Source organism: Aquabacterium sp. (assembly GCF_035476535.1).
In the GTDB taxonomy this organism is placed as follows: Bacteria; Pseudomonadota; Gammaproteobacteria; order Burkholderiales; family Burkholderiaceae_C; genus Pseudaquabacterium.
Window position 1 is genome coordinate 1 of sequence record NZ_DATILJ010000141.1, and the last position, 54415, is coordinate 54415.

The 54415-nt window shown below is 68.0% G+C and carries 56 protein-coding genes; 18 read left to right on the forward strand and 38 right to left on the reverse strand.

Annotated features, from left to right (window positions below):
- Position 1 precedes the first annotated feature (1 nt).
- From VLK61_RS13850 to VLK61_RS13860, 3 genes are all read left to right on the forward strand, one after another.
- Positions 2-799 carry an ABC transporter ATP-binding protein gene (locus VLK61_RS13850; RefSeq protein ID WP_325422129.1) on the forward strand — a complete coding sequence of 266 codons (798 nt, stop codon included), beginning with the start codon at positions 2-4 and terminating at the stop codon, positions 797-799.
- Positions 792-1496: an ABC transporter ATP-binding protein gene (locus tag VLK61_RS13855; RefSeq protein WP_325422131.1), complete on the forward strand. Its 705-nt coding sequence runs from the start codon at positions 792-794 to the stop codon at positions 1494-1496. The genes VLK61_RS13850 and VLK61_RS13855 overlap by 8 nt, the downstream gene beginning before the upstream one ends.
- Before the next feature lie 100 nt (positions 1497-1596).
- Positions 1597-1842 (forward strand): hypothetical protein, encoded by a 246-nt coding sequence (locus tag VLK61_RS13860; RefSeq protein ID WP_325422132.1) that lies wholly within the window; start codon positions 1597-1599, stop codon positions 1840-1842.
- On the opposite strand, the gene VLK61_RS13865 is transcribed toward VLK61_RS13860, so the two are convergent.
- Positions 1839-2327 carry a DUF1772 domain-containing protein gene (locus VLK61_RS13865; protein WP_325422137.1) on the reverse strand — a complete coding sequence of 163 codons (489 nt, stop codon included), beginning with the start codon at positions 2325-2327 and terminating at the stop codon, positions 1839-1841. The two genes, VLK61_RS13860 and VLK61_RS13865, sit on opposite strands and share 4 nt — an antisense overlap.
- A 125-nt stretch (positions 2328-2452) precedes the next feature.
- Between VLK61_RS13865 and VLK61_RS13870 the strand changes: the two genes are divergently transcribed.
- Together VLK61_RS13870 and VLK61_RS13875 are read left to right on the forward strand one after the other, a co-directional pair.
- On the forward strand, positions 2453-2701 hold the full coding sequence (locus tag VLK61_RS13870; RefSeq protein WP_325422139.1) for a type II toxin-antitoxin system CcdA family antitoxin: 249 nt from the start codon (positions 2453-2455) through the stop codon (positions 2699-2701).
- Complete coding sequence (locus VLK61_RS13875; protein WP_325422141.1) at positions 2701-3030, forward strand: CcdB family protein; 330 nt, start codon at positions 2701-2703, stop codon at positions 3028-3030. Before VLK61_RS13870 ends, VLK61_RS13875 begins: the two co-directional genes overlap by 1 nt.
- Positions 3031-3122: 92 nt before the next feature.
- On the opposite strand, the gene rpoD is transcribed toward VLK61_RS13875, so the two are convergent.
- The 14 genes from rpoD to VLK61_RS13945 all read right to left on the reverse strand — a co-directional run bounded on the left by rpoD (position 3123) and on the right by VLK61_RS13945 (position 17394).
- A complete protein-coding gene (gene rpoD, locus VLK61_RS13880) occupies positions 3123-5354 on the reverse strand; it encodes an RNA polymerase sigma factor RpoD (RefSeq protein ID WP_325422143.1) in 2232 nt (743 codons plus the stop codon).
- 327 nt (positions 5355-5681) lie between these two features.
- A complete protein-coding gene (dnaG, locus tag VLK61_RS13885) occupies positions 5682-7544 on the reverse strand; it encodes a DNA primase (RefSeq protein WP_325422261.1) in 1863 nt (620 codons plus the stop codon).
- A gap of 71 nt (positions 7545-7615) precedes the next feature.
- Positions 7616-10684 carry a bifunctional diguanylate cyclase/phosphodiesterase gene (locus VLK61_RS13890; RefSeq protein ID WP_325422145.1) on the reverse strand — a complete coding sequence of 1023 codons (3069 nt, stop codon included), beginning with the start codon at positions 10682-10684 and terminating at the stop codon, positions 7616-7618.
- A gap of 120 nt (positions 10685-10804) precedes the next feature.
- Positions 10805-11110 carry an H-NS histone family protein gene (locus tag VLK61_RS13895; RefSeq protein ID WP_325422147.1) on the reverse strand — a complete coding sequence of 102 codons (306 nt, stop codon included), beginning with the start codon at positions 11108-11110 and terminating at the stop codon, positions 10805-10807.
- A gap of 112 nt (positions 11111-11222) precedes the next feature.
- Entirely contained in the window at positions 11223-11495 is a 273-nt protein-coding gene (locus VLK61_RS13900; protein WP_325422149.1) for an oxidative damage protection protein, read from the reverse strand.
- A gap of 37 nt (positions 11496-11532) precedes the next feature.
- Positions 11533-12873 (reverse strand): amino-acid N-acetyltransferase, encoded by a 1341-nt coding sequence (gene argA, locus VLK61_RS13905; protein ID WP_325422151.1) that lies wholly within the window; start codon positions 12871-12873, stop codon positions 11533-11535.
- 90 nt (positions 12874-12963) lie between these two features.
- Positions 12964-13149, reverse strand: a complete 186-nt coding sequence (locus VLK61_RS13910; protein ID WP_325422153.1) for a hypothetical protein — start codon at positions 13147-13149, stop codon at positions 12964-12966.
- A gap of 9 nt (positions 13150-13158) precedes the next feature.
- Complete coding sequence (locus VLK61_RS13915) at positions 13159-13788, reverse strand: sterol desaturase family protein (RefSeq protein WP_325422155.1); 630 nt, start codon at positions 13786-13788, stop codon at positions 13159-13161.
- Positions 13785-14672 (reverse strand): transglutaminase-like domain-containing protein, encoded by an 888-nt coding sequence (locus VLK61_RS13920; protein WP_325422157.1) that lies wholly within the window; start codon positions 14670-14672, stop codon positions 13785-13787. Before VLK61_RS13920 ends, VLK61_RS13915 begins: the two co-directional genes overlap by 4 nt.
- A 112-nt stretch (positions 14673-14784) precedes the next feature.
- Positions 14785-15000, reverse strand: a complete 216-nt coding sequence (locus tag VLK61_RS13925; protein WP_325422159.1) for a CsbD family protein — start codon at positions 14998-15000, stop codon at positions 14785-14787.
- A 16-nt stretch (positions 15001-15016) separates the two neighbouring features.
- Positions 15017-15331 (reverse strand): BON domain-containing protein, encoded by a 315-nt coding sequence (locus tag VLK61_RS13930; RefSeq protein WP_325422161.1) that lies wholly within the window; start codon positions 15329-15331, stop codon positions 15017-15019.
- A 59-nt stretch (positions 15332-15390) separates the two neighbouring features.
- Positions 15391-15966, reverse strand: a complete 576-nt coding sequence (locus tag VLK61_RS13935) for a ferritin-like domain-containing protein (RefSeq protein WP_325422163.1) — start codon at positions 15964-15966, stop codon at positions 15391-15393.
- A gap of 37 nt (positions 15967-16003) precedes the next feature.
- The gene (locus VLK61_RS13940; RefSeq protein ID WP_325422165.1) at positions 16004-16957 is read right to left on the reverse strand and encodes an OmpA family protein; all 954 of its coding nucleotides are present in this window, start codon (positions 16955-16957) and stop codon (positions 16004-16006) included.
- Positions 16958-17013: 56 nt separating this feature from the next.
- A complete protein-coding gene (locus VLK61_RS13945; RefSeq protein ID WP_325422167.1) occupies positions 17014-17394 on the reverse strand; it encodes a DUF4398 domain-containing protein in 381 nt (126 codons plus the stop codon).
- Between the two features lie 286 nt (positions 17395-17680).
- On the opposite strand from VLK61_RS13945, the gene VLK61_RS13950 reads away from it, so the two are divergent.
- The gene (locus VLK61_RS13950) at positions 17681-18400 is read left to right on the forward strand and encodes a Crp/Fnr family transcriptional regulator (RefSeq protein ID WP_325422169.1); all 720 of its coding nucleotides are present in this window, start codon (positions 17681-17683) and stop codon (positions 18398-18400) included.
- 12 nt (positions 18401-18412) lie between these two features.
- Here the strand turns inward: VLK61_RS13950 and VLK61_RS13955 are convergent, their stop codons facing one another.
- A complete protein-coding gene (locus VLK61_RS13955; RefSeq protein ID WP_325422171.1) occupies positions 18413-18631 on the reverse strand; it encodes a hypothetical protein in 219 nt (72 codons plus the stop codon).
- Entirely contained in the window at positions 18628-18984 is a 357-nt protein-coding gene (locus VLK61_RS13960; RefSeq protein ID WP_325422172.1) for a CsbD family protein, read from the reverse strand. Before VLK61_RS13960 ends, VLK61_RS13955 begins: the two co-directional genes overlap by 4 nt.
- A 101-nt stretch (positions 18985-19085) precedes the next feature.
- Between VLK61_RS13960 and VLK61_RS13965 the strand changes: the two genes are divergently transcribed.
- Together VLK61_RS13965 and fumC are read left to right on the forward strand one after the other, a co-directional pair.
- A complete protein-coding gene (locus VLK61_RS13965) occupies positions 19086-19805 on the forward strand; it encodes a Crp/Fnr family transcriptional regulator (protein ID WP_325422173.1) in 720 nt (239 codons plus the stop codon).
- A 54-nt stretch (positions 19806-19859) separates the two neighbouring features.
- Entirely contained in the window at positions 19860-21257 is a 1398-nt protein-coding gene (gene fumC, locus VLK61_RS13970; protein WP_325422174.1) for a class II fumarate hydratase, read from the forward strand.
- Positions 21258-21261: 4 nt separating this feature from the next.
- Here fumC and VLK61_RS13975 read toward each other — a convergent pair whose 3' ends face one another.
- Together VLK61_RS13975 and VLK61_RS13980 are read right to left on the reverse strand one after the other, a co-directional pair.
- A complete protein-coding gene (locus VLK61_RS13975) occupies positions 21262-21552 on the reverse strand; it encodes a hypothetical protein (protein WP_325422175.1) in 291 nt (96 codons plus the stop codon).
- The gene (locus VLK61_RS13980; protein WP_325422176.1) at positions 21549-21743 is read right to left on the reverse strand and encodes a hypothetical protein; all 195 of its coding nucleotides are present in this window, start codon (positions 21741-21743) and stop codon (positions 21549-21551) included. Before VLK61_RS13980 ends, VLK61_RS13975 begins: the two co-directional genes overlap by 4 nt.
- Positions 21744-22048: 305 nt before the next feature.
- Here VLK61_RS13980 and VLK61_RS13985 point away from each other — a divergent pair, with 305 nt between their 5' ends.
- Positions 22049-22207 carry a DUF3309 family protein gene (locus VLK61_RS13985; RefSeq protein ID WP_325422178.1) on the forward strand — a complete coding sequence of 53 codons (159 nt, stop codon included), beginning with the start codon at positions 22049-22051 and terminating at the stop codon, positions 22205-22207.
- 592 nt (positions 22208-22799) lie between these two features.
- On the opposite strand, the gene VLK61_RS13990 is transcribed toward VLK61_RS13985, so the two are convergent.
- Positions 22800-22964: a DUF1328 domain-containing protein gene (locus VLK61_RS13990; RefSeq protein ID WP_325422180.1), complete on the reverse strand. Its 165-nt coding sequence runs from the start codon at positions 22962-22964 to the stop codon at positions 22800-22802.
- Positions 22965-23148: 184 nt separating this feature from the next.
- Positions 23149-24525, reverse strand: a complete 1377-nt coding sequence (locus tag VLK61_RS13995) for a CHASE3 domain-containing protein (RefSeq protein ID WP_325422182.1) — start codon at positions 24523-24525, stop codon at positions 23149-23151.
- A 65-nt stretch (positions 24526-24590) separates the two neighbouring features.
- Here VLK61_RS13995 and VLK61_RS14000 point away from each other — a divergent pair, with 65 nt between their 5' ends.
- On the forward strand, positions 24591-25226 hold the full coding sequence (locus VLK61_RS14000; RefSeq protein ID WP_325422184.1) for a response regulator transcription factor: 636 nt from the start codon (positions 24591-24593) through the stop codon (positions 25224-25226).
- 17 nt (positions 25227-25243) lie between these two features.
- Here the strand turns inward: VLK61_RS14000 and VLK61_RS14005 are convergent, their stop codons facing one another.
- Positions 25244-25645 carry a response regulator transcription factor gene (locus VLK61_RS14005; protein WP_325422186.1) on the reverse strand — a complete coding sequence of 134 codons (402 nt, stop codon included), beginning with the start codon at positions 25643-25645 and terminating at the stop codon, positions 25244-25246.
- Positions 25646-25865: 220 nt separating this feature from the next.
- On the opposite strand from VLK61_RS14005, the gene VLK61_RS14010 reads away from it, so the two are divergent.
- Positions 25866-26678: a beta/gamma crystallin-related protein gene (locus VLK61_RS14010; protein WP_325422188.1), complete on the forward strand. Its 813-nt coding sequence runs from the start codon at positions 25866-25868 to the stop codon at positions 26676-26678.
- Between the two features lie 31 nt (positions 26679-26709).
- Here the strand turns inward: VLK61_RS14010 and VLK61_RS14015 are convergent, their stop codons facing one another.
- On the reverse strand, positions 26710-27270 hold the full coding sequence (locus VLK61_RS14015; RefSeq protein ID WP_325422190.1) for a DUF1003 domain-containing protein: 561 nt from the start codon (positions 27268-27270) through the stop codon (positions 26710-26712).
- 122 nt (positions 27271-27392) lie between these two features.
- Between VLK61_RS14015 and VLK61_RS14020 the strand changes: the two genes are divergently transcribed.
- The gene (locus VLK61_RS14020) at positions 27393-28979 is read left to right on the forward strand and encodes an alkaline phosphatase D family protein (protein WP_325422192.1); all 1587 of its coding nucleotides are present in this window, start codon (positions 27393-27395) and stop codon (positions 28977-28979) included.
- 39 nt (positions 28980-29018) lie between these two features.
- Here VLK61_RS14020 and VLK61_RS14025 read toward each other — a convergent pair whose 3' ends face one another.
- The gene (locus VLK61_RS14025) at positions 29019-29339 is read right to left on the reverse strand and encodes a hypothetical protein (protein WP_325422194.1); all 321 of its coding nucleotides are present in this window, start codon (positions 29337-29339) and stop codon (positions 29019-29021) included.
- A gap of 338 nt (positions 29340-29677) precedes the next feature.
- Between VLK61_RS14025 and VLK61_RS14030 the strand changes: the two genes are divergently transcribed.
- From VLK61_RS14030 to VLK61_RS14045, 4 genes are all read left to right on the forward strand, one after another.
- Positions 29678-30319 carry a hypothetical protein gene (locus tag VLK61_RS14030; protein ID WP_325422196.1) on the forward strand — a complete coding sequence of 214 codons (642 nt, stop codon included), beginning with the start codon at positions 29678-29680 and terminating at the stop codon, positions 30317-30319.
- Positions 30320-30413: 94 nt separating this feature from the next.
- Entirely contained in the window at positions 30414-31418 is a 1005-nt protein-coding gene (locus tag VLK61_RS14035; protein ID WP_325422198.1) for a transporter, read from the forward strand.
- Positions 31418-31594, forward strand: a complete 177-nt coding sequence (locus tag VLK61_RS14040; RefSeq protein ID WP_325422200.1) for a PEP-CTERM sorting domain-containing protein — start codon at positions 31418-31420, stop codon at positions 31592-31594. Before VLK61_RS14035 ends, VLK61_RS14040 begins: the two co-directional genes overlap by 1 nt.
- Positions 31595-31680: 86 nt before the next feature.
- Positions 31681-33237 (forward strand): methyl-accepting chemotaxis protein, encoded by a 1557-nt coding sequence (locus VLK61_RS14045; RefSeq protein WP_325422202.1) that lies wholly within the window; start codon positions 31681-31683, stop codon positions 33235-33237.
- Here the strand turns inward: VLK61_RS14045 and VLK61_RS14050 are convergent, their stop codons facing one another.
- The 3 genes from VLK61_RS14050 to VLK61_RS14060 form a co-directional block, all read right to left on the reverse strand.
- Positions 33238-34452, reverse strand: coding sequence for an acyltransferase family protein (locus VLK61_RS14050; protein WP_325422204.1), 1215 nt, complete (start codon positions 34450-34452; stop codon positions 33238-33240).
- Between the two features lie 125 nt (positions 34453-34577).
- Positions 34578-35288 (reverse strand): LytR/AlgR family response regulator transcription factor, encoded by a 711-nt coding sequence (locus tag VLK61_RS14055; protein ID WP_325422206.1) that lies wholly within the window; start codon positions 35286-35288, stop codon positions 34578-34580.
- Positions 35276-36379: a sensor histidine kinase gene (locus VLK61_RS14060; RefSeq protein ID WP_325422208.1), complete on the reverse strand. Its 1104-nt coding sequence runs from the start codon at positions 36377-36379 to the stop codon at positions 35276-35278. The genes VLK61_RS14055 and VLK61_RS14060 overlap by 13 nt, the downstream gene beginning before the upstream one ends.
- A 131-nt stretch (positions 36380-36510) precedes the next feature.
- On the opposite strand from VLK61_RS14060, the gene VLK61_RS14065 reads away from it, so the two are divergent.
- Positions 36511-40416 carry a response regulator gene (locus tag VLK61_RS14065; RefSeq protein WP_325422210.1) on the forward strand — a complete coding sequence of 1302 codons (3906 nt, stop codon included), beginning with the start codon at positions 36511-36513 and terminating at the stop codon, positions 40414-40416.
- Between the two features lies 1 nt (position 40417).
- Here VLK61_RS14065 and kdpE read toward each other — a convergent pair whose 3' ends face one another.
- From kdpE to xdhC, 11 genes are all read right to left on the reverse strand, one after another.
- Positions 40418-41113 (reverse strand): two-component system response regulator KdpE, encoded by a 696-nt coding sequence (gene kdpE, locus VLK61_RS14070; RefSeq protein ID WP_325422212.1) that lies wholly within the window; start codon positions 41111-41113, stop codon positions 40418-40420.
- A complete protein-coding gene (locus VLK61_RS14075; RefSeq protein WP_325422214.1) occupies positions 41113-43839 on the reverse strand; it encodes a DUF4118 domain-containing protein in 2727 nt (908 codons plus the stop codon). The genes kdpE and VLK61_RS14075 overlap by 1 nt, the downstream gene beginning before the upstream one ends.
- Positions 43840-43880: 41 nt before the next feature.
- The gene (locus tag VLK61_RS14080; protein ID WP_325422216.1) at positions 43881-44021 is read right to left on the reverse strand and encodes a hypothetical protein; all 141 of its coding nucleotides are present in this window, start codon (positions 44019-44021) and stop codon (positions 43881-43883) included.
- Positions 44022-44061: 40 nt separating this feature from the next.
- On the reverse strand, positions 44062-44637 hold the full coding sequence (gene kdpC, locus VLK61_RS14085) for a potassium-transporting ATPase subunit KdpC (RefSeq protein WP_325422218.1): 576 nt from the start codon (positions 44635-44637) through the stop codon (positions 44062-44064).
- A gap of 12 nt (positions 44638-44649) precedes the next feature.
- A complete protein-coding gene (kdpB, locus tag VLK61_RS14090; RefSeq protein ID WP_325422220.1) occupies positions 44650-46734 on the reverse strand; it encodes a potassium-transporting ATPase subunit KdpB in 2085 nt (694 codons plus the stop codon).
- 40 nt (positions 46735-46774) lie between these two features.
- Positions 46775-48583, reverse strand: a complete 1809-nt coding sequence (gene kdpA / locus VLK61_RS14095; RefSeq protein WP_325422222.1) for a potassium-transporting ATPase subunit KdpA — start codon at positions 48581-48583, stop codon at positions 46775-46777.
- Positions 48583-48672, reverse strand: a complete 90-nt coding sequence (gene kdpF / locus VLK61_RS14100) for a K(+)-transporting ATPase subunit F (RefSeq protein ID WP_325422224.1) — start codon at positions 48670-48672, stop codon at positions 48583-48585. Before kdpF ends, kdpA begins: the two co-directional genes overlap by 1 nt.
- Before the next feature lie 265 nt (positions 48673-48937).
- Positions 48938-49966: an isocitrate/isopropylmalate dehydrogenase family protein gene (locus tag VLK61_RS14105; RefSeq protein ID WP_325422226.1), complete on the reverse strand. Its 1029-nt coding sequence runs from the start codon at positions 49964-49966 to the stop codon at positions 48938-48940.
- Between the two features lie 16 nt (positions 49967-49982).
- Positions 49983-51089, reverse strand: a complete 1107-nt coding sequence (locus tag VLK61_RS14110; RefSeq protein WP_325422228.1) for an S-(hydroxymethyl)glutathione dehydrogenase/class III alcohol dehydrogenase — start codon at positions 51087-51089, stop codon at positions 49983-49985.
- A 181-nt stretch (positions 51090-51270) separates the two neighbouring features.
- Positions 51271-52467 carry a urate hydroxylase PuuD gene (locus tag VLK61_RS14115; RefSeq protein ID WP_325422230.1) on the reverse strand — a complete coding sequence of 399 codons (1197 nt, stop codon included), beginning with the start codon at positions 52465-52467 and terminating at the stop codon, positions 51271-51273.
- A 193-nt stretch (positions 52468-52660) separates the two neighbouring features.
- The gene (gene xdhC, locus VLK61_RS14120; protein ID WP_325422232.1) at positions 52661-53494 is read right to left on the reverse strand and encodes a xanthine dehydrogenase accessory protein XdhC; all 834 of its coding nucleotides are present in this window, start codon (positions 53492-53494) and stop codon (positions 52661-52663) included.
- A 186-nt stretch (positions 53495-53680) separates the two neighbouring features.
- Here xdhC and VLK61_RS14125 point away from each other — a divergent pair, with 186 nt between their 5' ends.
- Positions 53681-54238, forward strand: coding sequence for a hypothetical protein (locus VLK61_RS14125; protein ID WP_325422234.1), 558 nt, complete (start codon positions 53681-53683; stop codon positions 54236-54238).
- Positions 54239-54415: the final 177 nt, after the last annotated feature.

Below are 54415 nucleotides of genomic sequence, written 5' to 3' on the forward strand. Positions count from 1 at the left end.
GATCACCGCGACCGACGACGTGACGCTCAACTTGCGGCGCGGCGCGCGGCATGCGCTGATCGGCCCCAACGGGGCGGGCAAGACCACGCTGATCAATTTGCTGACGGGTGTGCTCGAGCCGACCGCGGGGCGGATCACGCTCGAAGGCCGCGACATCACGCGTCTGGCGCCGCACCAGCGCGTGGGCCTCGGCATGGTTCGCACCTTCCAGATCAACCAGCTGTTCAATTCGATGACGCCGCTGGAGACGCTGGCCCTCGTCGTGTCCCAGCATTCCGGCCTGGGCGGCCGCTGGTGGCGCAGCCTCGGTGCGAACGGCGCCGTTGCCGACCGCTGTGCAACGCTGCTCGATCAATTCCGCCTGACGGAAGTCGCGAACCAGCGTACCGAACATCTCGCGTACGGCAAGCGCCGTCTGCTGGAGATTGCCATCGCGTTGGCCTGCGAACCCCGCGTGCTGTTGCTGGACGAGCCCGTGGCGGGCGTACCCGCCGGTGAGCGCGAAGAGTTGCTGCAGACCGTCGCGGCTCTGCCGGCCGATGTATCGGTGCTGCTGATCGAACACGACATGGATCTCGTGTTCAGTTTCGCCAATCGCATGACGGTGCTCGTCAACGGCGCGGTGCTGACCGAAGGCGATCCCGACGAGATCGCCAACGACCCGCGGGTGAAAGCGGTCTATCTCGGCCATGGAGAAGAGGAGATGAGCGACGCTGGGCCGCCCCAAGGCGCGAAGGCCCCCTCGGGGGGCAGCGCAGCGGCCCCAGCCGCAAGCGTGGGGGCCACTTCTCATGGCTGAACTTTTGAAGGTCGACAACCTCAGCGCCGGGTATGGCGAGGCCGTGGTGCTGCACGGAGTTTCGCTCGCCCTGGGCGAGGGCCAGACTCTGGCCCTGCTGGGCCGCAACGGCACGGGGAAGACGACGCTGATCAACACGCTGGCCGGCGCCACGCGCCAGCATGGCGGCGCGATCACGCTCGGCGGTGCACCCCTGCACAAGCTGGCGCCGCACCAGCGCGCGGCGGCCGGCATCGGCTGGGTGCCGCAGGAGCGCAACATCTTCAAGTCGCTGACGGTGCATGAGAATCTTACGGCCGTGGCGCGCCCGGGCAAATGGACACCGGAGGGCGTCTACGCAATGTTCCCGCGGCTGGCGGAGCGCAAAACCAATCTCGGCACGCAGCTGTCCGGAGGCGAGCAGCAGATGCTGGCCGTGGGGCGAGCGCTGGTCGTCAACCCGCGCCTGTTGTTGCTGGACGAGCCGCTCGAGGGCTTGGCGCCGATCATCGTGGAAGAGCTGCTGCGCGCGATCCGCCGCATCACGCGCGAGGAGGGCCTGTCGGCCATCATCGTGGAGCAGCACCCGCAGGCCATCCTCGCCATCTCCGACGCCGCCGTGGTGCTGGATCGCGGCACGGTGGCGCACGCCGGCACTGCCCGCGAACTGCGCGAGCAGCCCGAGCTGCTCGACCGCCTGCTGGGCGTCGCGCGCTAGCTTTCGGATACATACGACGGCAACGAGGGCATAGCCAATGACTACGGGTGCGCTGGCATACTGAGCCGCGCGCCCAGCGTGACGGCGCGAGGGGAAAGCAATGGGCCAAATCCTCCGGCAGGAACCCGGGTTCAAGCGCAGCAGCTTCGTGCAGTCGTGCGCGTATTGCGGCGCGAGATTCGAAGTCCTGCTGTCGCGCCTGGCGGGTGAGGACGAACATGAAGACTATGCCTGCCCCGAGTGCAACAAAGGCTACACCACTCACGCTGCGTTGGCGCCGCTCGTGAGCCTGCTCGCCCACCGCAGCGACGGCAAGACCGACAGCTATCAAGAGACGATGTTCTAGGCTTTGGGAGCGCTTCGCTTCGGCAATGCGGCTGCGACGGCGAAGCACGCGCATGCGACCAGGCATCGCATGAGGTTGGCCGCGTTCCAATCGTCGCGGGCCCGCTGCCACTCCACAGGCGGCAACTGCGGATTCCACAGGGCCAGGGCATTGTTGATCGGTACGTTGACCTCGCGCGTGAGCAAGAAGACGCCCGCCGCATAGACCAGCGCGACGCCGAGCCACAGCGCCGCGTTGCGGCGGCGGCCGGCGACATAAAGAGCCAGTGCCGCCACAAACGGCGTGACGGCCGCGCCGAAGTACACCAACGCGAATGGAAGGTTGCGCACGGCTCGGTTGATGGCTTGCTGCGTGGTGATGTAGCCGTGGGCGTCGAGTTCGCGCATCGCGGGGGCGACGTCGACCGAGAACGCGAAGAAGAAGCCCGCCATGAGGCCGATGAGGCAGGTGGCGACGATTTGCAGGACGGTGGCGGCGAGTTTCATGAGCAGCTCCTTTGTTGTGGGACGCAGTCTGCCGAGGCTCGGTAAACGGCCTGCGAACAAAAATGAGCTGCGCGTTAGCCCGCGTTATGCGCATAATATGCGCATTTCCTCGCTGAGATGAATCCATGGCCACAAACGCTGCCACGGTGCGCAAGCGCCCCGTCAACCTGACGCTCAGCGACCGCTTGGTCGCCGAAGCGAAGAACCACACCAGCAACCTGTCTGCCACGGTGGAGGAGTTGCTCGCCGCATACGTGGTGGAGCAGCAGCAAGCCCGGAAGGGTCGCCAGCAGCTGGCCGATGCCAGCGCGGCCGACTGGAACGCCATGCACGACAAGGTGGGCTCGTTCGCAGACGGGCACTCCACCCTGTAATGGCGCAGTTCGACGTTCATCGCAACAAGGGTCCACTCAAAGAGTCCATCCCCTTCGTCGTTATCGTCCAGTCATCGCTGTTCGACCGGTATCGCCGGCGAATGGTTGTGCCTCTGGTGCGCCGAACGACCCTGCCTGCCGGGACGGTGGCCGCAGGTACGCGGCTGAATCCGGTCTTCAATGTCAAGGGCGCCAGCGTGGTGTTGCATCCATTGGACATGGTGTCCGTCGCTCTGGATCAACTGGGCGCCAAGGTGGATTCGCTGGCCGAACAGGGCCAGACGATCGCCGACGCTTTGGACGAACTGCTCACGCGCTCCTGGGGTTGAAAAGAAAAAGCGCCCCGGAGGGCGCTTTCGAAGGCATGGATTGCGGAGGATTCCGAAGGAAATTCCTTCGGAATCGGGCCGCAATGACAGACTTACAGCGTATCGATGAAGCTACGCAGCTTGTCCGAACGGCTCGGGTGCTTCAGCTTGCGCAGCGCCTTCGCTTCGATCTGGCGAATCCGCTCACGCGTCACGTCGAACTGCTTGCCGACTTCTTCCAGCGTGTGGTCCGTGCTCATCTCGATGCCGAAGCGCATGCGCAGCACCTTGGCTTCGCGCGGCGTCAGCGAGTCGAGGATGTCCTTGACCACGTCGCGAAGGCCGGCCTGCATGGCGGCCTCGATGGGCGCCGTGTTGGCCTGGTCCTCGATGAAGTCGCCCAGATGCGAGTCGTCGTCGTCGCCGATCGGCGTTTCCATGGAGATCGGCTCTTTGGCGATCTTCATGATCTTGCGGATCTTGTCTTCCGGAATCTCCATCTTCGCCGCCAGGATGCCTGCGTCCGGCTCGAAGCCGAATTCCTGCAAGTGCTGGCGCGAGATGCGGTTCATCTTGTTGATCGTCTCGATCATGTGCACCGGGATGCGGATCGTGCGGGCCTGGTCCGCGATCGAACGCGTGATCGCCTGGCGAATCCACCACGTGGCGTAGGTCGAGAACTTGTAGCCGCGGCGGTATTCGAACTTGTCCACCGCCTTCATCAGGCCGATGTTGCCTTCCTGGATCAGGTCCAGGAACTGCAGGCCGCGGTTGGTGTATTTCTTGGCGATGGAAATCACCAGGCGCAGGTTGGCCTCGATCATTTCCTTCTTCGCGTCGCGGCTGGCCTTCTCGCCCGCATTCATCTTGCGGTTGATTTCCTTCAGGTCGTCCAGCGGCACGACAGCATGGATCTGCAGGTCGATCAGCTTCTGCTGCAACTCCTGGATCGCCGGCAGGTTGCGGCCCATGATCGCGCTGTAGTTCTTGGCGGCATGGATTTCCTTCTCGGCCCACTTCAGGTTCAGGATGTTGGGCGGGAAGGTCTTGATGAAGTGATCCTGCGGCATGCCGCAGCGGTCGACCACGATCTTGCGGATCTCGCGTTCGAAACGGCGCACGTCGTCGACCTGCGAGCGCAACACATCGCACAGCCGCTCAATCGTCTTCACCGTGAAGCGGACCTTCATCAGGTCCTCGGTCAGCACATGCTGAGCCTTGCTGTAGGCCGGCGAGTTGTAGCCTTCCTTCTCGAAGGCCTTGCGCATCTTCTCGAAGTGCACACGCACGGTGCCAAACTTCTCCAGCGCCTGCGACTTCAGCTCCTCGAGCTTCTTCGTCAGCGCCTTGCTGCCGCCTTGGCCGTCGTCGTCGTCTTCTTCGTCGAACTCGTCGAAGTCTTCTTCGGCCACGTAGTCGTCGGCCTCGTCGTCGGACACGAAGCCGTCGACGACCTCGGAGATCTGCATCTCGCCGGCGCCGATGCGGTCGGCCATGGCCAGGATCTCGGCGATGGTCTTGGGCGAGGCCGAGATGGCCTGCATCATCGACTGCAGGCCGCCTTCGATGCGCTTGGCAATCTCGATTTCGCCTTCACGCGTCAGCAGCTCGACCGAGCCCATTTCGCGCATGTACATGCGCACCGGGTCGGTGGTGCGGCCGAACTCGGAGTCGACCGTCGACAGCGCTGCTTCGGCGGCTTCTTCGGCCTCTTCTTCGGTGGCGGTGGTGGTGCTGCCGCCGGCGATCAGCAGCGTTGCCGCATCCGGCGCCTGCTCATAGACCGCGATGCCCATGTCGTTGAGCATCGACACGATGGCTTCGAGGATTTCGTTCTCGACCAGCTTTTCGGGCAGGTGGTCGTTGATTTCCTGGTGCGTCAGGAAGCCCCGCGTCTTGCCCATCTTGATGAGCGTTTTCAGCTCCAGGCGGCGCTTGGCGACTTCTTCTTCGGTGAGCGTGGTTTCGTCCAGGCCGAACTCGCGCATCAGCGCACGTTCCTTGGCCCGCGACACCTTCATGCGCAGCGGCTTGGCCTTGGCCTCGACCGTGCCTTCTTCGGCGACTTCGACTTCCGGTTCGCCGGCGAACTCAGCCTCGATGTCGGTCAGGTCTTCCTCTTCGGCCTTCGGCAGTTCCTTGCCTTTGGCGGCGGGCTTGCCGGCCTTGGCGGCGGGCTTGGCGCTGGCCTTGGTTTCGGTTTTTGCGGCCGGCTTGGCGGCTGCCGTGGGCTTGGTGGTCTCGACCGCCGTCTTGCCAGCGGCCTTGGCCTGGGCCGGAACAGGGGCCGGGGCGGGCGCGGGTGCGTGGGGCTGGGCGGGAGCGTCGGTCTTCTTGGCGTTCATGCGGTTCCTTGCGCGATAGTCTGAATGTTGGCGCCGAGCCCGATCGACCGATGGGCCACGCGATGCGTCGCCCGACCTTGCTGACACGACATGGTAAGTGCCGCGGCGACAACGCCCCCGGGGGCCCCCGGATTGGTGGATACGGTTCGGCTGGGCAAGTTCGCGTGGACGTCTTTGATGTGCAGCCCTTGCGGGTAAGGGTGGCCTTATCGCTATGCGTACCCTTGTCGAGGGTGGCCGGGGCCCGGAGGTGCTGCCGTCACTCTTGCCAATGCAACCAACTGAGCATTATCGGCGACTCGGTTGGATCCGTCAAAGTCGACAGGGTCAAACGGTGCCCAAGGGCACCTTCTTCATCGCGGACTGAAGGTCCAGCAGTTGCTGGCGTCGTGCCGTGGCGGCGTCCGACAGTTCGCTGCCCGACTCCATCAACCAGTTCAACTCGTCGGCCACGGCACGCAGGCGCAAGCGGTGCAGCACCGAGGCCATCAGCGGCCGGGGGTCCTCGTCGTCGACTTCGTGAAAGCCGCGGATGCGCGTGAGCAGAGGGCGCTGTGACTCCGCATCGGCGTCGCGCTCCAGTTCATCGAGCAAGGCCGCCATGGCGACCGGGCCATGGTCATGCACCACGCGCTCCAGCGCGGCAAAGAAGCCGGCGTAGGGTGCGGGTTGGCCGGCCAGGAATTCATGGTCGTCGGCGGACAGGTCCAGCCAGACGCCGGCATGCTGGGCCAGCAGCCAGGCGGCGCGGTCCAACAGGGTGGCGGTTTGCGGCGGCGCGCGGCCGGTGCTCATCGGTCGCGCGCGCACCTGCGGCGTGGCCGGGCCGGCCCCAGCGTCGTCGCGCTGGCGGCGCGCTGCGGCACGCTCGGCCCGGCGTGCCCAGTGCGCACCGAGCACCTCCAGCGCCACGCCGCCGCGCTGCGCCAGTTCGGACACCAGTTGTTCGCGCAGCAGGCCATCGGGCAGCAAGGCGATCAGCGGCTGGGCCTGGCTCAGCATCTTCGAGCGGCCCTCGGCGGTGGCCAGGTCGCAGTCGGTCGCCGCGTGCACCATCAACTGGGCGGACAGCGGCACGGCCTGGGCCACCGCCTTGTCGAAAGCTTCGGGCCCGAGCTCGCGCACATACGAATCCGGGTCATGCTCGGCGGGCAGGAACAGGAAGCGGATCGTGCGCAGGTCGGTGGCGTGCGGCAGCGCCGCTTCCAGCGCGCGCGCGGCGGCACGGCGGCCGGCGGCGTCGCCATCGAAGCTGAAGACCACCGAATCGGTGAAGCGGAACAGCTTGGCCACGTGCTCGGCTGTGCAGGCCGTGCCCAGCGTGGCCACCGCGTTCGGGAAGTCCCATTGCGCCAGCGCCACCACGTCCATGTAGCCTTCGACGACCAGCGCGTAGCCCTTGTCGCGCAGTGCCTGCCGCGCTTCGTACAGGCCGTAGAGTTCTTGCCCCTTGTGGAAGACCGGCGTCTCGGGCGAATTCAGGTACTTCGGCTCGCCCTGATCGAGCACCCGCCCGCCGAAGCCGATGACTTCGCCGCGCACCGAACGAATCGGGAACATGATGCGGTCGCGAAAGCGGTCGTAGCGTTTCTGCTCGGCTTCGCTCAAGCCCTCGTCCAGGCCTTGCACGATCACCAGCCCGGCTTCGGCCAGTTGCGGGTCGTCGTAGCGCGGGAAGACGCTGGCCAGCGTGCGCCAGCCGTCCGGTGCATAACCCAGGCCGAAGCGTGCGGCGATGGCCCCGCTCAGGCCCCGGCGCTTCAGGTAGTCGATGGCACGCGGACTGGCCTTCAGCGCCTGGCGGTAGTGCTCGCCGGCCTTGGCCAGCAGATCGCTCAGGCCGGCGCGCTGCTCTCGTTCCTGCGCGGCGCGGGCGCGGTCTTCGGGGCTCGCCGAATCTTCGGGCACCTGCAGGCCGGCCTGTTGGGCCAGGTCGCGCACGGCGTCCATGAAGCCGATGCCGGTTTGTTCGGTGATGAAGCGGATCGCGTCGCCATGCGCGCCGCAACCGAAGCAGTGGTAGGTCTGGCGCGAGGGGCTGACGATGAAGCTCGGTGTCTTCTCGCCGTGGAAGGGGCACAGGCCCTTGTGGTTGATGCCGGCCTTCTTCAGATCGACCTGGCGGCCGACCACCTCGACGATGTCGACACGGGCCAGCAGATCCTGGATGAAACCTTGGGGCAGCACCAGGGGAGTCTAGCGAAGGGGCACGGAACGGCGTGTGCCGGGGCCTCGCGAGCCCGGGCATGACGATGCGCAGGTCACAGTTCCGACGACTGCACGCGTGTCACCGGCCCGATCGTGCCGGCCACCCCGGGCGCCGCCGTCAGCGCGAACAGGCCTCGCCAGTCCCGCACCCAGCCGGCCACCTCGGTGGCCGGCATCGGCGAGGCGATGCCGGCGCCCTGACCGATCTCGCAGCCCATGTCGAGCAGCATGCGGGCCTGGGCCGGCGTTTCGACGCCCTCGGCGACGGCGATGCAATCGAAAGTGCGGGCCAGGCTGATCACGCCTTCGACGATGGCCCGGTCTTGCGCGTCGGCCAGCATGTTGTGCACGAAGGAGCGGTCGATCTTCAGCACCTGCACCGGCAGGCGCTTCAGGTAGGTGAGGGTGGAATAACCGGTGCCGAAGTCGTCCAGCGCCCAGCGCACGCCGAGCTTGCCGCAGCGTTCCAGCAGGGCCGAGGTGAAGCTGATGTCGGTGAGCGCCGCAGTTTCCAGCACCTCGAGTTCCAGTTTCGGGCCCAGCGGGCGTGAATGGCGCGCCAGCAACTCGGCCAGCCGCTGCGCGAAGTCGGGCTCCTGCAGGTGTCGCGCCGAGATGTTGACGCTGACCGTGAGGTCCAGGCCCGAGGCTGTCCAGGCGTCGAGCTGATCGAGTGCGCGGGCCAGCACGTGGTCGCCGATGCGGGCCGACAGCCCCGTGTGTTCGATCAGCGGCAGGAACTGCGCCGGCGGCACCACGCCATGGTCCGGGTGGTTCCAGCGCAGCAAGGCTTCGAAGCCGAGCACGACGCCGCGTTTCAGATCGACCTTGGGCTGGTAGTACAGCGTCAGTTCGTCGCGGTCCAGCGCGTCCTGCACGCGGCCGATGGCCATCACACGTTCTTCGGTGCGGCGGCTGTGTTCGGTGTCGAAGAACAGGTAGCCGTTGCGGCCGGATTGCTTGGCGCCGTACATCGCGTGGTCGGCGTGGCGCAGCAAGGTGTCGGCGTCGCTGCTGTCCAGCGGGTAGATCGTGGCGCCGACGCTGGCGGTGACGACGATCGGGTCGCCGCCTGGCGTGACGATGAACGGTTGCGCAACGACGCGCAGCACGCGTTCCACGGCCGCCCGCGCTTCATCGACCGTGCCGGCGCGCAGCAGCAGCGCGAACTCGTCGCCGCCCAGCCGCGCCGCGACATCCGACCACACCGTGCCACGGGCGCGCAGGGCGGTGCGCAGCCGGGTCGCCAGCTCGGCCAGCAGACGGTCGCCGGCCTGGTGCCCGAAACGCTCGTTGATGGCCTTGAAGTGATCGAGGTCGAGGTAGCACACCGCCATCAGGTAGCCTTCGCGATCGGTCGAGACCATCGCATCGGCGAGCAGCTGGCTCAGGCGGGCGCGGTTGGGCAGCCGCGTCAATTCGTCGAAATTGGCCTGGCGCTCCAGGCGCTCGCGCTGCAGGCGCTGCTCGGTGACGTCGCTGACCACCAGCACGTGGTAGCGCAGCGCGCCGTCCGGCCCGTGCACCGCCGACACGGTGACATGCAGCGCGCAGGGGTCGCCGCCGCGCCGGCGTTCGACCAGCTCACCGACCCAGTTGCCGCTGCTGCGCAGCGCCGCCCACAGGCTGGCCTGCTGCTGGCGGCTGATGGCATCCGGCGCCACCGGCTGCAACAGGCTGGGCACGGTGCCCAGCAGCTCGTCGCGCGGCACGCCCGTGATCTTCGAGTAGGTGGGGTTGGCGTCGATCACGCGGAATTCGGCATCGGTGATCAGCAGGCCTTCATGCAGGTGCATGAACAGGTTCGACGACAGCTGCTGCCGGTCTTCCGCGCTGCGCCGCGCGCCGATGTCGGACAGCGAGGCCACCACCCGCACCGGGGCGCCGGTGGCATCGCGCTCGACGACGATCACGTGCACGTCGAACCAGCACCAGCCGTCGCGCACGCGCACCCGTGCTTCATGGCGCAGGCCGGCGCCTTTCGGGCTGTCCACCGAGGCCAAAGCGCTGCGCAGCGCAGCGCGCTCGTCGGGGTGCACGCGGGCGAGCCAGCGGTCGATGGTCGAGGTCTGCGAGCTGTCCGGCTCGTCCATCAGCGCGCGCCAGCGCGGCGAGGTGAAACCATCGCCGGTGCGCAGGTTCCAGTCGGCCACGCCGAGGTCCGAGCCGTCGAGCGCCAGTTGCCAGCGTTCTTCCAGGCGCGCCAGTTCGCCGATCAGCACATGCGGCAGCAGCACCAGCCCGAGCAGCGCCGTGATGTAGGCCCACAACAGCGTGGGTTGCACGCCGCTGACGCCATTGGCCACACTGGAAGCGAAGGGGCCGACGCCCGCCGCCGTGGCGGCCAGCAAGCCGCTGGCCAGCGCAAACATGCTGCCGGAGGCCAATGCCAGGCCGCTGCGCATGGCCAGCCAGCACAGCAGTACGGGCGGCACGACGAACCAGGCCAGTGCCGCATGGCCCAGCCAGCGCTGGCCCAGCATGCCGGCGACCGCAGCGCCGAGACTGCCCAGCAGCAATCCCAGCGTGGTGACGCGGCGGTGGCCTTCGAAGGCCCGTGCCCAACTGCTGGCGCCGAAACACAACAAGGGCACACCAGCGACCAGCAGGCCCAGCGTGTCGCCAATCCACCACTGGAACCACACGGCCGGCAGGTCCAGCGCGCTGATGCGGCCGCCGGCGGCCAGCCAGATCGCGCCGTTGGCGGCACTGACCAAGGTGCCGGCGCCGGCACCCGCGCCGATCAGCAAACCGAGGTCGCGCCGCTGCTCCAAGCGACGGTTGAAGCCGGCGCGGTCCATCCAGCGCGCGGCAATCCAGGGTCCGGCCGTGCTGCCCAGCGTGATGGCCAGCGCCAGCCAGGGGCGGGCGCCGGCGGCCAGGCCGACCAGCAAGCCGCCAAAGGCCACGGCCGGCACATAGGCCTGGCCCCAGCGCACCAGTGCCGCCAGCGCGATGCCGGCGGGCAGCCAGACGGCAGTGACGTGCGGCGAAACGCCCGGGAACGACAACGCCAGGCGGCCCGCTGCGACGAAAGCCAGCACCACGAGCAGCGATCGCCAGCCCCACCGCAGCAGTGAGGCAGCGGCGGGCGGAAGATCCTGGAAAAGGGGTCGGAGCAAGGGGTGGCCGATCAGCGCGGGCGATTCATTGATGCTAGTCGCATCGCACAGGGGCGCTTCTGTGCGGGCACACGATCAAGCGGCCCCTGAATGGGGCGGTGTTGAACGACCGGCGCGGCCTCAGATCGTGAAGTCTTCGACCTTGCGCCCGGCGGCCACCGCAGCCTTCAACCACTTGGGTTGCAGACCCCGGCCGGACCAGGTTTCACCGGTGGCGGCATTGCGGTACTTGGGAGCCACCTTGCTGCCGGCGGCCTTGGTGCGCGGCGCGCTGGCCTTGCCGGCGATGTCCGCCGCCGTCAGGCCGAACTCGGCCATCAGCGATTTGACCTTGGCGATGGCCGATGACCGCTCTTCGCGCTGGGCGTCGGCAATTTTCTTTTCAATCTCGGCGCGCTGAGCCAGCAGGTCTTGCAGCGAAGTCATTCAAGGTCTCCTCATGAAATGAACGCCGCAGTATAGAGGTGCCGCTCGAAACCCCTGTTCGTGGTTTGCACCCGGTCGCAAAAAAGACCCTGAGCCGGCCGGGCGCATACCCTCAGGCGCTGGGCGGCACATAGCCGGTGGGTTGGTCGACGCCCTCGCCGAAGAAAAAGCGCTCCATCTGCCGGGCGAGATACTGCCGGGCTCGCTGGTCGGCCAGATTCAGCCGGTTCTCGTTGACCAGCATGGTCTGGTGCTTCATCCACGCGGCCCAGGCTTCCTTGCTGACGTTGTCGTAGATGCGTTTGCCCAGCTCGCCGGGATACATCGCAAAATCAAGGCCTTCGGCTTCCTTCTTCAAGTAAACACAATTGACGGTACGGGCCATGTCGATAACTCCTTCAGATTCCGGATGACCGGGCCGATCAGCCCAGTTTCTTGACCAGCACTTGCGAGCGCCGGTCCCAGTTGTATTTACGCTTGCGGGCATCAGGCAGCCATTCCGGATCGACCTGCACAAACCCGCGCTTGATGAACCAGTGCATTGTGCGCGTGGTCAGCACGAAGATACTGTCCATGCCCAGCGTGCGCGCGCGCTGCTCGATGCGCTTCAGAATGCGCTCGCCGTCGCCCTGGCTCTGCACCTGCGGTGAAACAGTGAGCGCCGCCATTTCACCGGTGCGCGCTTCGGGATAAGGATAGAGCGCAGCGCAGCCGAATATCACACCATCGTGTTCGATGACGGTGTAGTAGGCAATATCACGTTCGATCTCGGTGCGCTCGCGGCGCACCAGCGTGCCGTCGCGCTCGAAGGGTTCGATCAACTGCAGGATGCCGCCGACATCGTCGGCCGTGGCCTCGTGCAGCGATTCGAGCTTTTCGTCGACCACCATCGTGCCGATGCCGTCGTGGGTGAACACCTCCTGCAGGATGGCGCCATCAACACCGAAGGGCAGGATGTGCGAGCGCTCGACGCCGGCCTCGCAGGCCTTTACGCAGTAGCGCAGGTAGAAGGCCAGATCGGTGGGCCGGTTGGGCGCCGGCAGCGCGGCGAGCAGGCGCTTGGCATCGGCCAGCGCCAGTTCGGTGTCGATCGGGCTCTCCGGATCGTTCTGGTCTTCGTGGATGCCGTCGATTTCGGTCAGGAACAACAACTTGTCCGCCTGCAATGCCACCGCCGTGGCCGTGGCCACATCTTCCATCGACAGGTTGAAAGCTTCGCCGGTGGGCGAGAAGCCGAAGGGGCTGAGCAGCACCAGCGCATCGATGTCGATGGCGCGCCGGATCGACGCCGAATCGACCCGCCGCACGACGCCGCTGTGCATGAAATCGACGCCATCGACAATGCCGACCGGCCGCGCGGTGAGGAAGTTGCCGGACACCACGCGCACCGTGGCATTGGCCATCGGCGTGTTCGGCAGGCCTTGCGAGAACGCCGCCTCGATCTCGAAGCGCAACTGGCCGGCGGCTTCCTGCGCGCAGTCCAGCGTCACTGCATCGGTGATGCGGGTGCCGCCGCTGTAGCGCGAGGCATGGCCCTTGGCGGCCAGTTGCTCGTTGACCTGCGGGCGGAAGCCATGCACCAGCACCAGCTTGATGCCCATCGCATGCAGGATCGCCAGGTCTTGCACGAAGGCGTTCAGTCGGCCGGCGGCGATCAACTCACCGGCCATGCCGACGACAAAGGTCTTGCCGTGGTACATGTGGATGTACGGCGCGACCGCGCGAAACCACGGAATGAAGGTGTGCGGAAAGACCAGGCTCATGGTGCCCGCGATTGTGCCGCAGGGCCCCCGGGCCAAGTTCCGCGAAGGCCTTGCCCCTGCCTTGCCGCGCCTGGGCTCGGCCTGACGCGCTCAGTACAGCTTGACGGCGTTGACCGAGGTGACGGTCGGGTTGGCCACCTCGTTGGTCAATGCTTTCAGCACTTCGAAGTACATGGCGGCCGCTTCTTGGGCCGTGGCCCGCATCTTCATCTGCCCGATCATCGCGGCGGTGATGGCGGAAGCGGGGGCAACCAGATCTTTTTCAATGTGGTGCATGGTCGCCTTTCAGGGGACTGAAGCCACTGTAGTCCTGTTCGCTGCGCTGTGCGGCGAGGGCCGCACAAGCACCTTGCGCGGTGATGGCGCCGCGCTGCGAAACACCCGGTCCCAGAAGCCGCTGGTCACGCCGTAACACGTGGCTTGGCCCTGGTGGTGATGCCGTGCATGCCAGCGCTTGCGCTGCTTGAGCCACGCACCACCGGCGCGCCAGTGGTGTGTGGCATGGTGCGTGATGCCGTAGGCCAGGTAACCGGTCAGCACACCGAGCGTCAGCGCGCAGGCGGGCCACAGGCCCAGGGCCAGCCACGCCGGCACGAACACCAGTGCGAAGATCAGCGCGGCCGTGGCCCATGTCGGTGTGAAGATCAGGGCGCCGGGGCGATGGTGGTGTGCCTGATGCCAGCGGATGAACGGCTGCAGGCCGTGCATCACGAAGCGATGCACCAGGTATTCGATCAATGTCCACGCGGCCAGGCCGGTGAGCACCAGCGCCGACAAGACCGGCGCGTGACCTGCCGGGCCGGCCCGGAGCAGCAGCGCAGCCAGCGCCAGCACCGCGGCACCATACAGCGCCATGTCGGCCTTGTAGGCCCAGCGGCCCGGCTCCAGCGTGAACAGCTGCCGTGCGGCGCTCACGCGCTCGCCGGGTAGCGCCGGCCGTCATCGGTCGACAGCGCGTCGGGAGTGTCTTGCGGCAGCACCAGGTCGCGGCTGCTGTCCTCCACCGCCCAGGCCTGGATCATCGGCGCCTGCGAACGCACGCCGCCGAAGATCGTCGCGAAGGCCACGTCAGCCGCATCGCGACCGGTGCCCAGGCGCACCAGGCCCATCGGGATGGCGGTGCCGGAGGGGTCGAAGAGGTACCAGCGGTCGCCCAGGTACACCTCCACGTAGGCATGGAAGTCGGGCGGGCCTAGCGCCGGATCGGCGCCGTAGTCGGTGCCGGTGGCAAAGCGCGCGGGAATGCTGACGGCGCGGCACAGCGCGATCATCAGGTGCGCGAAGTCGCGGCAGACGCCGACCCGCTCAATCAGCGTGTCCACCGCCGAGGTGTTGGCGTTGGTGGTGTTCGATGTGAAGGTCACCCGTTGGTGCACCCAGTCGCGGATGGCCTGCACGCGGCGGTAGCCCTGCTGCAGCGTGCCGAACTCGGCGATGGCCAGCTTGCCCAGGCGGTCTGATTGGCAGTAACGGCTGGGGTACAGGTAGCCGATCACTTCCGGTGGTAGCTTGCACACCGGAACCTCCGGGATCTGCGACGGGTCGGCGCGGTAATGCGTCAGGTCCACGGTCGCGGAGTAGGTCAGCATCAGTTCGCCCGGCGCCGCGCGCAGCCGCAGGTAGCGGTTGCCGGTCACCGGGTCGGCGTGCAGCAGCGGCGAGCATTGCTGGCTCAGCATCAGCCTCTCGCCGGACAGCGCCTGGCTCGGCGTCTGGGCGCAGTGCACATTGAAGATGAAGTCGGCGCCATAGGCGTCGATCTCGTAGCGAAGATCGACTTGCAGTTGGATGCGGATCATGGTGCGGGCGGGTGCCAGAGTGCGACAAAGCGCCCCGGCGTCCGATGAAGGACGCCGGGGCGCTGTCAGGTCAAGGGTCAGGCGAGATGTGTTGCTTTCGGCGGGCGCCGGCTCAGCTGAACCACGAATCCGTCGCCCTGCGCTGCCATTCAGTCAGCTGGCGTTCGGCTTCATCCTTGGCAACGCCGTAACGCTCCTGGATCTTGCCGGCCAGTTGTTCACGACGGCCGGCAATCACATCGAGGTCGTCGTCGGTCAGTTTGCCCCATTGCGCCTTGGCGTGGCCCGTCAGTTGCTTCCAGTTGCCTTCGATGCGGTCCCAGTTCATGGTGAACTCCTTGGTCTCACGGACGAACCGTGATCTCGTTCTTCACATGCTTGACGCCGTTGACCTTCCAGGCCAGCGACTCGGCGGTGGTCTTCTCGGTCATGTTCTTGGCGAAGCCCGACAGCATCACGGTGCCATTCAGCGTCTCGACGCGGATGCTCGTGCCATCCACTTCCTTGTTGTCGATCATGCGGGCCTTGACGGCCGTGGTGATGGCCGTGTCGTCGACGTAGGCGCCCACGGTTTCCTGGCCGCGCGTGACGGCACAGCCCGAGGCGGTGACCAGCGTGACGGCGATGAAGGCGGCGGTGAATGCGGTACGTGTGTTCATGGTGTGTCCTATCGGGTGAAGTGAGTGGCTGGTGGGTGTGGGGAATCGAGCCTGGCCCGTCAGTCTTCGGCGAGCCAGGTGCTCAGCTCTTCGGCATGCTCCTGTTCATCGCTCAGGATGTCCTCGAACAGGCGGCGCGTGGTGATGTCCTTCTCGCCGACCAGCGTGATCATCTGGCTGTAGCTTTCGATGGCCACGCGCTCGGCGATCAGGTTGGCCTTGATCATCGATTTCAGGTCGGTCGAGTCGTCGTACTCGGCGTGGCTGCGCTGGCTCAGCGAGTCGGGCGAAAAGTCCGGTTCGCCGCCCAGTTGCACGATGCGCTTGGCCAGGCGGTCGGCATGCGCCGACTCCTCGTTGGCGTGCACCAGGAACTCTTCGGCGATCTTGGGCGAAGCCAGGCCGGCCGCGGTGAAGTGGTGCCGCTTGTAGCGCAGTACGCACACCAGTTCGGTGGCCAGCGAGTCGTTCAGCAGCTTCAGGATGTCCTTGCGCCATGGTGCGCTGTGCGGGGTGACCGCGCCATCGTCCAGGCTGTGGCGGGCAGCCTCGATCGCTGCTTCGTCCAGGGCCATGTGGCCAGCGTCCAGCAGCGGCAGTTGCTTGATCTTCACGGATTCAGCCTTGTGATTCATGCGGGCTCCTGAGGTGAGGGGCTGAGGGGGCCGGTGATCAGCGGCGCGAGCGCACCGGCTGATCGTTCTCGGCGATGTAGATCTCCACGCGGCGGTTCAGCGCGCGGTTGGTTTCGGTGTTGTTCTCGGCGACGGGATAGTCCTTGCCGTAGCCGGCCACGGCCATGCGCTGGCCGGCGACGCCCAGGCCGATCAAGGCAGTGTCCACCGCTTGGGCACGGTTGCGCGACAGCGTCTCGTTGGCGCCGGCCGAGCCGATGTTGTCGGTGTGGCCTTCGATCAGGATGCGGCGGTTCGGGTACTGCTGCAGAAAGTCGGCCAGCTTGCGCAGCGAGCCTTGCGCGGCCGGCTTCACCTCGGCACGGTTGAACTCGAACAGCACGTCACCCAAGGTCACCAGCATGCCGCGGTCGGTCTGCTTGGCTTGCATGTCGTTCAGCCGCTGTTGCAGCACGGCCGTCTGGGCCTGGGCGTCGGCGGTGCCGGCCTGGGCCATCGCGGCCTGCGTTTCGGCATTGCTGGCGCGCTGCTCCGATGCAACGGCCTGCTGGCGCGCCACGCCGGTGCGCACGTCGGCCGCGTTGGCCTGGGCTTGTGCCATGCCCGCCTGGGCCTTGGCACGATTGGCCTCGATGGTGCGCATGTCGCCGCGGGCGCGCTCACGCTCCACCTCGGCGCCGGCGATGGCGGCATCGCCGGCCTTGGCATGGGCGATGGCCATCGCGGTCTTCGCCTGCTGGCTCGCGACGTGCGCGACACTGCTGATCTCGACCGTCGATTCACCCTTGGCCTGCAGCGCATTGGCGCGGTTCAGCGAGTCGGTGGCTTTCTTCAACTCCAGCGGCGCGAGCGACAGCACGCCGGCATCGGACTCCGCAGTGCGCACGGTGGCACGGGCCTCCACCAAGGCAGCCGGCGGTTGGGCCGTGGTCGCGCAGGCGCCGAGCAGCAGGCTGCCCAGCAAGGCGCTCATCGTGAGGCTGCGGTTCATGGTGGTGGTCTCCAGGGACTTCGGGGCGGCGGCGGCAATGGACGAACGGGCGGCGTTCACTTGCGGGCCATTTCTTCGCGCAGTTGGCGCAGGCCTTCGCGCACCTCGGCCAGCGCCTTGTCGGAGCGCACCGAGCGGGCCTGGGCTTCGGCCAGCGTGGCGTCGGCTTCGGCCTGTTCCGCCAACTGGCGGGCCAGCACGTAATCCTTGTTCGCGTAGGCCATGTTGGCCTGGGCGATCTTGCCGCGCGCGGCGGCCAGCTCGATGGGCGCTTCCGACGCCGCGGGGCCGTTGGCGCGCTCCACCGCGGCACGGCCGACCGCCAGCTCGGCGCTGGGCGGCGGCGTGCTGGCGCAGGCGGACAGCAACACCAGGATGACGGCGGCAAGCAGCGTGGCTTGCGGCAGTGGCCGGCCGGTCCGGATCTTGTTGTTCATGGGGTGCCCCATCTCGGTTTGGCTTCGGCGACCAGCGGCTGGCGAATCGCCCGTGCCGTGCCGAAGTGATGAGGAGCATGGTCGTCGCCGTACCCGCTCAGGTCCATCGGACGAGCTCGCCAACGCGTGTGGGAATGGGACTACAGCAGCCCGGTGCCGATGGACCGGTGCGCTAGCGAACATACGCGGCGTGCGTTGCTGCCTATACTGAGAACAGCCGCTGCACCCGCAGACGCGCTGTTGCGGGCCGAAGAGCGGCCCGGTGCCGGCACCCGGGAGGTCCGCGATGGAATATCCGCTCGATCCCCGTTCCAACCAACTGCTGGCGTCCTTGCCCGCCGACGAGTGGCGGCGCTGGATGCCGCAGCTGGAAGCCGTCGACATGCCGCTGGGCCAAGTGCTCTATGAGTCGGGCAGCACGCTCAGCCATGTGTACTTCCCGAGCACCGCGATCGTCTCGCTGCTGTATGTGATGGAGAACGGCGCCTCGGCCGAGATTGCCGTGGTCGGCAACGAAGGCATCGTCGGCATCTCGCTGTTCATGGACGGCAACTCCACGCCCAGCCGGGCCGTGGTGCAAAGCGCCGGCCAGGGCCTGCGGCTGAAGGCGCAGACGATGAAGGAAGAGTTCGACCGTGCCGGCGCGGTGATGCACCTGCTGCTGCGCTACACGCAGGCGCTGATCACGCAGATGGCGCAAACAGCGGTGTGCAACCGCCACCATTCGCTGGACCAGCAGCTGTGTCGCTGGCTGCTGCTGAGCCTGGACCGGCTGCGCGGCAACGAACTGGTGATGACGCAGGAACTGATCGCCAACATGCTGGGCGTGCGCCGAGAAGGGGTTACCGCCGCAGCGCTGAAGCTGCAGGAAGTGGGGCTGATCCGCTATGCCCGCGGCCGCATCGCGGTGCTCGATCGGCAGGGGCTGGAGCAGCGCACCTGCGAGTGCTACGGTGTCGTCAAGAAGGAATACGACCGGCTGCTGCCGGCGAGCATCGCGTCCTGAAAGCGGCGCGGCTCATTTGCGGCCGCCAAATGCCAGCAGCAGCCCGCCGACAACGATGGCGCCGACGCCGGCCCATACCGGCACATTGACGGTTTGTTTTTCCTTCACCGACAACTCGATCGGCCCGATCTTGGCCTGGTGGGTTTCCTTGGTGAAGCTGAAGCTGCCGTACACCAGGGCCAGCACGCCGGCGGCGATCAACGCCAGGGCGACCATCTTGGCTGCGTTCATTTTGTCTCCAATCCTTCGGTGGGGGAGCGCGGCTTGGCCGACAAGGCCGCCGCCGGGTTCGGCGCCGGCTTGGCGTGGCGGGCGCTTGCCGCGGTGTACCACGGATCCTGAGCCTGGCGTTCATAGGCGAGGATCAAGCGCCGCGCTTCGTCCATCGCCACGCCATAGCGCCGCTGCACGCGGCCGGCCAACTGCGCGCGGCGGCCCGCGGCGGCGCAGCGTTCGCTGCGCAGCAGCAGCCCGATGCGCGTGACCAATTTGCCCAGGCCCTGCCGGCACAAGCCCTCCACCCGGTCCCAGGCGATCGGCATGCCCTTGGGCAGGGTATCGAGGTAGTACCAAGGCGAGTTCATGGGGCAGGTCCTGAGCGTTGCGGGCAGTGAAGTGGCACGTTGTGCCCGGCTGTGTGCGCTGACAGACAGTCACGCAGCGCCGTCGTGTCCACACTGCGCGAATGACCGCCCCCGAGAACCAGCTGATTGCGCTGTTGCCGCGCAAGGACCGTTTGCGCCTGCATGCCGTCAGCGAACCGTGGCCGCTGCTGCTGGCCGAGGTGTTGAACGAGCCGGGCCGGCTCACGCGCCATGTGTACTTTCCCACCGCCGGCTTCGTCTCGCTGGTGACCTTGATCGAAGGCCATCCGGGTCTGGAGATCGGCATGGTCGGCCGCGAAGGCATGCTCGGCGCGCAACTGGCGCTGGGCGTGGCCGCGACACCCTTGCGTGCGCTCGTGCAGGGTTCTGGCGAAGCCTGGCGCCTGACGGCCGTTGCCTTCCGCAACGCGCTGGCCGACAGCGTTGCGCTGCAGCGCGTGCTGGGCCGCTACCTGTATGTGCGCATGGCGCAACTGGCCTCGGCCGCTGCCTGCCTGCGCTTCCACATGATCGAACCGCGCCTGGCCCGCTGGCTGCTGATGAGCCAGGACCGGGCCGGTACAGACAGTTTCCATGTCACGCACGAGTTCCTGGCGTACATGCTGGGCGTGCGCCGCGTCGGCATCACGGTCGCGGCCGGCAGCCTGCAGCGCGGCGGGCTGATTGCCTACCACCGCGGCATGCTGACGGTGCTGAACCGCGCGGGGCTTGAAGCCGCCGCATGCGCTTGCTACGCTGCCGATCAGCGGGTGCATGCGGCCTGGCTGTCCACGCCGGTGGCCCCCGCACCTGGCGCATGATGTCCAAAAGACGCGGCCACCACTTGCCGCGGCCCCCATCACGAGGAACCGATCATGACCCTGCCCACCCGCACCGAGTCCGACAGCTTCGGCCCCATCGAGGTGCCGGCCGAGGCGCTGTGGGGCGCCCAGACCGCGCGCAGCCTGCATTTCTTCGCCATCGGCGAACAGCGCATGCCGCTGCCGGTGATCCATGCACTGGCCTGGGTGAAGTGGGCCGCGGCGGGCGTGAACAGCGAACTGGGGCTGATCGATGCTGCCCGGGCGCTGGCCATTGCCGGCGCCGCGCAGCAGGTGGCCGGCGGCGACTTCGATGCCGAGTTCCCGCTGTCGACCTGGCAGACTGGCTCGGGCACGCAGAGCAACATGAACGTCAACGAAGTGGTGGCCCAGCTGGCCACGCGCACGCTGGCGGCCGGCGGCGCACGCAAGGTGCATCCCAACGACGAGGTGAACCTGGGCCAGTCGTCCAACGATGTGTTCCCGACCGCGATGCACATCGCCGTGGCCCTGCAGGCACGGGACCAGCTGCTGCCCGCCTTGGCGCTGCTGCGCCAGGGTCTGGCCGACAAGGCTGCCGTGTTCGATGCCATCGTGAAGATAGGCCGCACCCACCTGCAGGATGCCACGCCTGTCACGCTGGGCCAGGAGTTCGGCGGCTACGCCGCGCAGCTGATGCTGTGCGAGGCCAGCCTGGCCCATGCCCTGACGGCAGTGCATGCGCTGGCCATCGGCGGCACGGCGGTGGGCACCGGCCTGAACACCCACCCCGAATTCGGCGCCCGCGTGGCCGGCCGGCTGGCCGGCCAGCTGGGCCTTCCGCTGCGGCAGGCGCAGAGCCTGTTCGCCGCGATGGCCGGCCATGAAGCGCTGGTGGCCTGGCATGGCGGGCTGAAGATGCTGGCCATTGCGCTGACCAAGATCGCCAGCGACATTCGCTTGATGGGCAGCGGCCCCCGCGCCGGGCTGGGCGAGTTGCAGCTGCCCGAGAACGAACCCGGCAGCTCGATCATGCCCGGCAAGGTCAACCCCACGCAGGTCGAGGCGCTGACCATGGTCTGCGCGCAGGTGATGGGCCACGATGCGGCGATCGGCTTCGCGGCCAGCCAGGGCCACTTCGAGCTGAATGTCTACAAGCCGTTGATTGCGCTGAACGTGTTGGACAGCATGCGCCTGCTGGCCGATGCCATGCGCAGCTTCGCGCAGCATTGCGTGGCCGGCATCCGCGTGAACGAGGCCCGCGTGGCGCAGTTGCTGAACAGTTCGCTGATGCTGGTCACCGCGCTGGCACCGCACATCGGCTACGACCGCGCCGCGCAGATTGCCAAGCGCGCGCATGCGCAAGGCAGCACGCTGCGTGAAGCGGCATTGGCGCTCGGCGCCGTGAGTGCGGAACAGTTCGATGCCTGGGTCGACGCGCGCAGCATGCTGGGGCCGCATTCGGCGCCGTAGCGCATCAGCCATCGCAGGGGCCGTCGATCTCGTCCAGCGAATCGGCCCAGTGGATGCCGCGCGGCAGCAGGCCGGCCGGCCGCGGCGTCGACGGGCCGGCTTCGTTCGGGCCGGGGCCGGTGCCCGGAGTGGCCTGCCGGGTGATGAAGGTCGCGCCGCCCGGCTCCCAGACGGGCACCAGATGGCGCGCATCCAGTCCGCAGCGGCTCAGCCAGTACAGCGCTTCCTGGGCCTGGGCAGGCGTGTCGAAGGTCCACTCCAGCGTCTCGGGCGTTTGCAGCGCGGTGGTGCTCATGGCTGGCTCCCTTCGTCGCGGGACCCTTGCATCGCTTCACACCACAGCGGCGCTTGCAGCAAGGGGTCGGCCGCTTCGTAGCCGATGCTGTCCATCCAGTCCTCGCTGCTCGGCGGTCTGGCCGGGCCGCCGGCGGCGCGGGACAAGCGGGTGGCACGTTCCGGTTCGAAGTCGGACGACTCACTGCCCATGATGGAACTCCTGCTGGTGGCCCGCGGTGTGCAGGCGCTGACTGTGGCTTCGAGGATGCCTGCGCGGGCCCGGATTCGACATCAGGTGACACGAGGGCCGCGTGTAGGAGAGCCCTGACAACGCGCCGGCGGCGCCTCATGCCGACCGATGCGGCAGTCCACCTGAAACACTATGTTCAGCCGGGGACAGCGTCTGTGCGCTGCCGAACACTGCGGCACACGGCCTTGTGTTTGGCAGCGCACCGACCGGCCCGCCGCTTGCCCCTAGGCTCGCGGGAGAAACCTTCGCATTCAAGGAGTACGCCATGAGCCTCGGTACCATTTTGTTGATCGTCCTGATCCTTTTGCTGATCGGTGCCATTCCCGCCTGGCCGCACAGCCGAGGCTGGGGTTACGGCCCCAGTGGCGGACTGGGACTGGTGGTTCTGGTGATCGTCGTGTTGTTGCTGATGGGTCGCTTGTGATGGGCCGCTTGTGAACAGGGCGCCGCGCGGCAGTTGACTGTGTGCGACAGCGCACAGACGGCGCGCTGTCGGGCTGGTTACAAGGAGTTGTACAACGCGCCACTGAAAGCTTCCAGATGATCATCCGACCGATTCGAAGCTTTTCCGCAACGGGCGGGGTCATCCCGGGGCCGCCGGCGAGCCCGCCGGCCCAACCGGAGCCCGTGCCCCAGGCCGAGGACGTGCCGCCGCCGTTCCAGCCCGGCTCGCTGTTGCCACCGCCTGCAGCGCGGGCAGGCGCGGCGCTGAGGCATGCGCCGGCCCCTTCCATCCCGCCCGATCGCAAGCGCTGGCCCGCCGCCAAGCGGCGCCTGACGCCGTTCTAGAAGCTGCCGAGCTGCCGCTCGGGGCCGCATCGCCGACGAATGTCGCGATACGGGATTGTCTTTCCGCGCTGGACCCGTTGCACGCCACGCTGGAGCACAAACTGAGTTGCTGCGCATGCGCATGTGGCCATCGCCCATTGGTGAATACGGCAGCGGCGCCGCACGAAGCGGCGCCGCTGCCGGCGATGCGCCCCTCGATCGGGGCGCCGCCCATGAGCCGGTGATCGTCAGGACCGTTTGATCATGCCGTACAGCAAGCTGGCCACGGCCAGGATCACGAACACGAAGAACAGCAGCTTGGCGATGCCCACGGCCCCGGCAGCGATGCCGCCAAAGCCGAACAGGGCGGCAACCAGGGCAATGACGAAGAAGACGACGGCGTAGTGCAGCATGGTGGAACTCCTGAGGTGGCGGGCGCTGCGCCCGGGGCAGTGGCGTGTGGCGCCACGGTGCACCCAGTCTGGTCCCGCAGCGTGGTCGCGGCCATCGGCAGCCTGGCCGCGCTGGCGTCGGGGCCCAGGGGCAGGTGGCGTAGGACGCGGCTCACACGCGCTTGCCGACGCCCGATCCGGGTCCTCAGGCGGCGGCCATGGCCGACGAAAGGATGGCCGGCGCTTCGGGCAGGCTGGTGCGGATCGTCGTGCCCTGGCCCGGTGCCGAGGCCACGGCCAGCGTGCCCCCTTCGGCCTCGACGCGGAAGCGCATGCCGACCAGGCCGTGCGAGGGGCCGCGTGGCCCTGCAAGGTCGAAGCCGACACCGTCGTCGCGCACGGCCACCTCGACCCGGCCTTCGCGGGCTGCCAGGCTGATCCACACCTGGCCGGCCTTGGCGTACTTGCTGATGTTGGTGATGGCCTCCTGCACCAGCCGATAGATCACCAGCTCGGCCGTGGGCCCCAAGGGCACCGGCGTCAGCGTGCAATGCACCTGGGTGCCCGAACGTTCGGCGAACTCGCGCGCCAGGATCTGCAGCGTGGCCGCCAGGCCCAGGTGGCTCAGTGCCGAGGGGCGCAGGTCTTCGGTGATGCGGCGCTTCAGCGCGATCACGCTGTTGAGCGTGTCGACCAGGTGGCCCAAGCGTTCCAGTGCTTCGGGCGCCGTGCCGGCCAGGCGCGACTTGATGCGCGCCGCGTCGAGCTTGGCGGCGGTGAGCAGCGCGCCGAGTTCGTCGTGCAGGTCGCGCGCCAGGCGCATGCGTTCGTCTTCACGCGCGGTTTGCAGGTGCAGTGCCAGCTCGGTGAGCTGCGCGGTGCGGTGCGCCACCTCGATCTCCAGCCGGTCATGTTCGGACTGGACCAGGCGCTGCTGTTGCTGTTGCTGGCGTTTCAGTGCGAAGGTCTGGCGCAGGTAGAAATACAGCGCCAGCAGGCTGATGGCGCTGAGCACTGCCACGCCGATGCGGCCGAGCAGCAAGGTGTGATCCAGCTCGACGCGCCGCGCCGCGACGTTCACGGCTTCATGTTCCACCAGCTGCTGGCTCAGGCCGCGGATCTCGATCATCTGCTGACGGCCGAGGTCAGCGGCCAGCGGGCTCGCGTGTGGTGCCTGGGGCGGCCCGCCATCGTGCGCGTTCAGGGCCTGGGCCAGCGCGTCGAGCCGGGCATCGGTGAGCCGGTGCAGCCGGCCGAGCAACGCCACCGAAGCGGGTTGACCGCCGTAGTAATGGTCCAGCGCCCGGTAGGCCGCGCCAATGTCCTGCAAGGCCTGCTCATAGGGCTGGCGCTGCTCGGGCTGGCCGCCCAGCAACAGCGCGCGCTGTGCCGCGTCGGCATCCTGCAGGCTTTGCTGCAAGCCCTGGATGTGCGTGCGTGCCTCGCCGATCACGCCGATCTGGTTCAGCGCCGCGACCGATTGCCAGTACGAGCCTTCGCTGATGAAGATCATCGTCAGCGTGGACAGCAGCGCCAGCGGAAACACGATGGGGCTGTGCTTGATCACCGCGAGCAGGTTCATTTGCATCCTTCTGCGCTGGTGGAGGCGAAACGTGGGACCATTCGCCCAATGGCCAGGTACCCATCATGATCCGAATTGCCATCGTTGACGACCATGCCATCGTGCGCGCCGGACTGCGGCAATTCTTTGCCGAGCAGATGGATTTTTCGGTGGTGGCCGAGGCCGCCAATGGCCGTGACGCACTGGACATTGTGCGCGGCGGCGAAGTCGACGTGATCGTCATGGACATCTCGATGCCCGACCAGAGCGGCGTCGATGCGCTGGCCGCCATCAAGGCCCGCGCGCCCGACCTGCCGGTGTTGATCCTCAGCGGCTTCCCCGAGGCGCATTACGCGGTGACGCTGCTGCGCCAGGGCGCCAGCGGCTACCTCAACAAGGACTGCGATCCGGAAGAGATCGTCAAGGCCATCCGCACCGTCTACCGCGGGCGCAAGTACATCACGGCTGGCGTCGCCGAGCGCCTGGCCGAGGGCCTGGGCGGCGGGCAGGCGGACAAGCCGCTGCACGAGCAGCTGTCCGAGCGCGAACTGCAAGTCTTCCTGCGCCTGGCCAAGGGCGAAACCATCGGCCACATGGCCGACAGCATGTCGTTGAGCGTGAAGACGGTCAGTACCTACCGCACGCGCGTGATGGACAAGATGGGCCTGGCCTCGAACAGCGACCTGACCTACTACGCGCTGAAGAACGGCTTGATCCAGTAGCGCCCGGGGCGGGGTGTTCACACCAGCGCACCGGGACTGGTCTCGCCCGCCGCGAGGCGGCCGCAGTAGTGGATCAGCGCATCGATGTCGTTGGACTTGTCGAACACCCGGTCGGCGCCCAGTTCCAGGCATTTGCGGCGCATCTCCTCGGTGGCGTAGTTGCTCAGCACCACCAGCGCATGGTGGTACAGCGGGCCATGGGCGGCGCGCAGCACACCCAGGCCCGAGCCATGCTTCAAGAAGATGTCGACGATCACCAGGTCCACCGGGTGATCGGGTTTCGCCAGCCACTGCACCGCGGTGGACTCATCCTCAGCCGTGCCGACGACGTCCACCGGCCCCAACTCTTCCAGCGTGGCGATCAAGCTTTCACGGATGACGGGGCTGTCTTCAACCAGATAGGTCTTGAGCCGGAGCATGGCGGCAGCGCTTTCAGGAGAACTCGGCGCGAGTGTGCGCCAGTGCGCACTGGCGCACCATCGGCGGGCGCAGCGCCACGCTGCCAGACGATTCCTACAAGCGTTGGCGCCGCAGTCCGCTGGTCGTGCTGCGTCGCGGTTTCCATACTGTGGCCATCCCCTGCGCAGAGAGGCTTCACCTCGGGCCCTGAGCGTAAGGCGGTGTTGACAGGAGTAGTCCATGAACAGAGCACACAAGATCGCCTTGACGCTGGTGGCCGGCGCGGCGATGGCCTCCCAGGCCATGGCCCAGGTGACGTTTTACGAGCATGACGGCTTTCAGGGTCGCTCGTTCACGACGGAGCGCCGGGTGCCGAACTTCGAGCGCTTCGGCTTCAACGACCGCGCCTCGTCGGTCGTCGTCAGCAACAACCGCTGGGAAGTCTGTGACGACGCCGGCTTCCAGGGCCGCTGCGTCGTGCTGCGTCCTGGCAGCTATGGCTCCTTGGGTGCGATGGGTCTGAACGATCGCGTGTCCTCGGTGCGCGCGGTGCCGCGTGACTTGCGCGTCGAAGACAGCCGCTATGCGCCGGCGCCCGTGGTCGACCGCGACTACCGCCGCCGGCGCAACGAGCGTCTCTTCGAAGCGCCCGTGACCTCGGTGCGGGCCGTTGTGTCGCAGCCGGATCGCCGCTGCTGGGTCGAACGTGAGCAGGTCGTGCAGGAACGCCACTCCAACGTGCCGGGCGGCATCGCCGGTGCGGTGATCGGCGGCATCCTGGGTCACCAGGTGGGGGGTGGCAGCGGCCGTGACGTGGCCACTGTCGGCGGTGCCGTCGCCGGTGCGGCGATCGGCGCACGCATCTCGCGCGATCGCAACGGCAACGAGGTCGTCACGCGGGACGTGCAGCGCTGCGAGACCGCGCCAGCCGCTGCGCCCGAATACTATGACGTGACCTACAGCTTCCGCGGCATCGAGCACCGCGTGCAGTTGACGGCGCCGCCGGGGGCCACCGTCACCGTCAACCGCGACGGCGAGCCGCGCGCTGCCTGAGCTTGAAGGCGCCCGGCACACCGGCCTGGCCTCAGGCCCTTGCCGGGCGTTGCTGCGCCATCAGCGCGGCCAGCAGATCCAGTTGCCGCTGCTGCATCTGCAGCAGTTCCTGCCACTGCGTCTGCCGCAGTGAATCCACCTTGTCGTGCAGCAGCATGATCTCGAGTTCGGCCTTCAGGTTGACCTCGTAGTCATGCGCCGCACTGAGCCGGTCCTTCTCGGACTGGCGGTTCTGCGACATCAGGATCACCGGCGCCTGGATTGCCGCCAGCATCGACAGGAACAGATTCAGCAGGATGTACGGGTAGGGGTCGAAGGTCTGGCCCTGCTTCAGCAGCAGGAGGCTGTTGAGGCCGACCCAGCCGAGCATCGTGCCGGCGAACAGCGCCACGAAGGTCCATGAGCCGCCGAAACGAGCCACTGCATCGGCCGCGCGCTGACCAGCCGTGGGCTTGTCCTGCGTATCTTCCGCCAGATTGCGCGCGATGTGCCGCCGCCCCGCGATGTGCTGCGCCACCTTCTGCGCGCGCTGATCCAGGGCTTCATAAGGCTGGCCGAGCAGTTTGTTTGCAATGTCCTCGCGCTGGTGCATCTGACACTCCCGGCGACTGCCATGTCGCCCGCGCATTCTCGCCGCTGCCGGCGCGCTGACACGCGCTCGTCATCGGCCGTGCGCAGCATCGGCGGCTTCCGAACACATCGAAGGAAGTTGCCATGGGCTTGCTGCTCCTCCGTCGCCGGCTGTTGATCGGCGGTGCCGCCACCTCGCTCGGTGGTTTGTCCACCGTGCTCGCGCAGGCCCAGGCGCCGGCCGCCATCACGCGGGATGCGGCACGGCCCGGTTTCCCGTCCGGCGTGCAAAGCGGTGATGTGCAGGCCGACCGGGCACTGGTCTGGGCGCGCAGCGACCGGCCGGCGCGCATGTGGGTGGAGTGGTCGACGACGGCAGCCTTCGCGAACCCGACGCGCTTGCGCGGCCCCCATGCGCTGGAAGCCACCGACCACAGCGCGCGCATCGAGCTCAGCGGCCTGCCGCCGGGCCAGGACATCTTCTACCGTGTGCAGTGGGAAGACCTGGCCGGCGGCGCTGCATCGCAGCCGATGGCCGGCCACTTCCGCACTGCGCCGGCGCAGCGCCGCGATGTGCGTTTCGTCTGGTCCGGCGACACGGCAGGCCAGGGCTGGGGCATCGACGACAGCTTCGGCGGCATGAAGATCTACGAGGCGATGCGCCAGCGCAACCCCGACTTCTTCATCCACAGCGGCGACACGATCTATGCCGATGGCCCGATCGAGGCCGAGGTGAAGGCCGGCGACCAAGTGATCTGGCGCAACAAGACCACCGAGGAGAAGAGCAAGGTCGCCGAGACGCTGAAGGAGTTCCGCGGCGCCTACCGCTACAACATGCTCGACGCCCATGTCCAGCGCTTCAACGCCGAGGTGATGCAGCTGTGGCAGTGGGACGACCACGAGATCGTCAACAACTGGTCAGGCTCGAAAGACTTGTCGGCCGACAAGCGCTACACCGAGAAGAACGTGCCGCTGCTGGTGGCGCGCGGCACCCGGGCCTTCCTGGAGAACGCGCCGATGCGCTGGCATGCGCAGGATGAGGAGGAGCGCGTCTACCGCCAGGTCAGCTGGGGCCCGCTGCTCGATGTGTTCGTCATCGACATGCGCAGCTACCGCGGCCGCAACACGCACAACCGCCAGGCCGCGGCCGACGCCGACACGCCCTTCCTCGGCGCCACGCAGCTGGCCTGGCTGCAGCAGGCGCTGAAAGGCAGCCGCGCGCTGTGGAAGGTGATTGCCGCCGACATGCCGGTGGGCTTGGTGGTCGGCGACGGCAAGGACGAGCAGGGCCGCGACCGCTTCGAGGCGGCAGCCAATGGTGACGGCCCGGCGCTGGGCCGCGAGCTGGAGATCGCGCAGCTGCTGTCCTTCATCAAGCGCCAGCGCATCCGCAACACCGTGTGGCTGACGGCCGACGTGCACTACACGGCAGCGCACCACTACCACCCGAACCGCGCGCAGTTCCAGGACTTCGATCCGTTCTGGGAGTTCGTCAGCGGCCCGCTGCATGCCGGCAGCTTCGGCCCGAATGCGCTGGACAACACCTTCGGTCCGGAGCTGAAGTTCGTCAAGGCGCCGCCGGCCGGCCAGGTGAACCTGCCTCCGAGTGCCGGGCTGCAGTTCTTCGGCGAGGTGCAGATCGATGCACGCAGCGGCGGCTTCACGGTGCACTTGCGCGACCTCACCGGCAACTCGCTGTGGCAGACGACGCTCGCGCCGCAGCGCACGTGACCTGACCCTCCCGAAGCGGCCTGGGGCCGCCTCCTGGTGTCAGCCGAACAAGCTGCCATCCGCACGCAGCAGCGTGTGCGTGACGAAGCCGCGGCCGCGCCGGCCGTTGCTGAAGTCGAGCCGGAAGCCGCCCAGATCCATCGGTGCACGCCGCTGGACCTCGACCAGCACGGCCTCGCGCGCCGGCCGTGCTGCCGTGGGCGCTTCGTCGGCGGCCGCGTCGACCAGTTGCACCATGCGGTGGGGGTTGGCGGCGGTGGACGCCGTGCCAGTGCGGGTGCCTTGTGCGAAGGCCGGCGCGGTGGCCAGCGCCGCGGGCAGCAGCAACAGTGAACGACGGTTCAGAATGGAAAGGTTCATCGGGCGCGCAGTGTGCCGAAGGCGGATGACTGCGCAGCAGCAAGCCTGCGGATTTCCCCGCGGGGCCATGGACTTTCATCGCCGTGACACGTCGCTCGGATAGTTGGGGGGAAGGGGTGGCCGCGTCGGTGGCCGATCCGGCGAAGCCGGGCTTTGACGGGCTTTGAGACCGACAGGTGCGTCATACCGTCGCAGATGACCTGCGGCATGATGGCCGGGAGGCCTGCCGCTGGACGCCCGAAGGAGCCGTGATGAACAGAACAAGAGCCAACAACCCGCCGCCGACTCCCGCTATGGTCCGACCCCTGACACCCCGCCACATCCGGGCACTGTGCCGCTTGGCCCCGCTCCTGGCCTGCGGCACACCCGCGCAAGCGGCCGGCGGGCACCATGCGGTGGAAGATGCCGCGCTGCTCGAACCGCGCCAGTGCCAGCTTGAAACCTGGGTCGACCGCGAGCGTGGCGGTGCACGAACGCTGTGGCACGCCGGGCCGGCCTGCCGACTGGGCGCTGTTGAAGTCGGCCTGAACCTGGACCGCCTGGACCTCGATGGTGCGGGCCATTCAACGCTCGCCGGTGTTCAGCTCAAATGGGCGCACGCCGTTGCCGAGGGCTGGGGCGCCGGCGTCGTGGTCGGTCTGGCCCGGCAAGACCGGGCACCGAACTTTCTGGGTACCGCGCTGGTACTGCCGCTCACTTGGCAGGTCAGCGAGACGCTGCAGGCCCACGCCAACATCGGCTGCGACTTCCGGCCCGGCCAGCGCGACAGCCACCGTGCCGGCCTCGCACTGGAGTGGGCGCCGAACGCATGGTCCTTCGTGGTCGAGCGTTTCCGTGAGGGCGATGCCAACTTCTGGCGCGCCGGCACACGCTGGGCCCCGACGCCGACGATCAGCATCGACCTGAGCCGCGCGCGCGACCTCCAGCGCGGCGCGCCCGCCGGGTGGACGCTGGGGTTCAGCTGGGTCCTCGAGCGCTGATACCGGGCGCGGCCTGACTGCCTGTGCTCGCTTCCGGCACCGCGGCGGGCTGCACCGAGCGCAGCGTTCACACTCAAGCATTGGAGGGAGCACCATGACCATTTCATACGGCGCCCAGCAGAACGGGCTGATCTGCGGCTTCCGCTTCACGCCCACCGAGGGCGGACGGCCGATCGGCCTGGCCGACGCGGTCGACTGGCTCCAGGCCTCGGCACCCGATGGTGACGAGGCCTTCATCTGGCTGCACTTCGACCTGACCCACGCCTCGGCGCAATCCTGGATGCAGGCCAACCTGGCGCTGGCGCCGGAATTCTTCGAGGCGCTGCGCGAAGGTTCGCGCTCGACGCGCATCGAGGACGCCCAGGACAACCTGATCGCGGTGGTCAACGACGTCGCCTACGAGTTCGCGTTCGATCCGTCCGAGATCGAGACCCTGTGGATGAGCGTCAGCCGCCGCGCGGCGGTGAGCGCGCGGGTCCACCCGCTGCGCTCGATCGACCGGCTGCGCGAAGCGGTGAAGCAGGGGGCGCGTTTCAGCTCGACGGTTGACCTGTTGAACCACCTGATGAACGACCAGGGCGACGTGCTCGTGCGCATCGTGCGCGAAGCAACGCTGAAGGTCGACAGCATCGAGGACAGCCTGCTGCGCGGCAGGATGAAGCACCAGCGCGCCGAGCTCGGCAAGCTGCGCCGCGTGCTGGTGCGGCTGCAGCGCCTGCTGGCGCCGGAACCGGCGGCCTTGTTTCGCTTGCTGCGCCAACCGCCGCCGTGGATCGCGACCCACGACCTGGACGAGTTGAGACAGGCCACCGAGGAGTTCTCGTTGGTGCTGCGCGATCTGGCGGCGCTGCAGGAGCGCATCAAGCTGCTGCAGGAAGAGATCGCCGCGCAGGTCAGCGAGCAGACCAACCGCAGCCTGTTCACGCTGACGATGGTGACCGTGCTGGCGTTGCCGATCAACATCACGACCGGCTTCTTCGGCATGAACGTCGGAGGCATCCCGTTCGCAGAGCACAAGTACGGCTTCGTCACGGTGGTGCTGCTCGTGGCGGTGTTCACCGCGGCCGCCGGCTGGCTGGCCTTCCGGCGACGCGAGTGATGGCCGGTCGGACGGCCGTGGCCGCACCGCACTCGCGGCTGTTCATGCTGTCGCCGGTGCCCGAACCGGCGACGATGGCGACGATGCTCCTCGGCCTGGCGCTGCTGACCCGCGCCACAAGACTGCCGGCGCTTTCCTTCGCTATTCGACCCTTCGGTGCGCGCGTTCGCATCTAGAGTTCACGACACACGTCCGAGCGCATGTGCTCGGACGTCATCAACCCGTGGGCGGCTACCGCACACACGCCATCGAAGCAGGTTTCATGACGTTTTTCCAGGACATGCGCATCGGGCTGCGCCTTGCCTTCGTGCTTGGCGGCGTGTTGGTGCTGACCGCGGCTGTTGCCGCTTCGGGCCTGCTCGGCCTGAATGGCCTGTACGGCATCGCCAGCCGGGTGTTGACGCAGGACGTCGAACTGGCCACGCAGGCCCGCGACATCCAGAATCTGATTCTTCAGGCCCGGCGCTTCGAGAAGGATGCGCTGATCAACCTGACCGAGCCCGAGAAGCTTGGCAACTATCTGAAGAAGTGGCAGGGCGCTCGCACCAAGTTGGGCGACACCCTGACCAAGACACGGCGGCTGCCGCTGAGCGCGGACGACCTCGCTGCGCTCGACAAGATGGCGGCGAGCTTGGGTGCCTATGGCGCCGGTTTCGAGGCCACCGTGGCCCGGATGCAGGGTGGCCAGATCAAGTCGACGCAGGAGGCCAATGCGGACCTCGCCAAGGTCAAGGACTTCATCCATGGCATGGAGTCGGCCAGCGACGCCATGGCGGCCCGCGCCATCGAGCGTGCGGCCAAGGCGATGCCGCAGATCGATGCCGTGCGCTCGCGCACGATCGCGATGCAAGCGAGCCTGACGATGGCCGGTCTGCTGCTGGCCATCGCCTGCTGCTGGGCCTTGACGCGTTCGATCACCGGCCCCATTCGCGACGCCGTGCGGGTGGCCGAAAAAGTGGCCTCCGGCGACCTCCGGTCCTGCGTCGTCGCCAGCCGCCAGGACGAAACAGGCCAGCTGCTGTCGGCCTTGAAACGCATGAACGAACACCTGCTCGGTGTCGTCGGCCAGGTCCGCCAGGCCTCGGACTCCATCGCCACCGGCTCGTCGCAGATCGCCACCGGCAACAGCGACCTGAGCCAGCGCACCGAAGAACAGGCCAGCAGCCTGCAACAGACGGCTGCCGCGATGGAGCAGATGACCGCCACCGTGAAGCACAACGCCGACACCGCGCGCCGGGCCAGCACGCTGGCCGGCGAAGCCTGCGCGGTCGCTTCCGAGGGCGGCCAGGTGGTGGGCCAGGTCGTGACGACGATGGGCCAGATCAGCGAAAGCTCGACCAGGATCTCGGACATCATCGGCGTGATCGACGGCATCGCCTTCCAGACCAACATCCTGGCGCTCAACGCCGCGGTGGAAGCGGCGCGCGCCGGCGAGCATGGCCGCGGCTTTGCCGTCGTGGCATCCGAAGTACGCGGCCTGGCCCAGCGCAGCGCGCAGGCGGCACGCGAGATCAAAGGCCTGATCAACAGCAGCGTCGAGCGCGTGGACACGGGCTCACGGCTCGTCGGCGAGGCCGGGCGCACGATGAGCGGCATCGTCGCCCAGGTGCAGCTCGTCAGCGGGCTGATCGGCGAGATCAGCGGCTCCAGCACCGAGCAGAGCAGCGGCATCGGGCAGATCGGCATCGCCGTGAGCCAGCTGGACCACATGACGCAGCAGAACGCCGCGCTGGTCGAAGAAAGCGCCGCCGCGGCGGAAAGCCTCAGCCAGCAGGCCGCGCGGTTGACGCAGGCTGTCGCCAGGTTCAGGATCGACTGATCACGCCCCGGCCATCGCCGCGTCGCCAGGCGGAACCTGTCGCTTCAGCCCGAACAGCGGCCGCAGCCAGCCCACGCGGCGCACGGCTTCATAACTCAGCAGACTCAGGGCCAGCGTGGCGACAACCAGCAAGGCCGCTTCCAGGCCGGGCGGCAGCGCCCAGGGCGCGACCGCCCGGGCCAGCACGATGATCAGCGTCTGGTGCAGGAGGTAGACCGGGAACACCGCCTCGCTGAGGTAACGGCGCCAGGCGTTGTCGAAGCGCAGGTGGCGGTGGGCAAAGCCCAGCGAAGCGACCAGGGCGGTCCACTGCATCAGGCTCACCGCCGCCGGCCGCAGCAGTGCCAGCACGCCGCCGGCGTCGCGCAGCGAGGCCGGCGTGCTGATCAGCGTGGCCCAGCCGCTCAGCGCCAGCACCAACGCCAGCCAGCGCCAGGCCTGCAGGCGCGGCAGCATGTGCGGCGTGTGGGCCAGCAGGGCGCCGAACAGGAACACGCTGAAGTACTGCGCATGCATGAACCAGTCGTCCAGCAGCGCATGGGTGCTCGGAAAGTGGTCGCGCAGCGCCAGGCGCGTCAGCAGCAGCCACAGCACGGGCACTGCCAGTAGCAGGCCGCCGCGCAGCAGCGGTGCCGTGGCAGAGGCCAGCCGGACCAGCAACTGCGGCCGCCAGCGCAGCAGCAGCCACAGCAGCGCCGTGTAGAACGCCAGGTAGGGCAGGTACCACAGGTGGTTCCAGGTCGGCAGCAGCAGGCAGTGGCCCTTGCCATCGCAGAAGCCGTGGTAGGCGCTGTAGTACAGGCGCAGAAAGTCGACGAAGCTGCCGCCGTAGCCGTGCTGCACCACTTCCAGGTAGGACTGCGGTGGCACGATCACCAGCATGCCGAACAGCAGCGGCAGCAGCAGGCGCCCGGTGCGCTCGCGCAGCCGGGCTGCTGCGGGCGGGCTGTCGCGCCGCCACATGAAGGCGGTGGCCGCACCGGAGATCAGGAACAGCAGGTGCATGCGCCATGGCGCGGTGAGCAGCATGAACGGTTCGAGGCCGGTCCCGGCATGCGGGCTCTTGACATGGAAGTCCCAGTTCACGTAGTACATGCCGGTGTGGTAGATCACCAGCACGCCGAAGGCGATGATGCGCAGCCAGTCCAGTTCGTGGTGGCGGGTGGCCGTCAGGCTGGGTGTGCGAGGGGATCGGGGCGAGGAGGAGGCTGACATGGTGAGGGCACCTGAAGTGAGGCTGTTCCCAGCCTAGGCACAGGGTGCGCGGCCGGCCAGCGCTTTGGGGCGAACGGCGGGCAGCGCGGGGCGGCCGAGGCCGCTCAGGCCGCGCGCTTGTGCCGTTAGCCGGCCAGGCCCAGGTGCTGTATCAGCGCGGCGCGGTGGCGGCGGCTGCAGGGCACGGCCGTGCCGCCGCGCAGCAGCACCAGGCTGTCGCCATTGCCCAAGGCCTGCACCTGCTGCACATGGGCCAGCGCCACCGCGGCACCGCGGTGCGTGCGCACGAAGCCGGGGCCCAGGTCGGCCAGCAGGCCGGCCAGCGTGCGGCGCATCAGCGGTGCACGCTCGGCGCTGTGCACGACGACATAGTTGTCCGCTGTTTCCAGCCACAGGATCTCGGCCACCGGCAGCACATGCACCCGCGCGCGGTCGGGGATCAGCAGCTGCGCCGGCGGCGGGTGGCGCTCGCTCGGCGCCGGAGCCTGCCGCTCGCGCAGGCGCTGGATGGCGCGGGCCAGCCGTTCGGGCTCCACCGGTTTGAGCAGGTAGTCCAGCGCCGCGGTGTCGAAGGCCTGCAGCGCATAATGGTCAAAAGCCGTGACAAAGACCACCGCCGGCGCCGGCTCAGGCAGCGAGGCGGCGACGTCCAGCCCGCTGGCGCCGGGCATCTGCACATCGAGGAACAGCGCGTCGGGCGCCAGCGCGGCCACCTGGGCCAGTGCCTCCTCGCCATCGCGTGCCTGGCCCACCAGCTGCACATCGGCAAAGGCGGCCAGCAAGCGCGCGAGGCGCTCGCGCGCCGGCGGTTCGTCGTCGACGATCAGCACACGCATGGCAGCTCGATGCGGGCTTGTACACCACCGCCGTCGCGCGCCGTGAGCGTCAGCGTGGCCGCATCGCCATGGCGTGCCTGCAGGCGTTGTTGCAGGTTCGACAGGCCCACGCCCCAGGCCGGCATGGCGCAAGAGGGGGGCAGCGTGCCGGCATCGTCGGCCACTGCCAGCTGCAGGCGTTCACCCTGCCGCGAGGCGCTCACGCGGATGTGGCAGGGGCCGGGGCGCCGCTCCACGCCATGGCGGAAGGCGTTCTCCAGCAGCGGCTGCAGCAGCAGCGTCGGCACGCGGCAGGCGCGGGCGGCGGGCTCGATGTCGAAGCGCAGCGTCACGCGGTCGGCAAAGCGCTGGCACATGATCGCCGCGTAGGCGTCGAGCAGGCGCAGCTCTTCGTCCAACGTGGTCTCGGGCTGGCGCGCCAAGTCGGTGGCCGCACGCAGCAGCGCGGCCAGGCGGGTCAGCAGGTGGTCGGCCAGGTCGGGGTTGCTGTGGATCGTCGAGGCAATGGTGTTCAGCGCGTTGAACAGGAAGTGCGGCTCGATCTGCTGCGCCAGCTGCAGCAGCTGGGCCTGTTGTGCCAGCCGGCGCTCCTGCTCCAGCCCGATGCGGGCCTGGCTCAGCGCGGCATGCGAGCGGATGCCGAAGACCACCGCGACGAACAGCAGGTAGAACATGCCGAACTTCAGCATCTCGTAGCCGAAGACCACCGGCCAGGTCTCATGCCGGTAGGTCTGGCCGAGCAGCGCAAACACGCCGTGGCGCAGCGCATAGACACCGGTCACGAAGGCCGGCGCCAGCAGCGGCAGCGTGCGCAGCGTGGCCCAGAACCAGCGCCAGGGCCGTGTCAGCTGGGCGTCCAGGCGCCAGGCGCGACGCCATTGCGGCCAGGCGATCAGGCTGGCCATCACGAACGAGCTACCCACCCACAGCAGCGGCCGCCACGCCGAAGGGTCGCCGTGGCGCCAGGCGTCCTGCAGTTCCACCGTCAGCTGCAGACCCCAGAACAGCGCCCAGGCCAGCAGAAAGCCGGCCGACGGTGACGCCGCCGGCGCTGCGGCGCCGGGGGCAGGGGAGGCTTCGCGGACTGGCATGGCGTGCGCCGGGATTGTCACCGTCATGTCGGCCGTGCGGCGCGTGCGCCGGCCGGTCTGGGGCGAACGGCGACGCCGATGGGGTCAGCGGCGTCGCTGTATGCTGCGCCGAGCCTCCAGGGGGTCGGTTCATGAGAAGCCTCACCAAGGGTGACCCGGAACAGCCGGGGCGTGGTGGCCGCGCGTGGCCGCCGATGCTGGCTGTGTTGCTGCTTGTGGCGCTGCTGGCCGCTTGGAACATCCGCCAGGAGTTCCAGCGGCAGCATGCCCAGGCGCGTGCGCGCGTGCTGTCGCTCAACGAATTGCGGGCCACGCAGGTCGAGGCCTGGGTCGCGCGCCGGATGACGATGGCCGGTTTCCTGTCCACCAGCGCGGGCCTGGCCGAGCAGTTTCTGCGCTGGCAGCTGCAGCGGGATGCCGTGCTCGGCGAGCGGCTGCTGGCGCGCGCCGTGGCCTACCGCCAGGCCAACGATGGCGACAGCGCGCTGCTGGTCGATGCCGCCGGTCACCTGCTGGCGCAGGAACATGCGGGTGCGGCGGGCAGCACCTCCGACGAGCTGCAGGCCAGCGTGCGCCAGGCCATCGCGCAGGGCGTGCCGGTGCACACCGGCGTCTACCGCAGCGGCGATGATGCGGCGATGCCGCTGCGCATGGATGTCGTGGTACCGCTGCAAGGTAGCGGCGGACCGGCTCCCGGTGCGCTGGTCGTGCGCATCGATGCGCGGCGATCGCTGTTCCCGCTGCTCGCCGGCTGGCCGGGGTCCAGCGCCAGCGGTGAATCGGTGCTGTGGCGGCGGGCCGGCGACAGCATCGTCAACGTCAGCGAGTTGCGCCACAGGCCGGACGGCGTGGGCCGATTCAGCCAGCCGGCCTCGTCGACGCTGCTGCCGCTGGGCCGCCTGCTGCGCCGGGAAGTGGACGCGACACAGGCCATGCCCGCCGTCGACTACCGCGGCGTGCCGGTGTTGGCCGCGCTGCAGCCGGTGAAGGGCACCGATTGGTGGCTGGTGTCGAAGATCGACCAGGCCGAGGTGGATCAGCCCGCCTGGCGCGGCGCCCGCTGGACCCTGCTGGCCGCGCTGCTGGCCCTGCTGGGCGTGTGGCTGGCCAGCCGCCTGTGGCTGCAGCGCCAGGCGCTGGCCCGCTCCCAGCACGAGCGGGTTGAACAGGGCGATCGGCTGCGCGCCCTGGGCCTGCTGGAGGCGATTGCCCACAGCTCCGACGACGCGATCTTCGCCAAGGACCTGCAAGGCCGCTATGTCTTCTACAACCGCGCGGCCGGCGAAGAAGTGGGCAAGACGCGCGACGAGGTGCTGGGCCGCACCGACGCCGAAGTCTTCGGCGCCGATGTGGCCGAGCATTTCGTGCGGCATGACCGCGTGGCGCTGGCTGCGACGGCGCCGCAGATCTTCGAGGAAACCATGCTCCGCGCCGACGGCGAACACATCCACCTGTGTGCCAAGGGCCCGCTGTTCGATGGCGAGGGCCGCTTGATCGGCCTGTTCGGCGTTTCGCGCGATGTGACCGAGATGCGCCGCGCCGAGCGGGCGCTGCGCGAGAGCGAAGCGCACTTCCGCACGGTGGTGACGGTGCTGAACGAAGGCATCCTCGTCAGCGACCCGCAAGGCCAGGTGCTGAGCTGCAACCCGGCGGCCGAACGCATCCTCGGCGTGCCACAGACCGACTGGCAAGGCCGCTCGGTGGTGGCGCCGGGCTGGACACCGCTGCGTGCGGACGGCAGCGAGATGCCGCCGGACGAAACGCCGCCGGGCCGGGTGCGGGGCGGCGCGCCGGCGCAGCTGGGCGTGCTGATGCAGGCGCGCAGCCCGGCGGGCGAGGCCTTGTGGTTCGAGGTCAGCGCGGTGCCGCTGCACAGTCCCGACAGCGGCCGGCTGGTGGCGGTGGTGACCTCGTTCGCCGACGTCACGCAGCGCAAGCGGCTCGACGATGAGCTGCAGCAGCACCGCCACCGGCTGGAGGAGCGGGTGGCCGAACGCACGCGCGAACTCCAGCGCGTGAACGCCGAACTGCAGCACTCGCGCGACGAGGCTGAGGCTGCCAACCGGGCCAAGAGCGCTTTCCTGGCCAACATGAGCCATGAGATCCGCACGCCGATGAATGCCATCATCGGCCTGACGCACCTGATGGCGCGTGACACCCGCGACGCGCTGCAGCGTGAACGACTGGACAAGATCGACAACGCCGCGCAGCATCTGCTGGAAGTCATCAACGCGATCCTGGACCTGTCAAAGATCGAGGCCGGCAAGATGGTGCTGGAAGACACGGAGTTTTCGCTCGACGAGCTGTTGTCGCGGGCCTTCGAGATGGTCGGCGAGCGGGCGCGCGAAAAAGGCCTGGAGCTGGTGCTGGACACCAACCACCTGCCGAAGCGCCTGCGCGGCGACCCCACGCGCCTGGCCCAGGCGCTGATCAACCTGCTGACCAACGCGGTGAAGTTCACGCAGCGCGGCTGGGTGCGGCTGCGCTGCGAGGCGATCGCCCAGGATACGCGGCGCCTGCAAGTGCGCTTCGAGGTGCAGGACACCGGCGAAGGCATTTCGCCCGAACGCCAGGCCGAGCTGTTCAATGCCTTCGAGCAGGCCGACAGCTCGATGTCACGCCGCCACGGCGGCACCGGCCTGGGCCTGGCCTTGACGCGCCGATTGGCCGTTATCATGGGCGGTGATGCCGGCGTCGACAGCCAGCCTGGCGTCGGCAGCGTATTCTGGTTCAGCGCCTGGCTGGGCCGCGGCAGCGAGGCCGGCGAGGACGCCGCGCCGATCCCGTTGCAGGGGCTGCGCGCGCTGCTGGTCGACGACCTGCCGGAGGCCTTGCATGCACTGACCGAGCAGCTGCAGATGCTGGGCCTGCAGGTCGACGCCCAGGCGGGCGGCCAGGCCGCGCTGCAGCGCGTGCAGGCCGAGATCGCCGCCGGTCGGCCCTACGACGTGATGCTGATCGACTGGCGCATGGCGCCGCCCGACGGCATCGCCACGCTGCGGCAGCTGCGTGCGCTGCTGGGTGACGGCATGCCGCCCAGCGTGCTGGTCACCGCCTTCGACGACACGGCGATGTGGCACGAGGCACAGGACGCGCGCTACGACGCGGTGCTGGTCAAGCCCATCACCGCCTCGGCGCTGCACGACGCGCTGGTGCGCGTGCTGCGCCGCCTCAGCGTCACGGCCACCGTGGAGCCGGCCGCGCCGGGCGAGGTGGAGGCGCAACTGCGCCGCCAGCATGCCGGCCAGCGCGTGCTGCTGGCCGAGGACAACCCGATCAACCAGGAAGTGGCGGAGGAACTGCTGCGCTCGGTCGGCCTGGTGGTGGAAATCGCCGGCGATGGCGGCCGCACCGTGGCGCTGGCGCTGACGCGCCCCTACGACCTGATCCTGATGGACCTGCAGATGCCGGTGATGGACGGCCTGGCGGCGTGCCGCATGATCCGCGACAAGGCGGGCCGCGGCACGCCCATCGTCGCGATGACGGCCAATGCCTTCGGCGAGGACCGCCAGGCCTGCCTGGACGCCGGCATGAACGACCATGTGGCCAAGCCGGTGGACCCCGAGCGCCTGTATGCCACGCTGCTGCGCTGGCTACCGCTGCGCGAACGGCCGGCGGTGGAGGGGGCCGAACCGGCGCGTCCGCCGGCCGCCCCGCTGCAGCCGGTGCCGCCGTTGCAAGAGCGGCTGGCCAGTGTCGAAGGCTTCGATGCCACGCGCGCGCTGCGCAACGTCGGCGGCCAGCCGCTGACCCTGGTGCGGGTGCTGCACAGCTTCGTCAACCGCTACCGCGTCGGTGAACCGGCGCTGCTGAGCGCCGAGACCGCCGAGGACAGCGAGCGCTGGCGCAATGCCTGCCATTCGCTGCGCGGCGCCTGCGCCACCATCGGCGCGCAGCCGCTGCACCTGCGGTTGCAGGCTTTCGAGCAGGCGGCGTTCAATGGCGAAGACGTCGTCGCGCTGCTGCCGCGGGCGCGCCAGTTGCACGAAGACCTGCAGGCGCTGGTGAGCCGGCTGGAAGTGGAGCTGCAGCGCTGAGTCAATCGGCGAGCAGCCGGTAGCCCACACCCGTCTCGGTCACGATGTGCCGGGGCTGCGCCGAGTCGTCCTCGAGCTTCTGGCGCAGGTTGCCCATGTACACGCGCAGGTAGTGCGTGCTTTGCGAGTGGCCGGGGCCCCACACTTCGCGCAGCAGGTACGGGTGCGTCAGAACCCGGCCCGCATTGGCCACCAGCACGCCGAGCAGGCGGTACTCGATGGGTGTCAGGTGGACCTCGACGCCGCGCTTCTTCACGATGCGCGCTGCCAGGTCGAGCTCGACGTCGCCGAAGCGAAACACCGCCTCCGCCGGCGCCTTGCCGACCCGCATGCGCCGCAGGCTGGCCCGCGTGCGCGCCAGCAACTCGTTGATGCCGAAGGGCTTGGTGATGAAATCGTCGGCGCCGGCATCCAGCGCGGCAACCTTTTCATCCTCGTGGGTGCGCGCCGACAGCACGATGATCGGCACCGCGGACCAGGTCCGCACTTCGCGGATGAAGTCCACGCCGTCGCCGTCGGGCAAGCCGAGGTCGGCGATGATCAAGTCGGGCCGCCGCGTGCCGGCTTCCACCAGCCCTTGCTTGACGGTGCCGGCCTCATGCACCTGCCAGCCTTCGGCCTCGAGCGAGCTGCGCACGAAGTGGCGAATCTCGCGCTCGTCTTCGAGCACCAGGACGACGGGCGTGGGCGTGGACATCAGGGGTTATGAAGGTTGACGATGGCGCTGGCGTCTTCGGCCAGGTCGATGGTCGGCGGCGTGCCCTGCGGCAGGCTGAAGGTGAAGGTCGCGCCGTGGGGTGGTGTCGGTTCGACCCAGATGCGGCCGCGGTGTGCGTCGACGATGGCCTTGCAGATCGCCAGGCCCAGGCCGACCCCGGGCGTGGCCGATTCGGTGTTGCCGCGGGTGAACTTCTCGAAGATCGCCTCTTCCTGGCCCTTGGCCACGCCGGGGCCGTGGTCGCGCACGCTGACCTGCAGCTCATCGTCCACCGGGCGCACCAGGATCGCCACCGGCGTGCGGTCCGGCGTGTACTTGCCGGCGTTTTCGAGCAGGTTGGCCAGCACACGTTCGATCAGCACCGCGTCGCATTCGATCAGCGGAACATCGGGTTCGATGCGCACGCTCAAGGGCCGCGCGCCCAAGGCACCGTGGGCCGACTTCACCGCGCTGCCGATGATTTCTTCAATCGACTGCCACTCCACCCGCAGCCGGATCTCGCCGCTCTGGATGCGCGCCATGTCGAGCAGGTTGGTGACCATGTCGGTCATGCGCAGCGACTTCTCGCTGATGGCGGTCGCCAGGGCTTGCTGTGGGCTGCTGAGCGCCGGCTGGCTGGCGGCCAGCGTCTCGGCCATGCCGACCAGCGCCGCCAGCGGCGTGCGCAGGTCGTGCGACAGTGCGGCCAGCAGCGAGTTGCGCAGCCGCTCGGACTCCATCTGCACCGTGGCGCTTTGGGCCACCTCGATGTAGTGCACACGCTCCAGCGCCATCGCGGTCAGGGCGGCGAAGGTCTCCAGCTGCTGGCGCTGCTCGGGCACGAGCAGGAAGCGCGGCTCTTCGGGCTGCACTGCCAGCACACCGCGCGAGCGCATGGTGGCCTTCAGCGGCAGGTACAGCCAGGCGCTGCCGGCGAGTGTGTCGGTGCCCAGGCCGGCGGCCTGGTTGTGGTCCAGCGTCCACTGCGCGGTGCCGAAATCCAGCCCGTCGGCGTCGGTCTTCGGCGCCTGCAGCCGGTCGCTGGCATCGAGCACGTAGATCACGACCTTGGCGTGAAATTCGCGCGAGATGACGGCCTGCGCCACTTCGATCGCCTGCTCGTTGGTCAGCATGTTCGACAGGTCGCGCGCAGCCTCGAACAGGGCTCTTGAGCGGGCCTCGCGATGTGTTGCCACGTGGGCCTGGAAGCGCAGCCCCGCCGTCAGCTGCCCGGTGACCAGGCCGACCACCAGCATCACCGCGAAGGTCAGCAGGTACTGCGCATCGGCCACCGCGAATGACAGGTGCGGCGCGACGAAGAAGAAGTCGAAGGCCGCGACGTTCAGGAAGGCCGCCAGCACGGCCGGCCCGCGGCCCAGCCAGACGGCCACGCCGACGACGGCCAGCAGAAACACCATCACGATGTTGGCCAGGTCGAAGTAAGGCACCAGAAAGTGCGTCAACAGCGTCGTGCCGGCACAGGCAGCGCTGGCCAGCAGGTAGCGGCGGGCCTGTGCGCCGGTGCCGGCGCCATCGTCGGTGGCCGACGAGCGCGGCGCGGCGACCGGCCGCGAGCGTTGTGACTGGCCGACTTCGATGCGGTCGATGTCCGGCGCCAGTGCGCCAATGGCCTGCCCGAGTGTGCGGCGCGGCCACCCCGCCGACCAGGCCGGCGCCCGCCGGCCAGGGCCGAGCACCAGCTTCGACAGGTTGTGCTGCCGCGCGTGGGCGACCAGGGCCTGCGCGATGTTCTGGGCCGGCAGCACGGCGGTGCTGGCGCCCAGGTCCTGGGCCAGCTTGACGGTCTGCAGAATGCCTTCGCGCCGGCCGCCGTCCAGACGCTGCAGTGCCGGCGTTTCCACGTACACCGCATGCCAGGTGACGGCCAGTTGCCGCGCCAGCTGGGCCGTGCTGCGCACCACGTGATCGGCACCGGGCCGCGGACCGATGCAGCACAGCAGCGCGCCCTCGGTCTTCCAGACCTGGGCGACCCGGCGCTCGATGCGGTAGGCCTGCACGTCGTCTTCGACGCGGTCGGCGGTGCGGCGCAGCGCCAGTTCGCGCAGGGCCATCAGGTTGCCCTTGCGAAAGAAGTTCTTCGCCGCGCGCTCGGCCTGCGCCGGCATGTAGACCTTGCCGGCGGCCAGCCGCTCGATCAGCTCATCGGCCGGCGTGTCGACCAGCACCACCTCGTCGGCGCGGTCGAAGAAGGTGTCGGGCAGGGTCTCGTGCACCACGATGCCGGTGATGCCGCCGACCACATCGTTCAGGCTCTCCAGGTGCTGCACATTGAGCGTGCTGTAGACGTCGATGCCGGCCGCCAGCAGTTCTTCCACGTCCTGCCAGCGCTTCGGGTGGCGCGAGCCGGCGACGTTGGAATGGGCCAGCTCGTCGACCAGGATCAGCCCGGGCTTGCGGGCCAGCGCGCCGTCGAGGTCGAACTCGGCCAGCCGCTTGCCGCGGTAGTCGATGTGCGCGGGCGGCAGCACCGGCAGCCCTTCCAGCAGCGCCGCGGTCTCGCCGCGGCCATGGGTCTCGACGACGCCGGCCAGCACGTCCACGCCATCGGCCACCAACTTGCGCGCCGCCACCAGCATGGCGTAGGTCTTGCCGACGCCGGCCGACGAGCCGAAGTAGATGCGCAGGCGGCCACGCGCCTCGCGCTGCTCGTCCTGGTGGATCTGGGCCAGCAGCGCGTCGGGGTCAGGGCGTTGGTCGTCGCTCATCGCTTTGCAGGGATTGTCACGGTCGGCGCGTGCCGACGAACTCAGGGCTTGCGCTGCTCGCCTGGACCCGGGCGCGGAAGTTTGCGCCGTTCACTCCAGCCCAGCAGCAGCCAGGCCAGCCACAGCGGGGCCAGGATGGCGATCAGCGCCAACAGCGCGCCCCAGAGGTCGGATGAGACCATGCGATGGTCTGAGTGCAATGGCGCGCCAGCCGCCCTGGGTTCAGCCGCGGGCCGCGTCAAGCGCGAGGTTGAGTTGCAGCACGTTGACGCGCGGCTCGCCGAGCAGGCCGAACAGGCGGCCTTCGGTGTGCCGGTCGATCAACTGCTGAACCTGGGGCAGGGGCAGCTTGCGCGCCTGGGCCACCCGCGCGGCCTGGTACAACGCCCCGGCGACGCTGAGGTGCGGGTCGAGCCCGCTGGCCGACGCGGTGACCAGGTCCACCGGCACCGGCGCCGCATTGCCGGGGTCCGCGGCCCGCAAGGCTGCGATGCGCCCCTTCACGGCATCGGCCAGCGCCGGGTTCAGCGGGCCCTGGTTGGAGCCGCTCGATGCGCTGGCGTTGTTGGGCATTGGCGCGGTGGCCGACGGGCGGCCCCAGATGTACTTCGGGTCGCTGAAGTTCTGCCCGATCAGCGACGAGCCGACCGGCTTGCCGTCACGCAGGATCAGGCTGCCCGCGGCTTGCTCGGGAAACGCCGCCTGGACTATGCCGGTGACGACGAGCGGGTAGACGGCGCCGGTCAGCGCGGTGAGCACCGCAAAGCAGACCAGGGCCGGGCGAATGGTTGAACTCATGTTGTTTCTCTTTCAGACAAGGTGCACGGCGCTCAGCAGCAGGTCGATCGCCTTGATGCCGATGAAGGGCACGATCAGGCCGCCGACGCCGTAGATCAGGACATTGCGGCGCAGCAGCGCGGCCGCGCCGATGGCGCGGTACTTGACGCCCTTGAGCGCCAGCGGGATCAGGAAGACGATGACCAGCGCGTTGAAGATCACCGCCGACAGGATTGCCGACGACGGGCTGGCCAGGCCCATCACGTTCAGCGCGCCGAGCTGCGGATAGGTGGTGACGAACATCGCCGGGATGATGGCGAAGTACTTCGCCACGTCGTTGGCGATCGAGAAGGTGGTCAGCGAGCCGCGCGTCATCAGCAGTTGCTTGCCGGTCTCGACGATCTCCAGCAGCTTGGTCGGGTTGCTGTCCAGGTCGACCATGTTGCCGGCTTCCTTGGCTGCCTGGGTGCCGGTGTTCATCGCCACCGCCACGTCGGCCTGCGCGAGGGCCGGGGCGTCGTTGGTGCCGTCGCCGGTCATCGCCACCAGCCGGCCGTCGGCCTGGTAGTCGCGGATCATCTTCAGCTTGGCCTCGGGCGTGGCTTCGGCCAGGAAGTCGTCGACGCCGGCTTCGGCGGCGATGGCCGCGGCGGTGAGCCGGTTGTCGCCGGTGATCATCACCGTCTTGATGCCCATGCGGCGCAGTTCGGCAAAGCGCTCCTTGATGCCGCCCTTGACGATGTCCTTCAGCTCTACCACGCCGAGTACGCGGCCGCCGTCGCACACCACCAGCGGCGTGCTGCCCTTGCGCGCCACATCGTCGGTGGCCGCCTGCACGTCGGCCGGAAAGCTGCCGCCCAGCGCTTCGACATGCTTTTTGATCGCCTCGCCGGCGCCCTTGCGCAGCCTGCGCACACTGCCGTCGACGCCTTCGATGTCGACACCGCTCATGCGGGTCTGCGCGGTGAACGGCACGAAGCTCGTCTTGTGGGTCGACAGCTCACGCTCGCGCAGGTTGAACTTCTGCTTGGCCAGCACCGTGATGCTGCGGCCTTCCGGTGTTTCATCGGCCATCGATGCGAACTGCGCGGCATCGGCCAGCTGCTGCTCGGTGACGCCTTTCGCGGGCACGAAGGCCGCGGCCTGGCGGTTGCCCAGCGTGATGGTGCCCGTCTTGTCGAGCAACAGCACGTCGACGTCGCCGGCGGCTTCCACCGCGCGTCCGGAGGTGGCGATGACATTGGCCGCCATCATGCGGCTCATGCCCGCCACGCCGATGGCCGACAGCAGCGCGCCGATGGTGGTGGGGATCAGGCACACCAGCAAGGCGATCAGCGCGGTGACGGTCACCGGCGTGCCCAGCTTGGCGGCTTCGACGCTGAAGATCGAGTACGGCAGCAGTGTCACCGTCACCACCAGGAAGACGATGGTCAGCGCCACCAGCAGGATGGTCAGCGCGATTTCGTTCGGCGTCTTCTGGCGTTTGGCGCCTTCGACCATCGCGATCATGCGGTCGAGGAAGGACTCGCCGGGGTTGACGTTGATGCGCACCACCAGCCAGTCGGACAGCACACGCGTGCCGCCGGTGACCGATGCGAAGTCGCCGCCGGATTCGCGGATCACTGGCGCCGATTCGCCGGTGATGGCGCTTTCGTCCACCGAGGCCACGCCTTCGATGACCTCGCCGTCGAGCGGAATCACGTCGCCGGCCTCGACCAGCACCACCGCGCCCTTGCGCAACTCATCGGCCTCCTGCGGATGCCACGACGAACCATGCCGGGGCTGCTCCAGCTTCTTGGCGATGGTCTTGCGCTTCATGCCGCGCAGCGAAGACGCCTGGGCCTGGCTGCGGCCCTCGGCCATGGCTTCGGCGAAGTTGGCGAACAGCACCGTGAACCACAGCCACAACGCGATGGCCAGGATGAAGCCCTGCGGCGCTTCGCCTTTGCCGCCCAGGGCCTGGACCCAGAGGATGGTGGTGATGATGCTGCCGACGTAGACGACGAACATCACCGGGTTGCGCCACTGCACGCGCGGACTCAGCTTGCCGAATGCGGATGCGATGGCGGGCTTGACCAGCGCCGGGTCGAGCAGCGAGAACGAGTTTGAAGTTGTCATGGTGTTGTCCTGGTGTTGTGGCGCCGCAGCCCGTGGCCGCTCATTTCGGGTACCACAACATGATGTGCTCGACCACCGGCCCCAGGGCCAGCGCGGGCACGTAGTTCAGCAGGCCGACCAGCAGCACGGTGCCGATCAGCAGCGTCACGAACAGCGGGCCGTGCGTGGGCAGGGTGCCTGCTGTGACGGCCATGCGCTTCTTCGACGCCAGCGAACCCGCAATGGCCAGCACCGGCACGATGACGCCGAAACGGCCGAACCACATCGCGATGGCCAGCAGCGTGTTGTAGAACGGCGTGTTGGCCGACAAGCCGGCAAAGGCGCTGCCGTTGTTGTTGCCCGCCGAGGTGAATGCGTAGAGGATCTCCGAGAAGCCGTGCGCGCTCGGGTTGGCGATGCCGGCCTTGCCGACATCGGCCAGCACAGCCACGGCGGTACCGGCGAGCACCAGGATCGGCGTCACGAGAATGGCGATCGACGTCATCTTCATCTCGTAGGTCTCGATCTTCTTGCCCAGGTATTCGGGTGTGCGGCCGATCATCAACCCGGCGATGAAGACGGCCAGGATGGCGAAGATCAGCATGCTGTACAGACCCGTGCCGACGCCGCCGAAGACCACTTCGCCCAGTTGCATCAGCACCAGCGGCACGGCGCCGCCCATCGGCGTGAAGGAATCGTGCATGGCGTTCACCGCGCCGCACGAAGCGGCGGTGGTGATGGCGGCAAACAGCCCGCTGGCCGCAATGCCGAAGCGTGCCTCCTTGCCTTCCATGTTGCCGCCGGGCTGGCTGGCGCTGACGCTCTGATCGGCGCCCAGTTGCGCCAGCAACGGGTTGCCTTGTTGCTCTTGCGCCGTCACGACGATGACCGAGACGACGAAGATCGCCGTCATCGCCGCCAGCACTGCCCAGCCCTGGCGCGCATCGCCGACCAGGCTGCCGAACATGAACACCAGCGCCGCCGGAATCAGGAAGATCGACAGCATCTGCAGGAAGTTGGTCAGCGCGCTCGGGTTCTCGTACGGATGCGCGGAGTTGGCATTGAAGAAGCCGCCGCCATTGGTGCCCAGCATCTTGATCGCCTCCTGCGAAGCCACCGGGCCCATCGCCAGCGTCTGCTTGTCGGCCTTCAGGTCCTCCAACACCGGCGCGCCCTGGGCGTCCTTCAGCGGCTGGCCGTCAGGTCCGTTCCTGGCCTGCTGGTAGGCGGTGACTTCGAGTGTCGTGACCTCCTTGTAGGGCGAGAAGTTCTGGATCACGCCCTGGCTGACCAGGAACACCGCGAAGACCAGTGACAGCGGCAGCAGCACATAGGCTGTCACGCGGGTCAGGTCGACCCAGAAGTTGCCGATCGACGCCGACGAACGGGCGACGAAGCCGCGGACCAGCGCGATGACCACCACGATGCCGATGGCCGCGGAAAAGAAGTTCTGCACCGTCAGCGCCAGCATCTGCGTCAGGTAGCTCATCGTGGCTTCACCGACATAGCCCTGCCAGTTGGTGTTGCTGACGAAACTGATGGCAGTGTTGAACGAAGAATCGGCGCTCACGCCGGCCATGCCCTGGGGATTCAAGGGCAGAACGCCTTGCAAGCGCTGCAGCGCATAAACCGCGATCACGCCCAGGAAGTTGAAGGCGACGAGCGCGATGGCGTACTGGCGCCAGCCCATGCCGGCTTCGGGGTCGACTCCGGCCAGGCGGTACAAGCCCCGTTCGGCGGCCTGGAAGGGCGCCATCCAGCGAGGGAACCGGCCCTCGGCCACCAACACCAGCCATTTGCCGAGCGGCCAGGCCAGCAAGAGCAGGGCGCTCAGGTAGGCGAGCAGCAGCATCCATGCGTGGGTGTTCATCAGAATTCCTCCGCCCGCAACAGGGCGTAGACGAGATACACCAGCAAGCCCAGCGAGGCCGATCCTGCGAGCCAATAGAGCCAGGTCATTTGCGCACCCCCAGCGTGTCGCAGCCGATCACCATGCCCACGATGGCCGCGAGCAAGAGCGCGGCGGCGGACAGAAAGACGACGTCCATGAATCCCTCAGATGTCTGCTCAGAATCCCGCAAGCGTAGGGATCCGGGCATCAAGTCGGTGTAGAGATTCGGGGGGCCGGCATCAAGACGGCATAAAGACAGCGCTGCGAGCGCAGCGCCGGTACTGTGAATACCCCGCCCAGGAGGTGCCGATCGGCGCGATGCCGATCGCGGGCTCAGCCGGTGATGCGCGCCACCAGCGCCCGCGTGTACTCCGCGGTGCCGGCCTTGCCGCCCAGGTCGCCGGTGCGGATGTTGTCGACGTTCAGCGTCGCGTCGATCGCCTGGCGCAGTTGGGTCGCCATGTCGTTCAGCTTGCAGTGGTCCAGCATCATCGCGGCGGCCAGCAGCAGCGCGGTGGGGTTGGCGATGCCTTTGCCGGCGATGTCCGGCGCCGAGCCATGCACCGCTTCGAAGATCGCTGCATCGGCGCCGATGTTGGCGCCCGGCGCCATGCCCAGGCCACCGACCAGGCCGGCCACCAGGTCGGAGAGGATGTCGCCGAACAAATTGGTCGTGACCAGCACGTCGAACTGCCACGGGTTCAGCACCAGCTTCATCGCACAGGCGTCGACGATGATGCTGTCCATCGCGATCTGGCCCTTGTACTTCTCTTCGTAGAGCTGTTCGGCCGTTTCCTTGAAGATGCCCGTGAGCGCCTTCATGATGTTGGCCTTGTGCACGATGGTCACCTTCTTGCGGCCAGTGCCGATGGCGTGCTGGAAGGCGTAGTCCAGGATGTGGCGGCAGCCGGCCCGCGTGTTGATGCCGGTGGCCATGGCCACGGCGTGCGGGTCGTCGTCGATCTGCACGAAATGCTCGTGGCCGATGTACAGGCCTTCGAGGTTTTCGCGCACCACCACCAGGTCGATCTTGTCGTAGCGGCCGCCGGGCACGATGGTCAGCGCCGGGCGCAGGTTGGCATAGAGCTTGAACTCTTCGCGCAGCCGCACGTTGGAGCTGCGGTAGCCACCGCCCGAGGGCGTTTCCAGCGGGCCCTTCAGTGCCAGCCGCGTGCGGCGGATGCTGTCCAGCGTGGCCGGCGGCAATGGGTCGTTGGCGATCGTCACGCCTTCGAGTCCGGCGATCTGGCGGTCCCAGTCGAATGGCGCGCCCAGTGCGTCCAGCACCGCCAGCGTGGCGTCCATGATTTCGGGGCCGATGCCGTCGCCGGGGATCAGCGTGGCGGGAATGCGGGTTGTCATGTCGGGATTGCCTCTTTCAGTACACCACCACGGAGCGGATCGATTCGCCCCGCTTCATCAAATCAAAACCTTCGTTGATCTGCTCCAGCTTCAGCGTGTGGGTGATCAGGTCGTCGATGTTGAGCTTGCCGTCCATGTACCAGTCGACGATCTTCGGCACATCGGTGCGGCCGCGCGCGCCGCCGAAGGCCGAGCCCTCCCACTTGCGGCCGGTCACCAGCTGGAACGGACGTGTCGCAATTTCCGCGCCGGCCTCGGCCACGCCGATGATGATGCTGCGGCCCCAGCCTTTGTGGGTGCACTCCAGCGCGTCGCGCATCACCTTGGTGTTGCCGATGCATTCGAAGCTGTAGTCGGCGCCGCCGTCGGTGAGTTGCACAATGGCGTCAACGACGTTGGCGTGGTCCTTGGGGTTGATGAAGTGCGTCATGCCGAACTTGCGCGCCATGGCTTCGCGCGCGGGGTTCAGGTCGACACCGATGATCTTGTCGGCGCCCACCATCTTCGCGCCCTGGATCACGTTCAGGCCGATGCCGCCGAGGCCGAACACCACCACGTTGGCACCGGCTTCCACCTTGGCGGTGAAGATCACCGCGCCGATGCCGGTGGTGACGCCGCAGCCGATGTAGCAGACCTTGTCGAAGGGCGCGTCTTCGCGGATCTTGGCCAGCGAAATTTCAGCCGCCACGGTGTAGTTGCTGAAGGTGCTGGTGCCCATGTAGTGAAAGATGGGCTGACCGTCCAGGCTGAAACGGCTGGTGGCGTCGGGCATCAGGCCCTTGCCCTGCGTGCCACGGATCAGCTGGCAGAGGTTGGTCTTGCGGCTCAGGCAGAACTTGCACTGGCGGCATTCGGGCGTGTAGAGCGGGATGACGTGGTCGCCCTTCTTGAGCGAGGTCACGCCCGGGCCCACGTCCACCACGATGCCCGCGCCCTCATGCCCAAGGATGGCTGGGAAGATGCCTTCGGGATCGGCACCCGAGAGCGTGTAGTAGTCGGTGTGGCAGATGCCGGTGGCCTTGATCTCGACCAGCACTTCACCGAATTTCGGACCTTCGAGATCGACGGTTTCGATGGTCAGGGGCTGGCCTGCTTTCCAGGCGACGGCGGCTTTGGTTTTCATGGTGTTGGGGGTGGTGTTGTGACGGCGGCACCGAGGTTACCGCAGAACAAGAAAGCCCATGCTCACCACCCGCTGGCGTTTCCGGAGCGACATGCCTGGAACCCAGAACACCGCGGATCTGGCTTCGCCAGGCCGCAGGTGTTGCCCCCCTGGGGGGGTAGCGCGAAGCGCTGCAGGGGGGTCAATCGGTCCGTGCGCCGTCCATGAACCACTGCGCAAACAGGGCACGCTCTGCGTCGGTCAGGCCGGTGGCGTTGTTCATGGGCATGGCCTTCATGAGCACCACCTGCTGGTAGATCATCTGCGCGTGCTGCTTGACGGCGGCTGGCTGGTCCAGGCGCACCCCCTTGGACTGCAGGGCTTCGCCGTGGCACATCACGCAGCGCTGCTCGATCACCGGCTTGAGCTGGGCGTAGCCCACCGTTTCAGGAGTCGCCACCGCAGCCACCGGCGCGGGCTTGAGCCAGACAATGAGCGCGAGCAAGGCCACCACGCCCACGGCCGCGTAGGGCCAGGGATGGGCGTTGCGGCCGAGCTTGAAGCCGTGGCGCATGACGAAGAACTGGCGGATGGCCGCGCCCGCGAACATCATGCCGATGAGGATCAACCAGTTGTGCTCGTTGGCGTAGGTGAAGCTGTAGTGGTTGCTCAGCATGGCGAACAGCACCGGCAGCGTGAAGTAGGTGTTGTGCACGCTGCGCTGCTTGCCGCGTTTGCCGTGGATCGGGTCCACAGGGCGGCCGGCTTTGATGTCGGCCACCACGGTGCGCTGGCCGGGGATGATCCAGAAGAACACGTTGGCGCTCATCGAGGTGGCGAGCATGGCGCCCATCAGCAGGAAGGCCGCACGGCCGGCAAACATCTGCGTGGCGGCGTAGGCCGCAATGCACACCAGCACCAGCACCAGCGCACCGACCTTGGCGTCGCCGTTGTCGGTCTGGCCCAGCGTGCGGCAGATGGCGTCGTAGAGCAGCCAGAACACCACCAGGAACGCCAGCGCCGCGGCGATCGCGCCGGCCGGGCTCCACTGCATGATGCTGGGGTCAATCAGGTAGACGCTGGGGCTCCACAAGTACGAAATGAGGAACAGCGCAAAGCCCGAGAGCCAGGTGGAATAACTCTCCCAGTAGAACCAGTGCAGGTGCTCGGGCAGCTTGGGCGGCGCGCCCGAGAACTTGACAGGGTGGTAGAAACCGCCACCGTGCAGCGCCCAGAGCTCGCCGCTGACACCGTCTTTTTTCAGCTGCTCGTCTTCGGGTGGCGTGAGGCTGCTGTCGAGGAAGACGAAATAGAAGGAGGAGCCGATCCAGGCGATGGCGACGATGACGTGCAGCCAGCGCAACAGCAGGTTGGCCCAATCGAGCAGATAAGTTTCCATGGCACCTCAACACGACGACGGACACCCGTCAGGGTTTGCGACTCACCACCGCGGGCGCTCTGAGCCGACTGAGGGCCGCGTTTGAGCGTCGATGCTGTTGAACGACGCCCGCTCCGCTGCGACCAGACCACCAAAGTGTATACACTTTTTGGAAACAGTCGACTGCGTGATAACCCGCAGATCCCGCCTCGTTTCAGCCCTTGGCGGCCCCGGACCGGACTAGCAACAACTGCGCCACAACCGAGGCCGCGATCACGGCGGGCTCCTTGCCGGTGATGCCCGGCAGCCCGATCGGACAGGTGACCCGGGCCAGCTCGGCATCGCCGAAGCCACGTTCGGCCAGGCGGTGCCGGAAGGTGGCCCACTTGGTGTGGCTGCCGATCAGGCCCACGAACGGCAGGTCGGCCGTGGTGCGCTGGCGCTGCAGACAAGCCGCCACGATGTCGAGGTCTTCGGCGTGTGAAAAGCTCATGATCAGCACCAACGAACCCGGAGCGAGGTCGCCCACAGCCGCCTGCACCGGGTCGGAATGTTCCGCGTGCACCTGCGGCGGCAGATCGCCGGGAAACACCTCGTCGCGGCTGTCGATCCAGGTCACCTCAAAGGGCAAGGGCGCCAGCGCCTGCACGATGGCCCGCCCCACGTGCCCGCCACCGAACAGGGCCAGCGGCGTCAGCCGGGGGCTCAGGCGCTGGCGCAGGGTGTCACGGTCCGCCGCCTGGACCGGCTCGAACCGCAGGCGCACGCGACCACCACAACACTGCCCCAGGCTGGGCCCCAGGGCCACCTCGTGCTCCCATGCGCCGCCTCCCGGTCGGTCGCCGGGCAGTGCCAGCCGTTCGCGCGCCTGGCGAACGGCGCTCCATTCGAGCTGGCCGCCACCGATCGTGCCCACCAGCGTGTCGGCAAACACCGCCATCCAGGCGCCGCGCTCGCGCGGCACCGAGCCGCGCGTCTCCGACACGCTGACCAGCACCGCCGGGGCCTGGGTCAGATGCCGCAAAAAACCATCGAGATCGGGGGTCATGTGTGGTGCGTTTGCCTACAGAAACTGTGTGAATACGTAACGCCGGAGCCTGCTGCGAAGTATCACCGCGACCAGCAAACACGCCCAGGCGAAAGACACATACACTTCATCAGATTGCCCGTATGAGCCCGCCATCGCCACCCCGCTGGCAGCCCGCGCGGACCTCGCATCAGGAGACCTGGCACCATGAACATCACCACCCCCGCCCACCCGGGACCGGTCGGCCCCTCACCAGCCGACTCCAGCCGCCTGCGCAGCGTCTGGGGATCGCTCGCATTGTGCGCCGCTGCCCTGCTGGCCGCCTGCGCGTCGCCAGTGACAGCACCCCCCACAACACCACCGGCCGTCGAACCCATAGCCTTGCCGGCGCCCTCATCCGAATTGCCCCCGAGTCTGGTGTCGCAGGCGGACAATCCCCGCGCCTACCGCCAGGACGGCGCCCGCCACATCTACGGGAAAAACGCCCACCGCATCTTCAAGGGCCAGCTGCCGCCGCTGATGCACGCCGTCGGCGTGCTGCAGGTGGATCTGGACAACCGCGGCAACGTGCGGCGCCTGAACTGGATGCGTGCCCCCTCCCATGCCCCCGACGTGGTGCGCGAGATCGAACGCACCGTGCACGAAGCGGCCCCGTTTCCGGCACCCGTACAGCTGGGCAGCGTGATCTACACCGACGTCTGGCTGTGGGACAAGAGCGGCAACTTCCAGCTCGATACGCTGACCGAAGGGCAAAGGAGTAAATAAACACCCCCGCCGCGCTGCGCGCGACCCCCTCAAGGGGGCAACGCGGTGCGGCCCGGCAAAGCCGGTTCCGCCGCGTTCTGGGTGAAGACACGCAGCGCCGGAGGGGGAGTTTGTCCCAGGGCACCGCCGGGCCGGCTTTGCCGGACGGCCAGTGCCGCCCCCCTTGGGGGGTGACGC

Bases quoted from the DNA above. Each gene is read 5' to 3' on its own strand.
- VLK61_RS13900 (WP_325422149.1), bottom strand. From the start codon at position 11,495: ATGGCCCGTACCGTCAATTGTGTTTACTTGAAGAAGGAAGCCGAAGGC.
- VLK61_RS13870 (WP_325422139.1), top strand. From the start codon at position 2,453: ATGGCCACAAACGCTGCCACGGTGCGCAAGCGCCCCGTCAACCTGACG.
- VLK61_RS13925 (WP_325422159.1), bottom strand. From the start codon at position 15,000: ATGAACTGGGACCGCATCGAAGGCAACTGGAAGCAACTGACGGGCCAC.
- argA (WP_325422151.1), bottom strand. From the start codon at position 12,873: ATGAGCCTGGTCTTTCCGCACACCTTCATTCCGTGGTTTCGCGCGGTC.
- xdhC (WP_325422232.1), bottom strand. From the start codon at position 53,494: ATGACCCCCGATCTCGATGGTTTTTTGCGGCATCTGACCCAGGCCCCG.
- kdpB (WP_325422220.1), bottom strand. From the start codon at position 46,734: ATGACAACTTCAAACTCGTTCTCGCTGCTCGACCCGGCGCTGGTCAAG.
- VLK61_RS14105 (WP_325422226.1), bottom strand. From the start codon at position 49,966: ATGACAACCCGCATTCCCGCCACGCTGATCCCCGGCGACGGCATCGGC.
- VLK61_RS13940 (WP_325422165.1), bottom strand. From the start codon at position 16,957: ATGAACCGCAGCCTCACGATGAGCGCCTTGCTGGGCAGCCTGCTGCTC.
- VLK61_RS13935 (WP_325422163.1), bottom strand. From the start codon at position 15,966: ATGAATCACAAGGCTGAATCCGTGAAGATCAAGCAACTGCCGCTGCTG.
- VLK61_RS13895 (WP_325422147.1), bottom strand. From the start codon at position 11,110: ATGACTTCGCTGCAAGACCTGCTGGCTCAGCGCGCCGAGATTGAAAAG.
- kdpC (WP_325422218.1), bottom strand. From the start codon at position 44,637: ATGAGTTCAACCATTCGCCCGGCCCTGGTCTGCTTTGCGGTGCTCACC.
- VLK61_RS14125 (WP_325422234.1), top strand. From the start codon at position 53,681: ATGAACATCACCACCCCCGCCCACCCGGGACCGGTCGGCCCCTCACCA.
- VLK61_RS14115 (WP_325422230.1), bottom strand. From the start codon at position 52,467: ATGGAAACTTATCTGCTCGATTGGGCCAACCTGCTGTTGCGCTGGCTG.
- kdpE (WP_325422212.1), bottom strand. From the start codon at position 41,113: ATGTCCACGCCCACGCCCGTCGTCCTGGTGCTCGAAGACGAGCGCGAG.
- VLK61_RS13865 (WP_325422137.1), bottom strand. From the start codon at position 2,327: ATGAAACTCGCCGCCACCGTCCTGCAAATCGTCGCCACCTGCCTCATC.
- fumC (WP_325422174.1), top strand. From the start codon at position 19,860: ATGACCCTGCCCACCCGCACCGAGTCCGACAGCTTCGGCCCCATCGAG.
- kdpF (WP_325422224.1), bottom strand. From the start codon at position 48,672: ATGACCTGGCTCTATTGGCTCGCAGGATCGGCCTCGCTGGGCTTGCTG.
- VLK61_RS14050 (WP_325422204.1), bottom strand. From the start codon at position 34,452: ATGTCAGCCTCCTCCTCGCCCCGATCCCCTCGCACACCCAGCCTGACG.
- VLK61_RS13990 (WP_325422180.1), bottom strand. From the start codon at position 22,964: ATGCTGCACTACGCCGTCGTCTTCTTCGTCATTGCCCTGGTTGCCGCC.
- VLK61_RS13975 (WP_325422175.1), bottom strand. From the start codon at position 21,552: ATGAGCACCACCGCGCTGCAAACGCCCGAGACGCTGGAGTGGACCTTC.
- VLK61_RS14020 (WP_325422192.1), top strand. From the start codon at position 27,393: ATGGGCTTGCTGCTCCTCCGTCGCCGGCTGTTGATCGGCGGTGCCGCC.
- VLK61_RS13985 (WP_325422178.1), top strand. From the start codon at position 22,049: ATGAGCCTCGGTACCATTTTGTTGATCGTCCTGATCCTTTTGCTGATC.
- VLK61_RS14005 (WP_325422186.1), bottom strand. From the start codon at position 25,645: ATGCTCCGGCTCAAGACCTATCTGGTTGAAGACAGCCCCGTCATCCGT.
- VLK61_RS13910 (WP_325422153.1), bottom strand. From the start codon at position 13,149: ATGCACCACATTGAAAAAGATCTGGTTGCCCCCGCTTCCGCCATCACC.
- VLK61_RS13920 (WP_325422157.1), bottom strand. From the start codon at position 14,672: ATGATCCGCATCCAACTGCAAGTCGATCTTCGCTACGAGATCGACGCC.
- VLK61_RS14065 (WP_325422210.1), top strand. From the start codon at position 36,511: ATGAGAAGCCTCACCAAGGGTGACCCGGAACAGCCGGGGCGTGGTGGC.
- kdpA (WP_325422222.1), bottom strand. From the start codon at position 48,583: ATGAACACCCACGCATGGATGCTGCTGCTCGCCTACCTGAGCGCCCTG.
- VLK61_RS13955 (WP_325422171.1), bottom strand. From the start codon at position 18,631: ATGAACGCAGCCAAGATGGTCGCCCTGGCGTTGATCGCCGCCGGCGTG.
- VLK61_RS14035 (WP_325422198.1), top strand. From the start codon at position 30,414: ATGACCATTTCATACGGCGCCCAGCAGAACGGGCTGATCTGCGGCTTC.
- VLK61_RS14045 (WP_325422202.1), top strand. From the start codon at position 31,681: ATGACGTTTTTCCAGGACATGCGCATCGGGCTGCGCCTTGCCTTCGTG.
- VLK61_RS13930 (WP_325422161.1), bottom strand. From the start codon at position 15,331: ATGAACACACGTACCGCATTCACCGCCGCCTTCATCGCCGTCACGCTG.
- VLK61_RS14080 (WP_325422216.1), bottom strand. From the start codon at position 44,021: ATGGTCTCATCCGACCTCTGGGGCGCGCTGTTGGCGCTGATCGCCATC.
- VLK61_RS13855 (WP_325422131.1), top strand. From the start codon at position 792: ATGGCTGAACTTTTGAAGGTCGACAACCTCAGCGCCGGGTATGGCGAG.
- VLK61_RS13980 (WP_325422176.1), bottom strand. From the start codon at position 21,743: ATGGGCAGTGAGTCGTCCGACTTCGAACCGGAACGTGCCACCCGCTTG.
- VLK61_RS14060 (WP_325422208.1), bottom strand. From the start codon at position 36,379: ATGCCAGTCCGCGAAGCCTCCCCTGCCCCCGGCGCCGCAGCGCCGGCG.
- VLK61_RS13950 (WP_325422169.1), top strand. From the start codon at position 17,681: ATGGAATATCCGCTCGATCCCCGTTCCAACCAACTGCTGGCGTCCTTG.
- VLK61_RS14000 (WP_325422184.1), top strand. From the start codon at position 24,591: ATGATCCGAATTGCCATCGTTGACGACCATGCCATCGTGCGCGCCGGA.
- VLK61_RS14075 (WP_325422214.1), bottom strand. From the start codon at position 43,839: ATGAGCGACGACCAACGCCCTGACCCCGACGCGCTGCTGGCCCAGATC.
- VLK61_RS14010 (WP_325422188.1), top strand. From the start codon at position 25,866: ATGAACAGAGCACACAAGATCGCCTTGACGCTGGTGGCCGGCGCGGCG.
- VLK61_RS14040 (WP_325422200.1), top strand. From the start codon at position 31,418: ATGGCCGGTCGGACGGCCGTGGCCGCACCGCACTCGCGGCTGTTCATG.
- VLK61_RS13995 (WP_325422182.1), bottom strand. From the start codon at position 24,525: ATGAACCTGCTCGCGGTGATCAAGCACAGCCCCATCGTGTTTCCGCTG.
- VLK61_RS14055 (WP_325422206.1), bottom strand. From the start codon at position 35,288: ATGCGTGTGCTGATCGTCGACGACGAACCGCCGGCGCGCGAGCGCCTC.
- VLK61_RS13860 (WP_325422132.1), top strand. From the start codon at position 1,597: ATGGGCCAAATCCTCCGGCAGGAACCCGGGTTCAAGCGCAGCAGCTTC.
- VLK61_RS14025 (WP_325422194.1), bottom strand. From the start codon at position 29,339: ATGAACCTTTCCATTCTGAACCGTCGTTCACTGTTGCTGCTGCCCGCG.
- VLK61_RS14110 (WP_325422228.1), bottom strand. From the start codon at position 51,089: ATGAAAACCAAAGCCGCCGTCGCCTGGAAAGCAGGCCAGCCCCTGACC.
- VLK61_RS14015 (WP_325422190.1), bottom strand. From the start codon at position 27,270: ATGCACCAGCGCGAGGACATTGCAAACAAACTGCTCGGCCAGCCTTAT.
- VLK61_RS13875 (WP_325422141.1), top strand. From the start codon at position 2,701: ATGGCGCAGTTCGACGTTCATCGCAACAAGGGTCCACTCAAAGAGTCC.
- VLK61_RS13965 (WP_325422173.1), top strand. From the start codon at position 19,086: ATGACCGCCCCCGAGAACCAGCTGATTGCGCTGTTGCCGCGCAAGGAC.
- rpoD (WP_325422143.1), bottom strand. From the start codon at position 5,354: ATGAACGCCAAGAAGACCGACGCTCCCGCCCAGCCCCACGCACCCGCG.
- VLK61_RS13945 (WP_325422167.1), bottom strand. From the start codon at position 17,394: ATGAACAACAAGATCCGGACCGGCCGGCCACTGCCGCAAGCCACGCTG.
- VLK61_RS13960 (WP_325422172.1), bottom strand. From the start codon at position 18,984: ATGAACTCGCCTTGGTACTACCTCGATACCCTGCCCAAGGGCATGCCG.